The 57671-nt window shown below is 41.9% G+C and carries 41 protein-coding genes (1 of these 41 only partly in view); 16 read left to right on the top strand and 25 right to left on the bottom strand.

The features are described from left to right. Positions 1-20, bottom strand: partial view of a thioredoxin gene (gene trxA / locus QX565_RS19460; protein WP_007484901.1) — the beginning only. The gene continues 286 nt to the left of window position 1, outside the view; 20 of the gene's 306 nt are visible here — the first part of the coding sequence; the start codon lies at positions 18-20; its stop codon lies off the left edge, out of view. Between the two features lie 168 nt (positions 21-188). Between trxA and QX565_RS19455 the strand changes: the two genes are divergently transcribed. The 4 genes from QX565_RS19455 to QX565_RS19440 all read left to right on the top strand — a co-directional run bounded on the left by QX565_RS19455 (position 189) and on the right by QX565_RS19440 (position 4968). Next, entirely contained in the window at positions 189-995 is an 807-nt protein-coding gene (locus QX565_RS19455) for a UDP-2,3-diacylglucosamine diphosphatase (RefSeq protein WP_289294020.1), read from the top strand. Next, positions 992-2116 (top strand): glycosyltransferase family protein, encoded by a 1125-nt coding sequence (locus QX565_RS19450; protein ID WP_289294018.1) that lies wholly within the window; start codon positions 992-994, stop codon positions 2114-2116. Before QX565_RS19455 ends, QX565_RS19450 begins: the two co-directional genes overlap by 4 nt. After that, the gene (locus QX565_RS19445; protein ID WP_002561762.1) at positions 2113-2295 is read left to right on the top strand and encodes a type II toxin-antitoxin system HicB family antitoxin; all 183 of its coding nucleotides are present in this window, start codon (positions 2113-2115) and stop codon (positions 2293-2295) included. The genes QX565_RS19450 and QX565_RS19445 overlap by 4 nt, the downstream gene beginning before the upstream one ends. A gap of 78 nt (positions 2296-2373) precedes the next feature. Next, positions 2374-4968 carry a DEAD/DEAH box helicase family protein gene (locus tag QX565_RS19440; protein WP_289294016.1) on the top strand — a complete coding sequence of 865 codons (2595 nt, stop codon included), beginning with the start codon at positions 2374-2376 and terminating at the stop codon, positions 4966-4968. A 171-nt stretch (positions 4969-5139) separates the two neighbouring features. Here the strand turns inward: QX565_RS19440 and QX565_RS19435 are convergent, their stop codons facing one another. The 3 genes from QX565_RS19435 to QX565_RS19425 all read right to left on the bottom strand — a co-directional run bounded on the left by QX565_RS19435 (position 5140) and on the right by QX565_RS19425 (position 10861). Beyond that, positions 5140-7302 (bottom strand): S46 family peptidase, encoded by a 2163-nt coding sequence (locus QX565_RS19435; RefSeq protein ID WP_289294015.1) that lies wholly within the window; start codon positions 7300-7302, stop codon positions 5140-5142. Positions 7303-7407: 105 nt separating this feature from the next. Next, complete coding sequence (locus QX565_RS19430; RefSeq protein WP_289294014.1) at positions 7408-9573, bottom strand: S46 family peptidase; 2166 nt, start codon at positions 9571-9573, stop codon at positions 7408-7410. A gap of 16 nt (positions 9574-9589) precedes the next feature. After that, a complete protein-coding gene (locus tag QX565_RS19425) occupies positions 9590-10861 on the bottom strand; it encodes an anaerobic sulfatase-maturation protein (protein ID WP_289294013.1) in 1272 nt (423 codons plus the stop codon). Positions 10862-11091: 230 nt separating this feature from the next. Between QX565_RS19425 and QX565_RS19420 the strand changes: the two genes are divergently transcribed. The 4 genes from QX565_RS19420 (at position 11092) to QX565_RS19405 (ending at position 15063) form a co-directional block, all read left to right on the top strand. Beyond that, positions 11092-11820 (top strand): DUF4369 domain-containing protein, encoded by a 729-nt coding sequence (locus QX565_RS19420; protein WP_221649083.1) that lies wholly within the window; start codon positions 11092-11094, stop codon positions 11818-11820. A 44-nt stretch (positions 11821-11864) separates the two neighbouring features. After that, positions 11865-13607, top strand: coding sequence for a hypothetical protein (locus QX565_RS19415; protein WP_289294012.1), 1743 nt, complete (start codon positions 11865-11867; stop codon positions 13605-13607). 164 nt (positions 13608-13771) lie between these two features. After that, positions 13772-14149: a DUF3244 domain-containing protein gene (locus tag QX565_RS19410; RefSeq protein WP_289294011.1), complete on the top strand. Its 378-nt coding sequence runs from the start codon at positions 13772-13774 to the stop codon at positions 14147-14149. A 14-nt stretch (positions 14150-14163) separates the two neighbouring features. Further along, entirely contained in the window at positions 14164-15063 is a 900-nt protein-coding gene (locus QX565_RS19405; RefSeq protein ID WP_289294010.1) for a hypothetical protein, read from the top strand. Positions 15064-16282: 1219 nt separating this feature from the next. Here the strand turns inward: QX565_RS19405 and QX565_RS19400 are convergent. Next, positions 16283-17041, bottom strand: coding sequence for a lysophospholipid acyltransferase family protein (locus QX565_RS19400; RefSeq protein WP_002561753.1), 759 nt, complete (start codon positions 17039-17041; stop codon positions 16283-16285). A gap of 291 nt (positions 17042-17332) precedes the next feature. Between QX565_RS19400 and QX565_RS19395 the strand changes: the two genes are divergently transcribed. Genes QX565_RS19395 through QX565_RS19380 form a run of 4 tightly spaced genes read left to right on the top strand, consistent with a single transcriptional unit; the run spans position 17333 to position 25328 of the window. Then, positions 17333-19204, top strand: coding sequence for a tetratricopeptide repeat-containing sensor histidine kinase (locus QX565_RS19395; protein ID WP_002561752.1), 1872 nt, complete (start codon positions 17333-17335; stop codon positions 19202-19204). After that, the gene (locus QX565_RS19390) at positions 19201-21162 is read left to right on the top strand and encodes an ATP-binding protein (RefSeq protein WP_289294009.1); all 1962 of its coding nucleotides are present in this window, start codon (positions 19201-19203) and stop codon (positions 21160-21162) included. Before QX565_RS19395 ends, QX565_RS19390 begins: the two co-directional genes overlap by 4 nt. A 21-nt stretch (positions 21163-21183) precedes the next feature. Continuing rightward, positions 21184-22440, top strand: a complete 1257-nt coding sequence (locus tag QX565_RS19385; RefSeq protein ID WP_221648807.1) for an exonuclease SbcCD subunit D — start codon at positions 21184-21186, stop codon at positions 22438-22440. After that, entirely contained in the window at positions 22437-25328 is a 2892-nt protein-coding gene (locus QX565_RS19380) for an AAA family ATPase (protein ID WP_221648806.1), read from the top strand. The genes QX565_RS19385 and QX565_RS19380 overlap by 4 nt, the downstream gene beginning before the upstream one ends. On the opposite strand, the gene QX565_RS19375 is transcribed toward QX565_RS19380, so the two are convergent. The 6 genes from QX565_RS19375 to QX565_RS19350 all read right to left on the bottom strand — a co-directional run bounded on the left by QX565_RS19375 (position 25315) and on the right by QX565_RS19350 (position 31070). Next, complete coding sequence (locus QX565_RS19375) at positions 25315-26478, bottom strand: metallophosphoesterase (RefSeq protein ID WP_289294008.1); 1164 nt, start codon at positions 26476-26478, stop codon at positions 25315-25317. The two genes, QX565_RS19380 and QX565_RS19375, sit on opposite strands and share 14 nt — an antisense overlap. A 97-nt stretch (positions 26479-26575) precedes the next feature. Next, the gene (locus QX565_RS19370) at positions 26576-27160 is read right to left on the bottom strand and encodes a hypothetical protein (RefSeq protein ID WP_007484939.1); all 585 of its coding nucleotides are present in this window, start codon (positions 27158-27160) and stop codon (positions 26576-26578) included. 3 nt (positions 27161-27163) lie between these two features. Further along, the gene (locus tag QX565_RS19365; protein WP_002561746.1) at positions 27164-27676 is read right to left on the bottom strand and encodes an RNA polymerase sigma factor; all 513 of its coding nucleotides are present in this window, start codon (positions 27674-27676) and stop codon (positions 27164-27166) included. Positions 27677-27916: 240 nt separating this feature from the next. Further along, a complete protein-coding gene (locus QX565_RS19360) occupies positions 27917-28813 on the bottom strand; it encodes a vitamin B12 dependent-methionine synthase activation domain-containing protein (protein ID WP_221648804.1) in 897 nt (298 codons plus the stop codon). A gap of 110 nt (positions 28814-28923) precedes the next feature. Further along, entirely contained in the window at positions 28924-30267 is a 1344-nt protein-coding gene (locus QX565_RS19355) for a dihydroorotase (protein ID WP_221648803.1), read from the bottom strand. 41 nt (positions 30268-30308) lie between these two features. Next, positions 30309-31070, bottom strand: a complete 762-nt coding sequence (locus tag QX565_RS19350) for a polyprenol monophosphomannose synthase (RefSeq protein WP_221648802.1) — start codon at positions 31068-31070, stop codon at positions 30309-30311. A 196-nt stretch (positions 31071-31266) separates the two neighbouring features. Between QX565_RS19350 and mfd the strand changes: the two genes are divergently transcribed. Further along, complete coding sequence (mfd, locus tag QX565_RS19345) at positions 31267-34644, top strand: transcription-repair coupling factor (protein ID WP_289294007.1); 3378 nt, start codon at positions 31267-31269, stop codon at positions 34642-34644. A gap of 125 nt (positions 34645-34769) precedes the next feature. Here the strand turns inward: mfd and QX565_RS19340 are convergent, their stop codons facing one another. The 14 genes from QX565_RS19340 to QX565_RS19275 form a co-directional block, all read right to left on the bottom strand. After that, positions 34770-36590 carry a YgiQ family radical SAM protein gene (locus QX565_RS19340; RefSeq protein WP_289294006.1) on the bottom strand — a complete coding sequence of 607 codons (1821 nt, stop codon included), beginning with the start codon at positions 36588-36590 and terminating at the stop codon, positions 34770-34772. A 34-nt stretch (positions 36591-36624) separates the two neighbouring features. Then, positions 36625-37698 carry a hypothetical protein gene (locus tag QX565_RS19335; RefSeq protein ID WP_289294005.1) on the bottom strand — a complete coding sequence of 358 codons (1074 nt, stop codon included), beginning with the start codon at positions 37696-37698 and terminating at the stop codon, positions 36625-36627. A 10-nt stretch (positions 37699-37708) separates the two neighbouring features. Next, entirely contained in the window at positions 37709-38191 is a 483-nt protein-coding gene (locus tag QX565_RS19330; protein ID WP_221648798.1) for a DUF456 domain-containing protein, read from the bottom strand. Between the two features lie 4 nt (positions 38192-38195). Further along, positions 38196-38540, bottom strand: coding sequence for a hypothetical protein (locus tag QX565_RS19325; RefSeq protein WP_007484949.1), 345 nt, complete (start codon positions 38538-38540; stop codon positions 38196-38198). 115 nt (positions 38541-38655) lie between these two features. Further along, positions 38656-38874 (bottom strand): sulfurtransferase TusA family protein, encoded by a 219-nt coding sequence (locus QX565_RS19320; protein WP_221648797.1) that lies wholly within the window; start codon positions 38872-38874, stop codon positions 38656-38658. Next, positions 38871-39188 (bottom strand): DUF8442 family protein, encoded by a 318-nt coding sequence (locus QX565_RS19315; protein ID WP_007484951.1) that lies wholly within the window; start codon positions 39186-39188, stop codon positions 38871-38873. Before QX565_RS19315 ends, QX565_RS19320 begins: the two co-directional genes overlap by 4 nt. Positions 39189-39375: 187 nt before the next feature. After that, entirely contained in the window at positions 39376-42273 is a 2898-nt protein-coding gene (locus QX565_RS19310) for a golvesin C-terminal-like domain-containing protein (protein ID WP_289294004.1), read from the bottom strand. 227 nt (positions 42274-42500) lie between these two features. Next, positions 42501-43226: a tyrosine-protein phosphatase gene (locus QX565_RS19305; protein WP_221648795.1), complete on the bottom strand. Its 726-nt coding sequence runs from the start codon at positions 43224-43226 to the stop codon at positions 42501-42503. 83 nt (positions 43227-43309) lie between these two features. Next, on the bottom strand, positions 43310-45301 hold the full coding sequence (locus QX565_RS19300) for a glucosamine-6-phosphate deaminase (protein ID WP_221648794.1): 1992 nt from the start codon (positions 45299-45301) through the stop codon (positions 43310-43312). Between the two features lie 173 nt (positions 45302-45474). Next, positions 45475-46251 (bottom strand): amidohydrolase, encoded by a 777-nt coding sequence (locus QX565_RS19295; protein WP_289294003.1) that lies wholly within the window; start codon positions 46249-46251, stop codon positions 45475-45477. Between the two features lie 25 nt (positions 46252-46276). Continuing rightward, the gene (locus QX565_RS19290) at positions 46277-46837 is read right to left on the bottom strand and encodes a 1-acyl-sn-glycerol-3-phosphate acyltransferase (RefSeq protein WP_221648792.1); all 561 of its coding nucleotides are present in this window, start codon (positions 46835-46837) and stop codon (positions 46277-46279) included. 2 nt (positions 46838-46839) lie between these two features. After that, positions 46840-47109, bottom strand: coding sequence for a hypothetical protein (locus QX565_RS19285; RefSeq protein ID WP_002561713.1), 270 nt, complete (start codon positions 47107-47109; stop codon positions 46840-46842). 303 nt (positions 47110-47412) lie between these two features. Continuing rightward, complete coding sequence (locus tag QX565_RS19280; RefSeq protein WP_502874527.1) at positions 47413-49119, bottom strand: LTA synthase family protein; 1707 nt, start codon at positions 49117-49119, stop codon at positions 47413-47415. A gap of 178 nt (positions 49120-49297) precedes the next feature. Further along, on the bottom strand, positions 49298-51511 hold the full coding sequence (locus QX565_RS19275; RefSeq protein WP_289294002.1) for a patatin-like phospholipase family protein: 2214 nt from the start codon (positions 51509-51511) through the stop codon (positions 49298-49300). Positions 51512-51786: 275 nt separating this feature from the next. Between QX565_RS19275 and QX565_RS19270 the strand changes: the two genes are divergently transcribed. The 3 genes from QX565_RS19270 (at position 51787) to QX565_RS19260 (ending at position 57585) form a co-directional block, all read left to right on the top strand. Next, positions 51787-52983, top strand: coding sequence for an efflux RND transporter periplasmic adaptor subunit (locus QX565_RS19270; RefSeq protein ID WP_221648789.1), 1197 nt, complete (start codon positions 51787-51789; stop codon positions 52981-52983). Between the two features lie 3 nt (positions 52984-52986). After that, positions 52987-56079, top strand: coding sequence for an efflux RND transporter permease subunit (locus QX565_RS19265; protein ID WP_195570480.1), 3093 nt, complete (start codon positions 52987-52989; stop codon positions 56077-56079). A 117-nt stretch (positions 56080-56196) separates the two neighbouring features. Next, positions 56197-57585 (top strand): efflux transporter outer membrane subunit, encoded by a 1389-nt coding sequence (locus tag QX565_RS19260; RefSeq protein ID WP_289294001.1) that lies wholly within the window; start codon positions 56197-56199, stop codon positions 57583-57585. Positions 57586-57671: the final 86 nt, after the last annotated feature.

Raw genomic sequence — 57671 nt, 5'->3', positions numbered from 1 at the left:
AATTCATCAAATTTTTCCATAATTTTCCTTTCTTAAAATGAATTGTCAGCCTCTTCGGGCTGCGAATATAATTACTATTTTAGATATATAACGCCGAAAAACTGATTTTGTTCATAAAATAGTAACTGTAAAGACATCAGCTTGTAATGTGAAATATGGACTTTTGCATATCGAAAAACTGAAATGTTATGCATTTACGCACGTATTATCCTACAGTGGTTCTTTCAGATATTCATCTGGGAACTCAGCACTCCAAAACAGAGGAGGTGACCCGCTTCCTTAAATCAATCAATTGTGACCGTCTGATATTGAATGGAGATATTATTGACGGGTGGCATCTGAAAAAAAGCGGTTTAAGTAAATGGAAGGCTAAACATACGGATTTTTTCAAAGTTATCATGAAGATGATGGAGAACTTCGGTACCCAGGTTATTTATGTTCGTGGTAATCATGATGACTTTCTTGATAATCTGGCACCACTGAACTTTTATAATATACAGATTGTTAAGGACTGCATCTACGAAAGTCACGGTAGACGTTATTATGTGACGCATGGTGACGTTTTTGATAGAATAACTACTCAAATGAAGTGGTTGGCTAAACTGGGCGATACCGGATATACATTTTTACTTTGGCTTAACAAAGTGTATAATGCCCGGCGAATGAAACAGGGAAAACCTTATTATTCACTATCCCAGTCTATCAAGAATAAAGTGAAATCAGCCGTTTCTTATATTTCTGATTTTGAAAAAGAACTGGTAATACTGGCAAAGGCCAGAAAGTGTGACGGAGTAATTTGTGGTCATATTCATCATCCTGCCAATACTTGTTATGATGGAATTCATTATCTGAATTCCGGTGACTGGGTAGAGTCACTTTCAGCATTGACAGAAGATGAGGAAGGAAACTGGAGTGTGCGTTACTTTGATAATGTACTGACGCCGGAAAAAGAACAGGAAGAAGGGGAAACCAAACAAATAACAATAGCCTCATGAGATTTTTATTTATTGTTCAGGGAGAAGGGAGAGGACACCTTACACAAGCGTTGACTCTCGAAGATATGTTACGGCGCAATGGGCACGAGGTAGTAGAAGTGCTTGTGGGTAAAAGCTCGTCGCGTACTTTGCCGGGCTTTTTCAACCGGAATATAAAGGCTCCGGTGAAACGTTTTCTCAGTCCTAACTTTTTACCTTCGCCCGATAATAAACGTGCTAATTTGAAAAAAAGCTTAGCTTACAATCTTATACACTTACCGGAATATGTCCGTAGTATGTGTTATATAAACCAACGGATCAGGAAAACAGGGGCGGAAGTAGTAATCAACTTCTACGAACTTTTAACCGGGCTTACCTATATGTTCTTCCGCCCTTCTGTTCCGTACGTTTGTATTGGGCATCAGTATTTGTTTCTGCACCGGGAGTTTGAATTTCCGGAGAAAGATGTTGTTCAATTATTCATGCTGCGCCTCTTTACACGGATGACGAGCTTGAAAGCGAAGAAGCGTTTAGCTCTCTCTTTCCGTAAAATGCCCGAAGACAGAGAAAATAATCTTGTTGTAGTTCCTCCTCTGCTCAGACAGGAGGTAATTGCTATTCGTCCCGAAACAGGAAATTATATTCATGGTTATATGGTCAATGCCGGTTTCTCTGATAGTGTGAAAGCTTTTCATTCTGTTCATCCGGAAGTACCTTTACATTTTTTCTGGGACAAGGCAGATACAGAGGAGGTGGCTCGGATGGATGAGACGTTGAGTTTTCATCAGCTTGATGATGTGAAATTTCTTAATTATATGGCAGGATGTCGTGCTTATGCCAGTACCGCAGGCTTTGAGTCTATTTGCGAGGCCATGTATTTGGGTAAACCCGTATTGATGGTACCAGCCCATATTGAACAAGATTGCAATGCTTATGATGCAGCTCGTGCGGGTGCCGGTATTGTGGGTGACTCGTTTGCACTTGAACCCTTGCTTCGCTTTGCCGGCAAGTATTGTCCTAGTCGTGAATTTATTTACTGGGCACGTAGCAGTGAACGGCATATTATCTGTGAACTCGAAAATCTGATTGATCATCAGTCAGTAATAAATATACCAACACTTACTAATTATTTACCGATATGAAACTGGATAAAACAGATTATGTGCTTGAGCGTACATCTGATGGCGGTTATTACGCTTGGCTTGCCGTGAATATTCAATGTAATGCGTATGGAGATTCCCCTGAAGAAGCAGTCGATAATTTACAGCAATCAATGGAAGATTTGATTGATGAAATGTATCTGGTAGAAGAATTTATTTGACGGTTTATTACCTGTTACTCCTTAAAAAAGTATACCTTTGAAGGCATAACATGATACTTAATAAGGGTTAGCGACATTATGAATACATTTCCTTCCGGAATTAAATTTAAATATCCATGGCGAAATTATCAGGCGAGAGTCCTTGCCGAACTTGAAAACTTTCTGGATAACAACGCTTTGCATGTAGTAGCACCTCCCGGATCAGGAAAAACAGTACTCGGACTTGAGGTGATGTTACGAATCAATAAGCCTACTTTAATCTTAGCGCCGACTATTGCAGTACGCAATCAGTGGATCGATCGTTTCTGTGAACTTTTTCTGCAGACAGAGGTTATACCGGAGTGGATATCATGTGACATTAGACATCCTTCATTTCTTACTGTTTCAACTTATCAGGGGTTACATGCAGCCTGTAATGACTTTAAAGATAATTGTCGTTCGGGTAGTTGTATGAGGGAGATTGTCCGATTACTTCGTGAACAGGGAATACAGACCGTTGTTGTGGACGAAGCCCATCATCTGAAAAATGAATGGTGGACTACGTTGATTAGTCTGAAAGAAGAATTGAAACCGACTCTTGTGGGACTGACCGCTACTCCACCTTATGATGTATCTGCCAATGAATGGCAACGTTATATTGAGTTGAATGGTCCGATTGATACAGAGATTACTGTTCCGGAACTGATTATCGAAGGAGACTTATGCCCTCACCAGGATTGTGTCTGTTTTTCGCGTCCTTCTGCCGAAGAATATAAAGTGATCGATAAATATCGCAATCAGGTATATGCGCTTTTTCAGGAGATCAAGCAAGATGAAGAACTGATTCGTGCCATGACTTCTCTGTCTGTATGGACTGAGCCGAATAAGAATCTCGACTGGATTTACAGTAATATGCCTTACTACTCTTCTTTACTTATATTTCTGAATACTGCCGGGCTCTCTGTTTCGTCCGAACATCTTGACGTTTTGGGAGACAAACATCCCGATTTTCCAGTCTTTGACTATCAATGGGCACAAGTATTACTTGAGTTTTATCTGCTGAAAGAAAGAGATAGGTTCACCGGATTTGAGAAACACCAGGAAGAACTTGAACACCGCTTACTACGTCATGGGGTAATGGAACATAGGCAGATAACTTTTTTGCAAAATAAAGAGATCACCTCATTGTTGGGCACCAGTATTGAAAAGCTGAATAGTATTTATCAGATTGTGAATTTTGAATATCGTCAGTTGGGACAAGGATTACGATTGGTAGTACTCACTGATTTTATTCGTAAAGAGTTTCTTGTCAATGCCGGGGAGAATACCCTTGAACTTAATAAGTTGGGGGTAATACCCATTTTTGAGAAACTTCGCAGAACGAACTCTGAACACATGAAAATAGGAGTGCTGACAGGGAGTATTATTATTCTGCCCGTTTCTGCCTGCGAGTTGTTTGAGGCTTGTGCAGAAAGCAGGGGAGTGACGAAACTTACTTATAATCCATTACCTTACGATACCGGATACATACAAGTGGCGCTGACTGAAGGGCTGAAAAACGATGTTGTGAAAATAGTGACGGATGTGTTTCAGAAAGGTGGTATAGAGATATTGATAGGTACTAAGTCGCTGTTGGGGGAAGGATGGGATGCACCGGTTCTGAATTCATTGGTATTGGCCAGCTTTGTCGGTTCTTTTGTGTTATCCAATCAGATGAGAGGGCGTGCTATTCGCGTGGAAAAGGGAAACAGGGAGAAAGCGAGTAATATCTGGCATTTGGTTTGTGTAGATCCCACAGTTTCAGATGGGGGAAATGATGTAGAAATGTTGAAAAGGCGTTTTCGCAGTTTTGTGGGAATATCTTATCTCGAAACAGGAGGTATCGAAAATGGAATTAGCCGGTTGGGATTGCCTGCTGACTTTTCCGATACAGAAGCCATAGATGCAGCCAATGACAGGGCTTTTCTACGTGCTTCTCAGCGTGAAAAATTGAAAGATCAGTGGGAACGGGCGTTGGGCAATGGTGTCAGTCTGGTAGAGGAAATAAAGATACCGCGTGATACAGAATGCAGGCATACACATGAATTGCAGCATTTGTATCTGAATCGTACTATATCTTATTTATTGAGCAGTCTTGCCTCCGGTTTATTGATGTTTGGTCAGGAAGTCTTGTATGGTTTGTTCAAAATACGTTTTCGGCGGGTGGAAGAGTTACAATTTGTGTTGGTGATTATAGGACTTGCCGGATTGTTTCTTTTCGGACGTGAAATGTGGAAGGCTTTCTGGTTGTACATCCGTTATCGGGATATATCAAAAGACATTCATAAGATAGGGCAAGCATTGGCATTGGCACTTGCCAGGACAGGCGTGATAAAATCAGAGAAAGTGACTGTGGTTTCGGAACTCGATGAGGATGGTGCTGTGCTTTGCCATTTGGAAGGAGGTACGCGTTATGAAAAATCGATGTTTATTAATGCACTTTCAGAGCTTGTTTCTGTTGTGAATAGTCCCCGTTATCTTATTATTCGTAAAAGTCATTCTTTGTTTCACACGGCTCAGGTAGATTATCACTCTGTGCCCGAGTTGATAGGACGTAAAAAAGAGTGGGCCGCTTATTTGAGTACTCAATGGAGGAGATTGGTTGGAAATAACGAGTTGGTGTATACTCGTATACAAGATGGAAGGAAGATTTAATTGCAAGCTCGTATAAAATCTCTGGCAGCACAATTCGCTGATAAGTCGGAGACGGTGAGTAAATGGCGGTAGTAATAATGGTTCAATGTGCCAATATGCCAATGTGTCAATAAGCTGTGCAGTGTAATAGCGCAGCCCATTGGCACATTGACATATTGGCACATTATATAATTATTCTTTAATATCCAGCTCTTTGATTATATGTGAAGCTCCCGCATACTTTTCAATAATGAAGAGAGTATAGCGGATATCTACACAAGCGGCACGCTGAGAAGAGGGACGGAAGGCGATATCTCCTGTCAATCCTTCATAGTTACGGTCAAAGCCGGTACCTATCAGTTGACCTTTGCCATTGAATACCGGACTACCGGAATTTCCTCCTGTATTGTCAGTATCTACAATGAAGCAAACAGGCATTTCACCATTCTTCATAGCATAGCGTCCATAATCTTTTGCTTCGTATAATTGCTTCAACTTAGCGGGTACAACGAATTCCCAGTTATTAGGGTCTTCTTTTTCCATAGCACCTTTCAGAGTTGTATAATATTTGTATACTGCTCCGTCCGCCGGTTCATATGAGGCTACTTTACCATATGTCAGTCTCAGTGTAGAGTTGGCATCCGGATAAATAGGAATACCTGCTTCCTGACGCATATCCATCATACCTTTCACCCATACTTTGTGGGCAGCATCATAGTTTGTATTAGCATCATGCATTGCCAATGCTGTCTGCATCAATCCGTCGGTGATAGAATGTTTGAGCAGAATCATCCAGTCTTTGTTTATTTTGTTCAGGCTGGGTTTCTGAAGGAACTTTTCAAAATTCTCTTTATTTCCAAAGATAGAATACTTAAAGCAGGCATCTACAAATGCATCACTATCTCCTTTGAAACGGCTGTCTATCACTTTGAATATACTGATTCGCTGTTCCTGGGGTATATAGCCCATATAAGTTTTCAGCATTTGTTTACCTACCAGTTTCTCTACTTCGGGGAAAGGTACAGAAGCGAAATACTTTTCACCTGCGATTTTCAGTTCTTCAGTTGCCTTTTGAATTTCTTCTTTATTTTTTTTCTGTAATGCTGTTGACAGTGTTTTGGTTGACGGTATCTTCATAAAGTCCAGAGCTGTCACCAATGCTTCGTTGATGGCTTGTTGGTGATACATGGCGTCACGACGATGAGCAACGATAGAACGTATCTCGTCAAATGCTTTCTGGTAAGAATCATCTCCTTTATCACGTCCGCGAGCCAATAGTTGCTCTTGTTGTGCACGTTTCGTATCCAGTACTTTGAGACGGATTAACCCCTCGTTCATACCAATAGCATTCTTCCAGTAATTGGCGGATGAAGCATATTTACTGGCATAGTGAATGCGCACGGCAGGATCTTTCAACATTTGTTCCATTAATACTTCCTGACGGTCACCGCGTACATGCTGACGCATGAAGTTGGTGGTCTGCATACGTTCTTCTACCTCGTCGGAAATCATATAACGCCAGTTGCGTCCGGGGAATCCCATAACGAAAGTAAAGTCTCCTTCCTGTATTCCTGCAAGGCTGATTGTGAGATGTTTTTTCACTTTCAATGGAACATTGTCTTTGGAGTATTCAGACGGTTTACCGTCTTTATCTGCGTAGATACGAAACAATGAAAAATCACCGGTATGGCGAGGCCACATCCAGTTGTCTGTATCAGCACCAAACTTACCGATGGAAGAAGGAGGGGCACCTACCATGCGGATATCACTGTACACCGTTTTAACAAAAAGATAATAACGATTGCCTCCGTAGAAGGCTTTCAGTTCCAGTTTGGTTGCCGGGGTTACTTCGATATTTTCTGCTTTGGCAAAACGATCGGCTACTTTCTCCAGGTATTTGGGAGACAGGTAATTGGTTCCGTCAGGATCTTTATCTATCTTCAATTGTTCGTTGACGTATGGTGTGACGTCCAGTATACGGTCGATAAAAGTAATTTTCAGTCCTTCGCAAGGAAGTTCTTCATCCCGGTTCATTGCCCAGAAACCATCTGTCAGGTAGTCGTGTTCCACACTACTGTGTTGCTGGATAGCACCATATCCACAGTGGTGGTTAGTCAATACTAATCCTTCTGCCGAGATAACCTCTCCGGTACAGCCGCCACCAAAGTGGACAACTGCATCTTTAAGTGCAATTCCATTAGGACTATATACTTCTTCAATCGGAATTTCCAGTCCGAGTTCTCTCATAACAGCAGCGTTCTGAGCCTGTAAGTCGGTCAGCATCCACATACCTTCGTCGGCATGTGCTGTAAGGGCCACAAGAGAGAGGGCAGCTATTAATAATTGTTTTTTCATTTATATATAATAATGTGCTAATTTGCCAATATGTCAATGTGCCAATTAGTTGCGCTGTTATGCTGAAGAGCAATTGGCACATTGGCATATTAGCACATTGAATAATTATTCTACAATTGTCATTTCATCAATTAAGTGTCCGCATCCGCCAAGTTTATCGAGGATGAAGAGAACATAACGGATATCCAGGTTGATACAGCGTTGCAGGTCATTATCGAAATTGATATCCCCACTCAACGATTCCCAGTTGCCGTCAAAAGCACAACCAATCAACTCACCGTTCTCATTCAGCACAGGGCTTCCGGAATTACCACCGGTGATGTCATTGGTTGAAAGGAAGCAGACTGGCATATCACCATTAGGCATTGCATAACGTCCGAAGTCCTTCTTTTCGATCAGCTCTTTCAGTTTTGCAGGCACATTGAACTCGCGGTCTTCCGGGTTTTCTTTTTCCAGAATACCATCTGTTGTGGTATAGTATTTATAGAATACACCGTCTCTTGGGCTGTAAGGCTTCACATTACCGTAAGTCAGACGTAGCGTGAAGTTGGCATCCGGATAAGAAGGAACAGGGAGTTTCATTTCGCCCAAGCCACGGATATAAATCTTATGCAGTGAGTCCAGTTTTTCATCTTCAGCCTGAAGTGCTGATCTGAGTTCTATCAGTTTTTCATATTTTCCACGTGAATATTGAGTAGCCAGATCTTTTTGGATGGCTTTTACAGTTGGCTTTTTGATAAACTTATCAAAGTTAGCCTGGTTAGCCATAATAGAGGAGTCGTACATTGCATCAACGAACTTGTTATAATCTCCTTTATATTCTTTTTCAATCGTGTTGTAGAAGTTAGGGCGCTGTTCTGCCGGAATCATTTCAGCATAAAGCGGGAACAAAGCTTTGGCTACTTTACGATCTACTTCGTGGTCATAATCTTTGTCGTGAATCTTGGCAAAGACTTCTTTCAGAATTTTGATATTAGAGTTAACGGCAGAGTCATTCTTTTCTTCCAGTGCTTTTTCCAGTTTTTCCATGATCTGATAAGGACTTCCAAATTCAATGGCAGCAAAGAAAGCTTCTGTCAGGCAAGTACCTTGATAGGTGAGAGGAGCGGTAATGGCTATCGCATCATCAATTTCTTTCACTACATTCATGTAGGCTGCATTGTTTTTTTCTTTGGCAAATTGTGCAAAACGTGCTTCTTGTTCTGCTTTTGTACCCAGTACATCATTATCAATAATGGCTTTATTCATTCCGATAGAATTTTTCCAGTAATTGGATGAACCTGCATATTTGTTGGCATACTGGATACGGGTCTTATCACTAGCGTTCATTACTTCCTTCAATATGTTCAAACGAGCTGTACGTATACGAATACGTGGTTCGTTGATTGAGTTCATACGTTCTTTTACTTCCGAAACTGTGAGATAACGGCTGGTACTTCCGGGGAATCCCATAATCATGGCATAGTCACCTTCTTTCAGTCCTTTCAAAGAGATAGAAAGATGTTTTTTGGTTTTCAAAGGTACATTGTCTGCACTGTATTCAGCTGGTTCGCCATTGGCATCTGCATAGATACGGAACATAGAGAAATCGCCGGTATGGCGAGGCCACATCCAATTATCCGTTTCACCACCAAACTTACCTACTGATGAGGGGGGAGCAGCTACCATACGTACATCCGGATATACCTTCTTATAAAACATGTAGAATTTGTTACCTGCATAGAACGGCAAAGCCTGTGGAACAATACCTGGCTTTTCATTCAGATCACTCTTTGCATAGAGATCTTTTGCAAGTTTATTAAGAAACTCCGGAGTAAAAGATTCTGCTTCTGTGATTTCTTTAGACTCTATCTTCTGGTTTACAAGATCTGTGATATCTTCAATTCGTTCGATAAATGTGAATTTTAATCCCGGAGTTGGTAATTCCTTATCTCTTGAAGTAGCCCAGAAACCGTCTGTCAGATAATCGTGCTCTACCGAACTGTGTTGTTGGATAGACGAATATCCGCAATGGTGGTTAGTCAGGATAAGTCCTTCCGGCGAGATAATTTCTCCGGTACATCCACCACCAAAGATACCTACTGCATCTTTTAGGGATACTCCATTCGGGTTATAGAGATCAGTTGCTTCCAGCTTTAATCCCTGTTTTTTCATCATGTCGATGGAGTTTTGCTGCTGCATCAACTGTAACAGCCACATTCCTTCGTCCGCTTTAACGGAACAAACGATTAGCGCCATTAGCGCCAGTACATAAAGTTTTAGTTTATTCATCTTTTTGATATATGATTTATAAATTATGATTTATCCTTCCTTCTTCCTTCTCCCTTCTCAATTCTCCCTTCTCCCTTTTTAAGGCTTCCATTATATTTGCCGGAGCACGTTTATTCATCAACTCTTTTTTCATGAAATCCATATAGGGTGCTACATGCTGGAAAAATTGATAATAACCTTTGCAAAGGTAGTTCAGTCCGGGTTCTCCGCTTGCTGTTCTTACAAAACGGTTCTTTGGGCATTCTCCGTTACAGGCAAATAAGAACTCACACTCTTTACATTGAGTTGGGAGAGAGCTTTGCTTCATTTGTCCAAAAGCATTCTGCTTTTCGCTATACATCATCTCTACCAGAGTCTTGTTGTAAATATTCCCCAGTTTATATTCAGGGAATACAAAGTGGTCGCAAGAGTATACATCTCCATTGAATTCCATTACTCCGGCATGGCCGCAAGTCTTGGCCATAGAGCAAACACCGGGTTGTTCACCAACCCAATTAGCGAGTGTTGAATCAAATAATTGTATATAGTAGTTTCCTACATCTTCTTTTACCCATTCGTCAAATAAGGTACATAGAAAGTTACCCCATTGTTCCGGTGTAATGGAAAAGTCTGCAAGTTCACCACTTTCTTGTTCAGCAAGTGAAGCCAGGTGACGTCCGTCAGTGTGCTTGAAAATACGTTCTACGATAGGAGCAAACTGTATATAATGACAATCGAGCTCTTTGAAGAAACGGTAAAATTCCAGTGGATAGTCTGCATTATAGTCGTTTACTACCGCCATGGCATTCCACTCCACTTTGTGCTTTTTGAGCAGGTTGATACCCTGCATTACTTTTATAAAAGAAGGTTTTCCCTGCTTATTTTTTCGATATTCATCATGGAATTCCTGTGGACCATCGATAGACACGCCTACCAGCCAGTTGTTTTCACGAAAGAATTCACACCATTCGTCCGTCAGCATAGTACCATTGGTCTGTATGCAGTTATCTATTGTACGTCCTCGGGCATATTTTTTCTGTAGTTCCATTGCCCTTTTATAAAAAGATAAAGGACGCATTAATGTTTCTCCACCATGCCATGTGAAAAGTACCTGTGGCATTGTCTGAGAGTTAATATATTCTTCAATGAACTTTTCCAGAAGTTCTTCACTCATTACATGTTTGGGATTCTCTTTATATAATTTAGCCTTTTCCAGGTAGTAACAATAATCACATGCGAGATTACACACTGCTCCGACGGGTTTTAGCATCACGTAGAGCGGTTTGGCAAAGGGTGCGTAAGTTGACATTCTATTATATTATGAATTATAAATTATGAATCAGAACCGTTAATGTTGACTATTTGTCAAGTCATAGCTTGCAAATTTAGATAAACTAAATGAAAATACATACCCAAAACTGGTGTTTATAAGGATTATTAAAGAAAAGAGTCTTACAAGTTTTAAATATTGATAAAATGTTTCATTCAAATCTGAATCCGTTGTACCTTTGCAACATGAAAACCTACAAACAGATGCGTGTGAGTAAATTTTTGCCTTTATTGCTTTTGCTTCTCGTCTTTACTTCCTGTGGTCGCAAGTATAAGATAGAAGGTTCGTCATCGGTAAGCAGCCTTGATGGAAGAATGTTGTTTATAAAAACATTGCAGGAAGGAAAATGGATAAAGCTTGATTCGGCAGAGGTTATTCATGGATTGTTTTCAATGAAAGGTGCTGTGGATTCTGTGGTGATGGCTACTCTCTATATGGATGATGAGGCTATTATGCCTTTAGTGATTGAAAAAGGCGATATTAAAATAACAATTACCAATACAGAACTGGCTGCCAAGGGTACTCCTCTTAACGATGCTCTTTATGAGTTTATAGATAAGAAAAATGCCATGGATGTGAAGATTGAGGAGTTAGAACATAAAGAAGCTCGCATGGTAATGGAGGGTGCTGATCTTGCTGATATTCATGAGCAGTTGACGAAGGAGGGTGAAGCGCTGATCAATGAGATGAATCAGTATGTTAAGTCGTTTATATCTGATAATTATGAAACAGTGTTAGGTCCCAGTGTCTTTTTGATGCTCTGTAGTAATCTTCCTTATCCCGTAATGACTCCGCAAATAGAGGATATAATGAAAGATGCTCCTTATTCTTTTAAAATGAATAAAATGGTGAAGGAGTTTGTATCTAAGGCAAAAGAGAACATGCAACTTATTCAGGAACACCAACGCTTGGAACAAAACGCTGCTGTAAGTAACTGATCTAAGAGTTTTTTGTGTATTTTTGCACAAAACTCAATATAGACATGTTACGACGTACTACTTATCATTTTTTGTCTTTGCTCATTCTATCCTTATGGGTAATTTCTTGCCAGACGACTCCCGATTCAGTCGTTCAAACACTATCTTTGGTTGAAAAATGCATGGAGGTAGCCCCGGATAGTGCTCTTAATCTTCTAAAACGTATACCCAATCCCGAAGTTTTACATGGTAAAGCCCAGGCAGACTATAGCTTATTGATGACACAAGCTATGGACAAAAACTACATTAAACCGGAATCGGATTCTTTGATTGCAATTGCAGTAGGATATTATGGTTCTCATGATGAGAATTGGATAGCTAAAGGAAAGGCGTTCTTCTATTATGGTAGGGTAATGAAAGAGCTGAATCGTCCGGAAGATGCCATGAGGTATTATTTGAAGGCCAGAAGTATATTCGAAGGGAGCAAGGAGTACAGAATGTTGGGACTTATTTTAGAAGAAATGGGGACATTGAACTGGAACCAGGATCTTGCAGACGAATCTCTTTTAAATTATCAGGATGCACTAAGGAGTTATACTATTATTAATGACGCTTTAGGTATGAGCTACTCATTAAGAAATATTGGTCGTTATTATTTATCTGTAGATAATAACTCAGATAGTGCGTATGTTTATTATCAACGTGCATTATCTGTAGCCCATACTTACAATTGTAATTCGGAATTGTCTATATTGCAGGAATTAGGTGTGTTTTATAGGTTGAAAAAAGATTATAAGAAGACTGAGTATTATTTATTACAAGCTCTTAATTTAGATAAAGACACATCCTTGTTTTCAGAGATATACTTATCCTTAGGTTATACTTATTTATTGATGGATAATAAAGAAGAAGCTGATAAATATTTAAAGAAAGCAACTGAAGTTTCTAATGTCTATACGCAAGTGGATGCTTATCGGCTACTTTTTGAACTTGAAAAACTACGTAAGAATCCTTGGGTGGCTATTGAATATAAAGAGAAAGCAGATTCTTTAAATAGAGAAATTCAAAAAGCAGAGATAAGAGAAACCGTAGCGAGTTTACAGAAGAAATATGAGAATGAGAAATTACAGAACGAAAACCTTCAGTTGAAGATAAAGAATCAAACGATTGTTTGGTTTTGTTTCTTATTGGCCCTTTTGGTTTTTCTTGGTGCTTACTATTTTTATTACAGACAACGTCAGAATAAGAAACGAATACAGGAGATTGAAAAACAGATTGTTGAAAACAGAGAAGAGATAGCACTCTATCAGGAAGAGTTGGTAAATTACCAGGAATTGCAAAGTGAATCAGAGGACTATCGTACTAAGATTGGAGAATTGAATGGAAAAGTTTTGCTTCTGCAAGGACAGAATAAAACGCTAACAGAACGTTTGAATACATTGGGTGGTGATATTGATAATTCGTGTTCGCCTATTGATGCAAGGTATATATCTACATTCCGTATGTTACTTTCGTTAAAGTCTGGTGCTGTGAAAGGAGAACTCTCTCGTCCGGATTGGGAATGTCTGTTTGACTTATTTAATTATTTGTATTCGGATATGCTTATTCGTCTGCAGGAAGAATATCCTGCATTGACTAAACATGATCTTGAAATTTGTTGTTTATTGAAGTTTGGTTTTACTAATGATGCGTTAAAACGTGTCTTTTTCACTACATCTGACTCTATAACTAAAGCCAAAGGTCGATTGAAAAAACGCTTAAATATATCAGCTCAGGAGGATTTAGACCATTTTATACGAAAATACTAAGAAAATAAATTTCCAATTGTCCGGGTCGATAATTTTTTATTTTCTGTAATTGTTTGATATGTAACTGTTTAATTCTTATTGGACTAACTCAAATTGTCCGGGTCGTTTTTTTGCTTTTCTCATCAGTACATCGTACATTTGGAGAAACAAAAAACAGTATATTTATGAAATCACGTTTGTTTATGTCATTATTGGTAGCATTGTTTATGATGAGCAATGTTTTTGCTGGTACTCCTCTTGAAGATGGGTTAGTATTAAAAGGAGAATTCTCTCAGATTGGAACTCGTTCGTTAGATCCTGCTATTCCTATTGAAGCAACTTTCGAAGGAAATGTTTTGATTGTTGAATTTACTGCTCCTGTAGGTGATGTGAATATAGTAATAAAGAATGCCGCTCAAAATGTGTACACCTCTTCTATAGAGGTAACTGCTTGCGGGCAATCACTTGCTATTCCTGTAGAAGATTACAATGCTGGTACTTATACAATAGAATTTAGAAACTCAAAGGATGGTTATGTTTATGGCAACTTTACATTAATGTAATCCATAAATATAATATGAGGAAAATTCTATTTTCTGCTTGTTGCAACACATATACACAGCAAAAGACCTGTGAAGGTTTGATAAAGCTGTTGAAAGATGGACGTTATCAAGTGGACATGGCAGGCGATGTTGCCAAGGAGATGTGGCTTTCTTATAATCTTGCCTTTGCTTTTAATAGAAGAGGTTATGAGAAAATACAGACATTACGCCCTGCCATTCCAATTGTTTATTCGATCTTGGCAGATGATTATGAAGATGAGTTTATAGAAGATGCCACGCAGTATGAACATTTACTGCTCATCGCACCGGAAAAAACTTATTCCTGTGATAGTTGTGTTACAGCTCTTCCTTTTCCGTGGGACGGAGAAGTGGATAGGTATCTTAAATATCCGTATTCCAAGCCTGCTATTCTTGTTGGAGTGGGTAATGGGCGTTCGGCATTAAGAACATTTATTGTTTTGAACACACTGACTCAATATAAGATTAATATCATTTATTCGGGAGAACAGGAACTTTATGATATAGGATATGCATCTCATGTAACTGTACGTGAAGAATTTGAGTTAGATACATTGATACAAAATGCCAGTCTTGTAATAGGTCATAAATATGTGGCTCTGCAAGGAGCTTTACATAAAAAGCCTGTTATCGTTATTGGTGATTATGGATCAGGTGGTTTGTTGACTTCTGCCAATGTAGTGGAACAATATCATAACCACTTCTTGGGCAATATAGGTGGAGAATTGGATGAATACTTTTCTCTGGACCAATTGCAAAAGGAAATAACAGCAGCTTCTAAACTTTCTGTACGTGAGTTGGAGGCCATTGCAGAAAAATTGAAAAAAGAAATGTCAGAGAATAATAGAAAAGTATGGAACATTGTTTCATCTTATTCGATAATACGAAATTCCTAAATCTTACATGTTTTCTAAATTGTAGTAATTAGATTTGATTTGTATAGATTAATACACGATTGGTTGGGGTGTGGGGTGCGTGAGTATCCCACACTTGTTTTAATATATAAAAAGAGTCTGAATCTATTATATATGTCTGTAATACAATACGTTAAAAAGTACGTACTTTTGTAATATAAAGAATCTATTCCCGATATATTGAAAAAATGATATGTCTGTTTCCGCCTAATTTGTATGTTTTTGATATTTGGTTGAGTGTAATACGGTTGTTTATGCTCATGATCAGGATTTGTTTAGTACTGGTATTAAAGGGTAGGGCCCCTAATGATTTTTTAATGTTGGATAAAGCTTTTAATCAATAAGCAGGGGGGGATTATGGAACATCACTGCGTCCCAGTGCTCCACGAACGAAGGCCAGGATAGATGAAATGTTGAAACAATGATGATTTTCCTTTTGTAAGATTATTGTAAGACTTTTCTTTTGTTTTTCTTTTGAGATTTCTTCATTTTTGTATCCTTGATGATGGGGTACTACTTTTATTCTATGAAACAACCCTTTATGATAGGAATTATATTCGGTAAGGATGAATATTTGTAGCTATTTCAAATGCCTGAAGAGGATGTAAAAAGGATATTTGTATGCTGAAAATAGTATACATTTCTATATGTGTGTAATGTGTTGAAAATCAATGTTATATACTATTCTCTTTTTTTCTCTACGAGGAACGGGGCGATTGTCGTAGAGAATTGGAGTGTTTCTCGTAGAGGAAAAAGGCGATCTCCTTAGAGAAACGGGGTGAAAGTTTATAAAATAGACATTAAGTGCAAGGTATAAATAAAAATATCAAGTTTTATTGTAATGAAAAAGGCGATTAGTTTAAAGCAAAAAATAAAGGTGGGTCTTACTGTTATGCAAAAGTGTACACTCTTGTGGTGCAATATTGTACATTCTTGTCATACAAAAGTGTACAATGTAGTATGACAAGAATGTACACTTTTATAATTGCTGATTATCAGATAGATACAATGCCAGGTGTCGACTTCCATCCTTCCTTTGCGGTGAACACTTACAGTCGTTTCAAACAATAAACATTTTAATTATGCCAGTTACAGGTACTTTAACAAATTGACTATTTCTACCGGATTACTTTAAACTCTATCATTTTATGACTTTATAACTCTACCATCACCTGTCACACACACCTCATACAGTGAGTACTCAGCGATCCTGATCTTCATTATTTACCATGCCTTTGTGTTTTTCCGGCAAAGCACTTTCTACGGCAGCGTAGGCTTCTGCCATTGTCTCTTTTATGTTTTCTATCCCTTTGCCTTTAGGCGGGATAGGATCATGGATTGTCAGGATCATGCGGTGAGGGTGAATCCATTTTCCCGTACGGGGAAGGATTTCAAATGAACCATCTATGGTAACCGGAACCACTGCCAGTTGCAAATCGTCTGCCAACTGAAAAGCTCCTTTTTTGAAGTACCCCATATGCCCCGTGAATGAACGTGCCCCTTCGGGGAATACTACCAGTGACACACCGTCTTTCAATGAGTTTTTTGCTTGCCGGATGGTTTCAAGTACCTTTTTCGGTCCCGAACGGTCTACAAAAATATGCCCTGCACTTTCGCACGCTTTACCTACGAAAGGAATCTTTCGCAGACTCTTTTTCATCATCCACTTGAAGTTACGTCCCAGAAAACCATAGATGAGGAATATATCAAAAGACCCTTGATGGTTAGGCACAAATATATAAGACGTACGTTTATGTATCTTTTCACGCCCGTGTACTTTTACCGGAATCAGCAGGAACAGACAGATGAGTTGTGACCATATTTTGCCAGGGTAATATCCCCAGAAGTGTGCTCCACCCAGCAGAGAACCTACAGTTGTGACTATGGCTGTGAGAATAGTCAGCACTAATAATATAGGTAATGCAATGCAAATCTGATAAATATAATACAGTATTTTCATAAGCGTTGGATTTTCGGAGGACAAAGATACAGAATCTCTTTCTATTGTTACGTCTCAAAGTGAATAAAAAATCAGCCAATATCCGTAATGCTGGCAGTTATATGTACCATGGTTGGATTTTACATTTTGATTGTATACTAATAGTTAACTTTGAGAGGGACGGTAGAAGCATTCGTGTTTTTCTTGCTATTTTAAATAAAGTTACTGCAGAAGTTTATTATTTTTTATGTATGTTTGCAAACATAATTATAAAAAAACGATGCAAACAAAGCACCTCTTTTGGGTTATTTGATGAAAAAACTACTGAAATATCTATTATTTGTTTTTTGTAACTTACTTTGGGTGAGTAGCACGGATGCTGCTGTCGATATGAAGGAGAATGCTATTTTACAGAAACAAATCATAGAGTCTTTTCGCAATAGTCTTGGTTTTAGTGTGTTGGAGGAAGGAGACAGTACAGTTATTTATAGTGATAGTCTGCTCTCTGTTCTTGAAAACAGTAAACAATATGATGCCTATTTTGAATTGTCCCGCATCATTATAAAATCTCAGGTACTTAAAGGGGAAACCCGGATGGCCATCGCACATAGTGATGTGATGTACTCAAAAGCCAAAGTACAAAATCATTTTTTAGGATTGGCTCTTTCTCTCAGCGCTATTGGTGAGGTGTATGCTGCTGTTGGAAGAAACAAAGAGGCAGGTGATGTTTATGAGCGTTCTTTAGAAATCTTCGAACGACACAAACTGGATGAGGGAATGAAGAAAACGTTGCTTGTGGAGCTGATCGAATATAATATTCGTATGGAGAATACAGGTGCTACTGCAAAATACCTTGGGCTACTGAGCCAGTATTCTACAGGTAAACAATCAGAGTTGGAACTGGATATCCTGCGCATCTTTAATGCTTATTATAAAACTCAAATCTGGAATTTGGAAGAAGCCGGGCAGTACCTGACCGAAGTACGGGAGCATCAGCAGAAACTAATACCCGCCCTTCAGCAGTATTTTATAGTTGCAGAGGCATTTTATCTGAAGAGAATGGGGAAATTAGAAGAAGCATTGAAGGCATACGACCGTTTTTTCAATCTGGAACATGCCAGTGATAATTACGCATTTTATGTCAGTACGATGAAAGGAAAAGCAGAGTTACTGGAAAAGATGGGACAAAAAGAAGAGGCTGCCAGCTTGTACAACACGATCTATTCTTATATAAACTCTGTGTTCAAGGCAAACTACCCTAAAGAAATAGATCAGCTTTGTGCCCGTTTTCAGGCAGACCAGCTGGCTTATCATATTGAGCGTGCCCGTACTCAATCTCTCCGTTATTATGTAATGGCTGTTGTGGGATGTGTATTGATACTGGCACTATTTATTTTTCTTAGCTGGAAGAAGATATTTCATTTGAGGCAATCAAAGAAGAAACTGGAAGATATGAAACTAAAAGCAGAAAATGCCATTCGTAAAAAGAATCTGTTTCTTTCTAACATGAGCCATGAAGTACGTACTCCTCTGAATGCAATTGTTGGCTTCTCTACACTGATGGCATCCGAGGAAATGGAAGTGGATGAGGTTTCCAGAAAGGAATTTTGTGAGATAATCAAGGTTAATTCTTATCAGTTGTTGAAGTTAATCAATGATATTATTGATTTCTCTGATTTTGATGGTGACAATATCAGTATGAATATCAGGGAATATGACGCCGTGAAGATTTGCCATGAAGTAATAGATACAGTTGCCGCTTCTTATCGGTTACAAGTTGAGCTACGCTTTGATACTCCGCTGAAATCTCTGATGATAGATACCGATGACTCCCGGCTGCGGCAGGTGCTCATCAATCTGATAGTGAATGCAACGAAGTTCACTTCCGAAGGCTCTATTGTCTTGCGGCTGGAACGATGGGACGATGACCGTAATATGGCTCTGTTTTCCGTGACGGATACAGGATGTGGTATTCCGATAGAGAAGCAGAAACTTATTTTCGAACGGTTTGAGAAACTGAATGATTTTGTACAAGGTACTGGATTGGGACTTTCTATCTGTCTGTTGATTATGAAGAGGTTCAAAGGCCGGATATGGATTGATGAAAGTTATACGAAGGGAGCGCGTTTCTGTTTTGTACATCCACTGAAAAGCGGAGCCGACTTATATACCGCAGGTTTATGAAAAGGTTGATATTTGTCTTATATATTACTCTTCTGCCATTGACCTTGTTTGCCGAAAATGATGCAAAGATAGTTTACCGTGACAGTATCTTGGCTGTGGCAGAACGTATACTTTCGGATACCGGCAGGATCTCTTATCTTCAGAAGACGGCTTATTGTCATCAATATCTTCCTTATAATAAGTATTTTGCAGCAGCCCTTTATGAGGAAGCAAAACTTCGAAAGAATCTCTTTTATGAAAATGAAGGAGCTTATTATATGGCCGGCTATTATGATAAAAAACACGATCCGGATAGTCTGGAGTACTGGGTAGGGCAACTGAAAGAACTTGCTTCCCAGGCAGGAGAATATGACTATTATCTGGAACGGAAAGCAGCCCTCAGTCGTGCACTGGCTTCTAAAAGGTTGATAGAAAAGGCGGTATATGTAGCCAAAGAAGTGTTGGACGAAGCTATTGAATGTAAGAGCAATAATGGGAAAATTGCCGCATACAATAGTCTGGGATGTGCTTATTCCGTATCTAGTCGTCATGAGCAGGGACTGGAGGTGCTTTTGAAAGCATATCGGGAGTTTACTCCTGATACAAAGCCCTTTCTGAAAGTAGATGTGCTTTCGCGTATCGCTCAGGTGTATGGGAGTAGAGGAGATGATAAATCAAGAATGGTTTATTTACGTAAAATGAAAAGTCTTCTGCAGGAAGTGATGACAAACGAACCGGAAGCACGGGATAATTGGACCGATCTGGCAATAGATTGTGAAGTGAAGCATGTGTTGCATTATATGGATCAAAAAGATTTTGAACAGGCTCAATTATATATTGAACGTGCACAAGCTTTGCTCAGTCCACATGTCGATTCGGTGTTCTGGCTGAATATACAGCTCATACGTCTCCAATATTTTTCGCGTACAAAAGAGTATGATAAGAGCATTGCTTTAGTGGATGAAGTTACTCCGATTGTATTGAAAAGTTATGTCTCTACATTTGGCAATCTGATCAGCCATAAAGCAGGCACCCAGCAGCGTAAGGGGGATATAGACGGAGCACTTGAAACGTGGCGTTATCTGATATGGGCACAAGACTCGCTGAATAATGCTTTTACTGCCAATGAGTTGCAGCAGGTAAAAGAGATTTATCATATAGATGAACTTCTTTTAGAGAAGCAGAAGATACGGAATACGAATTACATATGGGTGTTCGGTACATTGCTTGTACTCTCAATATTGGCTCTTTTGTTTTATATCTACACGCACTTCCTTTCCGGCAAGATAGCTTTGGCTGAACGGGCGGCAGCCGAAGCGGCAGCCCATTCCGAAGCGGATAACATGGCAAAAGAACGCTTGAAGATGGAAATTAGCCACGATGTTCGTACTCCATTAAATGCGGTAGTGGGGTTTGCAGAACTGTTGTCTGAATCCGAAGAACTTGACAAAGAAAGTAAACTGAGTTATGGGAAGATTATTCAGGAGAATGCAGAACAGTTATTAGGATACGTGAATAATATATTGGAGCTTTCACGACTCGAATCCGGAAAGATACAGTATGAACAGGAACAGGTAGAGGCCATTTTGTTGTGTCGGAATATCATTCGGCTTGCCAATAGCCAGGAGCCCGGGGAGGATAGGATTGTTCTGAAAACAACTCTTGAAAGCCAGATGATTTGTACGGATAAGAAATGGCTGGTGTCATTGTTGCGCGGAGCATTGGCTCATGGGGATAGTAATATGGCTTGTGAGACAATCGTTTGCATTGAGTGGGACAGAGAAGCAGACGTACTGGTTTTCCGTATAGCAGGCACTTTGTTGGCACAGGAAAATTTGAAAGACAAAAAGATATTGATCCGTAATGAGATTAATTCCCATTTTATTCGTTACTTTGGCGGTACTTATACAGTAAGTGCAGAAGCGGATGAAGGCCCGACAGTCATTTTTACTTGTCCGTTGTCTGCACCGGGTAATTGATTTATAATGTAGATATTTTGAATGATACGTATATTGCATACAGCCGACTGGCATCTGGGACAGACCTTTTTCGGTTATGACAGGGTGGAGGAGCATACGCACTTTCTCCAATGGTTGGCCCGTGAGTTAAAAGAAAACAAGATTGATGTATTATTGATTGCGGGAGATATTTTTGATGTTTCCAATCCTTCCGCAGCATCCCAGCACATGTTTTATCGTTTTATCCGTCAGGTGACGGAAGAGAATCCGAAGTTGCAACTGGTAGTTGTGGCAGGCAATCATGATTCTGCTGCACGTCTTGAAGCACCCTTACCTTTGTTGCAGGAGATGCGTACGGAGATTAGAGGTATTGTCCGGAGACATGAAGGAGAGATTGATTATGATCATTTGATTGTAGAGTTAAAGAATAGTGAAGGAGAAGTAGAAGCCCTCTGTCTGGCGGTTCCTTTTTTGCGGCAGGGAGATTATCCGGTTGTTACAACAGATGGTAACCCGTATGCCGAAGGTGTGAAAGAACTTTATGCCCGATTGCAAGAACGGGCGCTGCAACGGCGTAAAGACGGACAGGCTCTTGTGGCAGTGGGACATTTGCAAGCCACAGGGTCAGAAATTGCCGAACGTGATTTCAGTGAACGAACCATCATCGGAGGGTTGGAGTGTGTCTCTCCGGATGCTTTTACAGAGCAGATTGCTTATACAGCCTTGGGGCATATACACAAGTCTCAACGAGTGTCGGGCAGGGAGAATGTACGCTATGCCGGTAGCCCTTTGCCGATGTCTTTTGCAGAGAGGGAGTACCATCATGGAGTAGTGATAGTGACTCTTGCAGAAGGGTGGGCGGTAGAGATTGAGAAGCGGGAATACATTCCGCTGGTAGGTCTTTTGAGTGTACCGCGAGGAAAGGCTGCTACTCCCGAAGAGGTTTTGGAGGAGCTTGCACATTTGCCGTTGGCTTCGGAAGAGGCAGAGGGAGAACAAACAGAGAGAAGTTTACATTTTCCTTATTTAGAAATAAAAGTCCTTTTGACAGAACCGGAACCAATGCTTCGTCAACAAATAGAAGAGGCAATTGCCGATAAGGCGGTTCGCTTGGCACGCATCGTATCTGTTTATCGGCAGGCAGAAGAGAATACCCTGGAAGAAGAGGTGTTAGCTGCCGGACTTCAGGAAATGAATCCGTTACAGATCGTGAAAGCGACTTTTGAAAATATATATCAATCTGAGATGCCGGAAGAACTGGAACGTTTGTTTCAGCAGGCGATGAGGGAGGCGGAATGAAAATACTAACAATACGACTTAAGAATCTGGCTTCTATCGAAGGGACTTTCGAGGTGGACTTCACTGTTGAACCTCTTCGGTCAGCTGGTATATTTGCAATTTCCGGTCCTACGGGAGCCGGGAAATCTACGATATTAGATGCTTTGTGTTTAGCTCTTTATGATAAGACACCCCGTTTCGCTGCTTCGGGAGAGAGTCTTTTTCTTTCGGATGTAGGAGAGAATCAGGTGAATCAGTCTGATGTAAAAAACATTCTTCGCCGTGGGACGGGAGAAGGATTTGCGGAGGTTGATTTTCTGGGGGCGACCGGACGGCGTTACCGTTCCCGTTGGTCTGTCCGGCGGGCACGCAGTAAGGCCACGGGTTCTTTACAACCTCAGACGCTTCAGGTTACTGATCTGGATAAGGAAGAGGATTTGCAGGGTACAAAGACTGAACTTCTGGCGCAACTGGTTTCTCTGGTTGGGCTTACCTACGAGCAGTTTACCCGTACGGTGTTGCTTGCCCAAAACGATTTTGCGACTTTTCTGAAATCCCGTGAATCCGCCAAAGCCGAATTATTGGAGAAACTCACGGGTACTGAGATTTATTCCCGCATATCACGAGAGATATACACTCGTAGTAAAGCGGCTGATGAAGCAATGAATCTTCTCAAAAACAGTATCAGCCTTATTGAGCTTCTCCCGGAAGATGAATTACAAAATCTGCAAAAGGAGAAAGAACGATTGATTCAACTTCGCACTACAGGAACGAAGCGGCTTGCCGAGTTGAATGCACAATTCAATATTGTCCGTTCTCTTGTGGTGAAACAAGAACAACTCGCTAAAAAGCAGCAGGAGGAATCTGTAGAAACAGAAAAACTAAAGAAACTCCACGAAGGTCTGCTTGCACAGACTGGGTATCTTGCTCATTTTCGGGAACAGTGGGAAGCCCTGCAACCCGAATTACTGAAAGCACGTGAACTGGATGTTCGCCTGCAAAGTTTGCAAACTGATTACAAGCAATCTCAACAAACTCTGCAACTCACGCAGAAACAGGTTGCTGATCTTGAGAAAAGACATCGCGTCAGTAGAGAGGCACTGAGCGCTTCTTGTAGTGCTATTAATCGTCTTTTGAAGAGTGAGGATGCATTCAATCCGTCTCTGTCCACAGATCTGGATCGGATAGAGCATATTCTCGTCCGCGAAGAGCAGCAATTAGTTCTTCTTCAAAAGGAAAATGACGACCGTGTTTCCCGGCTTAATGCTTTTGGTATCCAGTCTGTAGGTGAGGAGCAGAATAAACTTTTGCAAGAACAATCCCGCTTGCAACATGCTTTACAAGCCAGTATATTGCTGAATCAGTTGCGTGAAAAACAGAAAGTAATATCTTCAGAGCTTGATACTTTAACTCGGCAATTGCTTGCCAAACAGGAGCAAACTGCCTCTTTGCAACGGCTTTACGAGAATGCCCGTATGGCTATGGGGAAAGATGTAGTGGCTTTGCGTCATGATCTGCGAGAGGGCGAAGCTTGTCCCGTTTGTGGCAGTCTTTCACACCCTTACGGGCAAGACAGAGAAATGGCAGACACGCTTTACCACTCCATAGAAAAAGAATACCGTATAGCTGTTGATGCTCATAAACAGCTCAATGACCGTTGTATAGCTCTTCAACGCGATGTTCGTAATATCATTGCCCAGGAGAAAACTCAAGAAGAGGTACTTGCTGCTTATTCTGAAACAGAACGTACTCCGGAACATTTTGATACTTGTCTGCAAACATTGCGACAACGCTTACAGGAACTGGAGGGTAGAATAAACCAGTATCAGCAACTATATGCAGAATGGCAGCAAAAGGATGAAGGATTGAAGAAGTTGCGCCACCATTGTGAATCGCTCCGTGAGGGAATCACCCGGTCCCGGTTATTGATGCAGCAAGCTGCTGCTATAGCCGAACAATTGGCCATGGTACAACAAACGGAAACGACACAACGCACCCATTTTAAAACAGTCAGTGAGCAGTTGCAGCAGTTACAGCAACAGCGTGCCACCCTTCTGAAAGGAAAACCGGCGGATGAAGCAGAGGCCGTGGTACGCCGTAAAGAGAAGGAGCTGAATGATGCGTTGGAATCGGCCCGTAAATCGGTGGAGCAGGTGCAAACCAATCTCTCAGGTATACAGGGAGAGCTAAAACAACTGTCCCGGAATATTCTTGAACTGAGTGAGCAACAAAAACAGATTGAGAATCCTGAAACATTGTCCGAAGCAATTGCTGCGTGCCAGTCTGCCAATCAGGAAACAGAGCGTCGGCTATCGACAGTAGAAGCCTGTTTGTTGCAGCAAGAGCAAAACAAGAAAAAACTGAAAGAGATAGAAGCTGAATGGAAAGAAAAACAGGCTGTTGCCGAGCAATGGGGGAAACTGAATAAACTGATTGGCAGTGCTGACGGAACAAAGTTTAAAGTAATTGCCCAGAGCTACACTCTCAACCTCTTGTTGCTTCATGCCAACAAGCACTTATCTTATTTATCAAAGAGATATAAGCTCCAGCAAGTATCCGGAACACTGGCTTTACAAGTTATCGACTGCGATATGTGTGATGAAGTGCGTACTGTTTATTCTCTTTCCGGAGGTGAATCTTTTCTTATTTCTCTGGCATTGGCACTGGGGCTTTCATCCCTGTCGAGCAACAATCTGAAAGTGGAATCTCTTTTTATTGACGAAGGTTTCGGATCACTGGATGCCGATAGTTTGCGCACTGCTATGGAAGCATTGGAACAGTTGCAAATGCAGGGACGAAAGATTGGAGTCATTTCTCATGTGCAGGAGATGAGCGAACGCATCTCCGTGCAGATACAACTACATAAATCGGTAAACGGGAAGAGTGAAATAGTGATTAGTTCAGTGTAATAACCGTTATTTCGGGCCATGCGCCGAAGCGGAAAGGCAATCCGACAAATCCCAACCCTACGTTTACGTACAGGTTTCGCCCCTCTTCAGAATACATTCCGCTCCATTCCGGATAGACAAAAGAGGAAGGGGAATGGTGTCCCAATGCCATTTGCATGGCATGTGTATGTCCTGCCAGCATCAGGTCTATTTGGGATTGGGGCAATACTTCCCGCCGCCAATGTGTGGGGTTATGGCTCAACAATAGCTGAAACATACCTTCGGTTCCCTGCATTGCCTTGGTCAGATCACCATGTTGTGAGAAAGGCGGTTCGCCTTCGTTTTCTACTCCAATCAGGGCGATACTGTCATTGCCCTGATGCAGGATAACATGCTCATTGTTCAGCAATTTCCAGCCCATTTCTGCCTCACGTTTTTTCAGATCGGCGAGATTCTCGACTTGCGCACGTTGGCTCTCCCACTTGTGATAAGGTCCATAATCGTGGTTTCCCAAGATAGAGTAAACACCATTTTTGGCACGTAATCCGGATAGGATTTGCTGAAATCCGTCCAACTCTTTCGCTTGATTATTCACCAGGTCTCCGGTGAAAACAATCAAGTCCGGATGCTGGGCATTGACGAGATCAACCATACGTTGCAGTGCCCGCGCATTTCCTTCCCAACTACCTATATGTATATCTGATAGTTGAACGATACGATATCCTTTAAAAGCTGGTGGCAGTTTAGAGGAGTAATAGGCAACTTCTTTCACTTCAAACTGAGTTTTACCAATCAGGGAGCCGTACAGAATAACTCCTGCATTGATTGCGGCAAGCACTAATCCGGCATATACAAACGGTGTTTTGGGCCAATGTAACAGGTAATTGAACGGAAGTCCGATAACTGAACACAACATAAAGTTCAATTTAGGCAATGCGAACAGGAACAATACAACGGCAAACCAGCCGATCTCCCGCATGTGCTGACTTACGAAGTCTTCGGGAGTAAAGAATGTGAGGTAGATAAGTCCTGCTAACAGGAAGAAGGTGGGAGCCCAATAAAGCACTTTTAAGACCGGATGTACCATTTGTCGTGCGATAAACATCTGGTAGATATAGATGTCCGGTAAAATAACTATTAGTGTTAGAAAAATAAAAATTCGTTGTAACATATGTATGATTATTGTTTTTGATACGAAAGTCTCCTCCGTTTTAATAAACAGAGAAGACTTTACTTTGTTAGAGAAAATAGAGAGAGTATGGTTTAAGTTAATTATTATCTTTCAGTTCTTTTAACTCTCCGAGATTTTTCTTTATCTCGCGAAGCCGGTTCAGATTTTTACGATATATCCAAAGCGGGATAATGATGCATACGGTCCATATAATGAAAAAGAAAATGATCATTCCGGTACCGTGTTGCCACACCTCCCGATAGAAGAAAAAGAACACAGCCATGAATAAAATGAAGCCTATCCCTATCATCCGTTCACGAATCACCCATCGGTGAATGCGGTTGAAACGGGATATAACGGTCACAAGTGGTAATTCATCTATTGAGGTATTACTCAAATAACGGGAGCTAAACAAGTCCCATCCCAAAGCTGGTACCAATGCTATCAGGATAATCTGATAATAAATATCCGGAAATACGCCATCGTATATGAACGTAAACAGGAGTAGTGCGATAATTGTCAGTGAAATGATACGTAGTCTTTTGTTAAGTCGACTCATTTCGTTGATGTTTTTCGTCGCATGATTAATGAGCTGGGATATTTCTTCATCTTTGACCAGCTTCTTATCTTTCAGATGTTCGTCCAGTGCATTCCATGATTTCTTAAGTTCATCCAGTTCCATCTATTATTCCTCCTTCTTCATTTTTTTAAGTTTGTCTTTAATTCGGCTCAGTTTGGTTGCCACATTTGTCACGGTAAGCCCAGTGATTTCGGCCATTTCTTCATAGCTTTTTTCTTCGAGATAAAGCAGAATGATAGATTTATCGAGTTGCCCCAGTTGGTTTATCATCCGGTACAATTGCCTTAGCATTTCCTGGAGTGGGTCATTGTCTTCGGTCATCCAGTCGGCTTCGCGGCTCAGCGTTACAAACTCCGGTACGTTTTTTTCTTTGCGGATAAAGCTGATACAAGTATTTAGTGCAATGCGGTATATCCAGGTTGATATTTTGCATTCCCTCCGAAATTTTGGATAAGCTCTCCAAAGATTGAGCACCACATCCTGGTAGAGATCATTGAGCGTAGCATTGGGAGTAGTATAAAGGTAGCACACCTTATATATAACCCGTTCATACTCCCGGATGACCGATAGGAATTCCTGTTCTACACTTTCGTTGACTTGCGTGGCTTTTGAATCCATTGGCTTTTTTCTCGATTGCTTTTTAGATTGTTAGTCGTTGGGGGATAAGAAAAATCACAGCGAGATGTGCAAAGATAGGAAGTATTTTTATGAATGTTAGAATATATGCCTTTTATATTTTGATGGCAAACTTAGTATTTTAACAGTGACTTAAAATGCATATTAACAGTGCGTTAAATACGTACTTTTGTAGTATCAAAGTACGTACTTTCTTATGGCTTGATTATCAGCCTTATTCAACTAATCCTGTAAATTTGCTGCCAGGAACTTTCGCATTTCTTCTACTGATTTTCCCCGGCGGGTTGCGTAATTCAGTAACTGGTCTTCTCCGATTTTGCCGACAGAGAAGTATTCGGAAGCAGGATGTGCAAACATCAAACCACAGACAGAGGCATGCGGATACATGGCCCCGTTTTCTGTAAGTGATATACCGATCTGCCTCATATCTAAAAGCTCGTTGAGCAGAAAGTTTATTGACTGATCGGGGAGGGAAGGGTAGCCTACAGCCGGGCGAATGCCTTGATACTTTTCTACGAGCAATTCGGGGATGGTCAGATTCTCTTCTTTGGCATATCCCCAGACTTCTTTGCGCACATATTCGTGCATCTTTTCTGTTGCAGCTTCTGCAAGGCGGTCGGAGAGGGTTTGTACAAGGAGGTGTTTATATGGATCTTTTTCATAAAGCCCTTCCATATCTGCATCGATTGTGGAGGCAAAAGCACCCACAGTGTCGGTTATGCCAGATGACAAGGGGCGGACAAAGTCACTCAGGCAAAGGAATGGACCTCCTTCGCGTTTTTTAGCTTGCTGGCGAAGCAGGGGAAAAGTAATGCCGTCCAGTATCAGGTTGTCATCCTGTGAATTTGCCTGGCAGAGCTTAAAGATTGTTTTTACTTCAAAATCTTCGTCCAGTAAGTTCAGCATCCGATTGGCTTCTTTGAGGAGTTGCATAGCTTCCGAAGCCTTGGGGCGTTCTTCTTCCGGAAATGATGTTAGCCAGGAAGCACGGCAAACATCGCACCCATGTATATCGGCTATCGCAGCAAAACGGGGTTGAAAGCCCCATGCATGAAAGAAGTAGATCCAATTGATATAGGGACTGACTTCGTGAATTTTATATGATACTATTGTTGACAAGTTTTTAATAATAAATGGTCGGTGAATAGTGATTAGTGAGTAGTGATAAGTGATTAGTACCATGCGGATCACAGCGCAGCTACTAATCACTAATCACTAACCGTTTATCACTAATTTCTAAATCTCAATTCCTGTCCACGATAATTTTCGTCTACCGTTCCATCGGAATATAACAAATGTCCGTTGGCAAAAGTTTTTTCAACCTTCCAGCGGAAAGTATGTCCCTCTAACGGACTCCATTGGCATTTGCTAAGAATACACTCTTTATTTACAGTCCATTCGCTATTGGGGCGAACGAGTACCAGGTCGGCCTGATTGCCTGTCCGTATGTAGCCACGATTATGTATCTCGTATATTTCGGCAGGGGCATGGCACATTTTTTCTACTACCTTTTCAAGGGTAAATATGCCTTCATCTACCAGTTCTAACATACTTACAAGGGAGAATTGTATCATAGGCATGCCGGATGCTGCTTTTAAGGCACCTCCTTCTTTATCGGAGATCAGATGAGGGGCGTGGTCAGTGGCAATTGAATCAATAAGTCCGGAGTTTACAGCATCGCGCAGCGCATTTCGCTCTTTCTTTTTGATAGCAGGATTACACTTGATACGTGTGCCCAGTTCCTGATAGTCACTGGAAGCAAATAGCAGATGGGCAACGCATGCTTCGGCCGTTATTCGTTTCTCTGATAATGGAATATTCTCGAACAGTTGCAACTCTTTGGAAGTAGAGATGTGCAGTATATGCAGACGGGCATCGGCTATACGCGCCAGACGAACAGCAAGCTCGGAAGACTGATAACAGGCTTCCGACGAACGGATATTGGGATGATACTTTAACGGTACATCGCCATCTACTCCGTATTTTTCCAGATATTTGACTGTGTTGTCTTTGATGATAGATTGATCTTCACAGTGGGTGGCAATCAGCAGATCGGTTCCGTTGAATATATTCAGCAGACTGGCCATCTTGTCCACCAGCATATTGCCGGTACTCGAACCCATGAATAGCTTGACACCGCATACACGGTGCTTATCCAGTTGTTCGAGCAGAGGATAGTTGTTGTTGGTAGCGCCAAAATAACAGGAGTAGTTTACAGAACACTTTTCAGCCAGATGGTCGAGCTTGGCGTTCAGGGCATCCAGCGTTGTTGTTTGCGGACTGGTATTGGGCATATCCATGATAGATGTTACTCCGCCGGCGGCTGCTGCCCGGCTTTCGGTGGTGATATCTGCTTTGTGAGTTAATCCCGGATCACGGAAATGAACATGACCGTCGATAACTCCGGGCAGTAGATAGCATCCTGTTGCATCGATTATTTCGTCACAAGGAACGGCAGATTCCTGATTCTCAACCAATATTTCCGCTATCTTTTCTCCTTCTATAATCACCGAACCAGGTACTTGAAGCCCTTCGTTTACAATGATTGCATTCTTTATAAGTGTTCTTTTCATCTGAAATCTACAATTTTAAATTACCCATTAGACTTAGTCGTTCACTGTTTATTGTTTCCCACTTTTTGGGGATACTTATGAAACCAACTGTTTAGTTTCAGCTTGATTACTCCAAATACAGCTTCGCCAAAAATACTACCGTTCATTTTGGAGGTACCCAGTTCCCGGTTGATAAAGATGACAGGGACTTCGATTATTTTGAATCCGCATTTATAAGCCGTAAACTTCATTTCTATCTGAAAGGCGTATCCTTTAAACCGGATATTGTCCAGGTCTATGGTTTGGAGTACACAACGTCGGTAACATTTGAACCCGGCAGTGGTATCGTGTACCGGTATTCCGGTTATGAACCGGACATATTTGGATGCGAAATACGACATAAGAACACGTCCCATAGGCCAGTTTACTACATTTACTCCACTGACATAACGCGAACCGATTGCCACATCGCCTCCTTCTTCTGCACAGGCTTTGTACAAGCGGGGCAGATCTTGCGGATTGTGACTAAAGTCGGCATCCATCTCGAAGATATATTCATAATGGCGGGCAAGTGCCCATTTAAAACCTGCAATATAAGCAGTCCCCAATCCGAGTTTACCTTTGCGCTCCACCATGAACAGACGTTCGGGGAACTCCTCTTGCAATTTTTTCACGATGGCGGCTGTTCCATCCGGCGAGCCGTCTTCGATGATGAGAATATGAAACTCTTTTTCCAGCCCGAAAACAGCACGGATAATATTCTCTATATTTTCCCGCTCGTTGTAGGTTGGTATGATAACAATGCTGTCCGATGGTGTGTGCATAATCGTATCTGTATTTGCAGACAAATGTAACGCTTTTCCGTTACTTACCGAAAATAGTGTATCAAAACTAAGGATAATTTAGTACTTTTGCGAGGATTTTCACCACGGAGAGCACAATTATCTTACAAGGGTTCTATTTTTTTCTTAAAACTCAGTGGGACTCTTTGGCTCTTTTGGCGAGTTAAAAACAGGAACAATGACTATCACCGAACTGCAACAACAATACGCCTTTCATCCCAACGTGACTGTTATGTGTCAATTGCTGAAAGACGTTTCTGTAAATCATATTTTTTGTGGAGGATTGTGCGCTTCTTCTGCTTCGCTTTTTTCATCAGCGTTGATACAGAAAAGTCCGTCTCCTTTTGTGTTTATTCTGGGCGATCTGGAGGAAGCCGGTTATTTTTATCATGACCTGACACAGGTGTTGGGAGGGGAGCAAGTGCTTTTTTTCCCTTCTTCTTTTCGTCGTGCCATCAAGTATGGTCAGAAGGATGCAGCCAATGAGATACTCCGTACCGAGGTGCTCAGCCGTTTGCAGAAAGGAGAAAAGGGCTTGTGCATTGTTACCTATCCCGATGCATTGGCGGAGAAAGTTGTTTCGCAGGAAGAACTGGACGACAAAACTCTTAAGCTGAATGTAGGTGAGCATGTTGACTCCGGTTTTATCACGGAGGTGTTGCATAGCTACGGTTTCGAATATGTAGATTATGTCTATGAACCGGGACAATATGCTGTACGTGGTAGTATCATTGACGTTTTTTCTTTTGCGTCGGAGTATCCCTATCGTGTCGATTTCTTCGGAGACGAAGTAGAGAGTATCCGCACATTTGAGGTCGATACACAGCTGTCGCGTGAGAAGAAAAATAGCATTGTTATCGTTCCTGATCTGGCGCTGGCAGGGGCAATGTCTTCTTCATTCCTTGATTTTATTCCGAAAGATACGATATTGGCCATGCGTGATTTTCTTTGGTTGCGCGAACGTATTCAGACTGTTCATGATGAGGCATTGACTCCGCAGGCACTTGCAGTGCAGGAAGCCGAAGAGAATGGGGGGATTAAGCTTGAAGGGAAATTAATTGATGGTGCCGAATTTACCGTTCGCGCTCTTGATTTCCGAAGGATGGAGTTTGGCAACAGGCCCACCGGAACACCGGATGCTACGATTGAGTTTGAGACAACGGCACAACCTATTTTTCATAAGAACTTCGATCTGGTAGCCGCTTCTTTCAGAGAATATCGTGAGAAGGGGTATTCGCTTTATATCTGTAGTGACAGCAGGAAACAGACTGAACGCATACGGGCTATTTTTGAAGATAGAGGTGACGAGATACCTTTTATTGCAGTAGAGCGTACTTTGCACGAAGGGTTTGCCGATGATGCCCTGCGTCTGTGTATCTTTACAGATCATCAGTTGTTCGACCGTTTTCATAAATACAACCTTAAAAGTGATAAAGCCCGTTCGGGAAAAGTAGCTCTTTCGCTGAAAGAACTTAACCAGTTTACCCCCGGTGACTATGTGGTGCATACCGATCACGGGGTGGGGCGTTTTTCAGGATTGGTACGTATCCCTAACGGTGATACCACTCAGGAAGTCATGAAATTGGTGTATCAGAACGAGGATGTGGTTTTTGTGTCTATCCATTCGTTGCACAAAGTATCGAAGTACAAAGGTAAAGAGGGAGAAGCTCCCCGCTTGAATAAACTGGGTACGGGTGCTTGGGAGAAACTAAAGGAACGTACTAAAACCAAGATTAAAGATATTGCCCGCGATTTGATTCTGCTTTATTCAAAGCGCCGTGAGGAAAAGGGATTTGCCTATAGTCCCGATAGCTTTCTGCAGCGTGAGTTGGAGGCTTCTTTTATTTATGAAGATACGCCCGACCAGAGTAAGGCTACTGCCGAGGTGAAGGCAGATATGGAACGTGATCGCCCGATGGATCGTCTTGTTTGTGGGGATGTGGGTTTTGGAAAGACAGAAGTGGCTATCCGCGCCGCCTTTAAGGCAGTGGCCGATAATAAACAGGTGGCAGTACTGGTACCTACTACCGTGTTGGCTTATCAGCACTTTCAAACCTTTCGCGAACGACTGAAAGGACTCCCCTGTAAAGTGGAGTATCTGAGCCGTGCCCGTACTGCCGCACAAACAAAAGCGGTACTTAAAGGACTTAAAGAAGGAGAAGTGGGTATCCTTATCGGTACGCACCGTATCCTGGGTAAGGATGTGCATTTCAAAGATCTCGGTCTGCTGATTATTGACGAAGAACAGAAGTTTGGTGTATCTGTAAAGGAGAAACTACGCCAACTGAAAGTGAACGTAGATACGCTGACTATGACGGCAACGCCTATCCCGCGCACGCTCCAGTTTTCGCTGATGGGAGCACGTGATCTGAGCGTGATATCTACCCCGCCGCCCAACCGTTATCCTATACAAACGGAACTGCATACTTTTAATGAAGAGATCATAACCGATGCTATTAATTTCGAAATGAGCCGCAACGGGCAGGTATTCTTTGTAAACAACCGTATAGCGAATCTGCCGGAACTGAAAGCTATGATACAACGGCATATTCCGGATTGCCGCATCGCTATCGGACACGGGCAAATGGAGCCTGCCGATCTGGAGCAGATTATCCTCGACTTTGTAAATTATGACTATGATGTGTTGCTTGCCACTACGATTATCGAGAGTGGAATTGACATCCCTAATGCCAATACCATCATCATAAACCAGGCGCAGAATTTTGGTTTGAGTGATCTTCACCAGATGCGCGGGCGCGTGGGACGTAGCAACAAGAAGGCATTCTGTTACCTGCTTGCCCCTCCGCTTTCGTCACTTACTCCTGAGGGGAGGAGACGATTGCAGGCTATCGAAAATTTCTCCGATCTGGGGAGCGGCATCCACATTGCCATGCAGGATCTTGATATCCGTGGTGCAGGAAATATGCTGGGGGCGGAGCAAAGTGGTTTCATTGCCGACTTAGGATATGAGACGTATCAGAAAATCCTTTCAGAGGCCGTGTATGAGTTGAAGACAGACGAGTTTGCCGAGTTGTATGCCAACGAGATAAAAGGTGAAGGAGCTGTCAGTGGCGAGCAGTTTGTGGATGAGTGCCAGGTGGAGAGCGATCTTGAATTGTTGTTACCTGCCAATTATGTCACAGGAAGTAGTGAACGCATGTTGCTGTATCGCGAGTTGGACGGTTTGACTCTGGACAAAGATGTGGAGGCTTTTCGTTCGCGGCTTGAAGACCGTTTTGGCCCTGTGCCTTCCGAGACGGAGGAACTGCTTCGTATCGTTCCGCTTCGTCGCCTTGCAGCCCGTCTGGGAGCGGAAAAGGTATTCCTTAAAGCAGGACGTATGACGTTGTTTTTCGTATCCAATCCGGACAGCCCGTTCTATCAGAGCCAGGCTTTTGGTAAGGTGATAGATTATATGATGAAGTACACCCGCCGTTGCGATTTGCGCGAACAGAACGGACGCCGTTCGATGGTAATAAAAGATATCCCGAATGTAGAGACTGCCGTGAGTATATTGCAGGAAATGGTGGCTTTACCGGTGAAACAGGAAGAATAAACCTACCCGTGTCTGTGTGCCTTGTAGAGTCTGTTTGCAGAGTACGCCTTACCTGTTTGTAGGCAAGGCGTACTCTCCATGCAGGCAAGGCGTGTACTGCAAGCAGCATAGTATGATACTGTATTCTATCTCTTTCCGTACAGTTTCTCTATCAGGTCCTGGCGTCCGATGCGCCGCAATTCGTTGATGATATTCCGGCGTTCTTCCGGTTTGTACCAGAAGAAGAACTGGCGTTGTGCCAGTTTCTCTCGTTGTGTTTTGGCACTGAATATCGGTTCCAGTGTATAGGGGTGGAATCCGGTATACCATGCTTCTGTTGCAACGGTCATCGGGGTAGGGGTGAAGTCCTGTACTTGCTCCAGATGAAAGTCCAGTCGTTTGGTGATGATGGCCAATTCAGCCATGTCCTCTTCCTTGCAGCCCGGATGGCTGGAGATGAAGTAAGGAATGAGTTGCTGTCGCAGGTTTTTCTCGGTGTTGATGCGGTCGAATATCTTTTTAAACTCTCCGAACTGGCTGAACGAGGGCTTGCGCATAATATTGAGAACGCGGTCGCTGGTATGTTCCGGTGCAACTTTCAGTCGTCCGCTAACATGCTTCTCGATCAGTTCGCGGGTATATTCATTGGTACTGCGATTTACTGCAGGGTCTTTACTTTGATGCAGTAGCAGGTCATAGCGTACCCCGCTACCGATAAATGATTTCTTAATGCCCGGCAGTGCATCTACTGCATGATAGATATCAAGCAGGGGACGGTGGTCTGTATTCAGATTCGGACATATTTTGGGATGGATACATGACGGGCGTTTACACTTCCGGCAGACTGTTTCGTCTTTTCCTTCCATCTTATACATATTGGCCGAAGGACCTCCCAAATCACTAAGATAGCCTTTGAAGTCCGGCAATTGCATCACCTCTTTTACTTCTTTGAGAATGGAATCCTTGCTGCGGCTTACGATGAATTTGCCCTGGTGTGCCGAAATGGTGCAAAAGGCACAACCTCCGAAGCATCCCCGGTGGATGTTTACCGAGAACTTAATCATATCATAGGCGGGGATACGCTTTCCTTTATACTTGGGATGCGGCAGGCGGGTATAGGGTAGGTTGAACGAGTGGTCCAGTTCCTCCTGCGTCATGGGCGGATAGGGCGGATTGACTACTACAACCTGTTTTCCTACAACTTGCAGGATACGCGCAGCGGCATATTTATTCGACTCCTCTTCGATGTGGCGGAAGTTAGCGGCCTGCTTTTTCTTGTCTTTCAGGCATTCTTCGTGCGAGTAAAGTTCGATATCATCTTCCGCACGGGTTACGTCTTCCGTATTGTTTCGTAAATAAGCTGTTTGCAGTAGGTCGGTCGGCATCTCATGGGTGGTTTGCAGTCGTTTGCAAAGGTCGGCAATAGGCTTCTCTCCCATGCCATAGATGAGCAGGTCGGCACCACTGTCACACAGGATACTTTTCTGTATTTTATCCTGCCAATAGTCATAATGACTCAACCGGCGCAAGCTTGCTTCGATGCCACCCAGTACAACGGGAACATCCGGGTATAGCTTTTTCAGTATCTGGCTGTATACAATCGAAGGGTATTCGGGACGCATATCCGGGCGTCCGTCCGGAGTATAGGCATCTTCACTGCGAAGGCGTTTATTGGCAGTATATTTGTTTACCATAGAATCCATACATCCTGCCGAAATGCCAAAGAACAGACGGGGGCGTCCCAGCTTCTTAAAGTCGCGCAGATCATCGCGCCAGTTAGGTTGGGGGATAATGGCTACCCGCAATCCCTGTGCTTCGAGAATGCGGCCAATCACAGCCGGCCCGAAGGAGGGGTGGTCTACATAGGCATCTCCACTGAATAGGATGACATCGAGTTCATCCCATCCGCGCAGTTCTACTTCTTTCTTGGTAGTGGGCAGCCAGTCGGTAAGTCGGTATTCTTTCATGCTGCAAAGATACGGATAATTTATAACTGCACATTTATTTTATGTGAAAGGATTCCATAAATCGGGTGACGGCAGGGTAGTTCGTTCTTACTCCACGTTGCAGTGCGGCCATCAGAATATATATCTTGCGATTTTTTAAAAACATGTGATAAAGAAGGGTCTCGGTTGTATTACCACTTTGTACCGTAATGGCTATTCCTTGTAGATTGCCTCTTTGGATTTCTTCTTTCTTTATTAACTTCCCGTTAGAAGTACTTACCATCGAGTGAACGAAATGCTGCAATAATAAATTCACCGTTTCGGCTGACATCGTTTCCGGAATGGTTTCTGAAAGAAGTGCCTCTGATAGTTTATAATAACTCACTGAGTCTTCATATTGATACATCTTGATGGTTTCTTCCTCTTCGCCAATCCAGATAGTTACCTCTTTTTCTTTTTGGGGAGTTGGGGCATATGCTTCTATTGCATATATCATTTCGGGTTCCGGATTATCTATTTTATATACTTCGGGTGGATAAGGAAAAAGGATGCTACAACTTAAACTATCAAGACTGATTTTCTGTATCTCTTTGATATAGTTGTCGATATAAAAACTCTGAATAAATTTTAGGCATTCGTAGTTGAATTCCTGGTCTTTTTTACAATGTATCTCTGAGGTATATACCTTGTTCTTGCTATATCCAATAAAGAAAAGAATGTATTCTCCATTGATATTTTTCAAAGTATATTGTGTAATAGGAACTCCCCCTTTGGAAAAGATATTCTTGTCCATGAGTTCCAGATTGCTTCCATGCAGCTTCTGGGTGATAAGTTGCATCTCTTTCTTTTCTGCATATCCTGAATCAGATGGGTTTGTTGTTTCCCAGATACTGATGAGGTAAGATTTATTGGGATGTTCTTCTTCCTCTACTATATTTTCAAAACGATAGTTCTTTTCCTCACCGTCTAATTTAGTAGTGGCTGTGGGTTGTTGGTAAAAAGAGGCACTAATCCCTAATTTCTCTATCTGAATAGTATGCCACTCTCTATCATCCTGCGCTTTTATGGTAACGGATGTAATGAAGGAGAACAAAGTTAATAGACAAGTCAGTGATTTCGTGTGTTTCATAGATAGATCGTTAAGATTGAATTAATGCATTGATAAAGCAGAAAATGAACCAGCCACATATGGTAACTTTTAGTACAGTACCCATTAAGAATCCCACAAAAGCTCCAAATCCGGCTTTGAGGGCGTGATGTGTCTCTTTCCCTCCTAATAACTCTCCTATAAATGCTCCGGCAAACGGACCGATGATAACACCCCAGGGAGGAAACAGGAAAAGTCCTGCGAAAGTACCGATAATACAACCCCAGTTACCCCAACTGGTGCCACCAAACCGTTTCACCCCGAACATCGGGATAAAATAATCGAGCACCTGAATAGCTACGACAAGCAGCAGCCACAAGAAAAGCTGAGTTATTGTGAATTGTACTTTGTCGGTGAAGTGAAGCAATACCAAAGCCATATAGGCGATGGGCGGACCTGGAAGCATCGGGACGATGCACCCTATCAGTCCTGCCAACAGGCAGATGCTTCCTATGATAATGAGGAGAATATCCATCCGGTTAACCGATTCGTTTGATAATAGAGATGAACTCTTCATTTGTCATGCCGAAGCTTTGTTCGCGGTAGTTTACGAAATCTTCCAGATAGTCACTGGCTATGGCATCCATAATGTCTTTTCCGTCGAGACCAAGTTCGTCGAGCATGAAACGTATGAGACCCTGATAGGCACGAATGGTTTTCATTCGTTGGTCGGCAGCCGGCACAGCCATCATTTGGCACTGGTGCTCATTGCGGGCAATAAGATAAACGGTAGCATAAAACTTGTCTATGCTACCATATATACTGTTGATTTTCCGGGTGGCTGATCCCGGTAACTCTTTTAATTTTTGTTGTACTTCACTCATATTTAATGCGGTTTGGAATATGTTTCACCACAGAGTAACACAGAGTACTATTTAGCTGATTTCTAATAAAAAAAAGAACTCTGTGAAACTCTGTGCCCTCTGTGGTGAATTTCCTTCATTCCAGTTTTGTAAACTGCAAAGTCATTTGTTCGCTACCGTAGATTTCGCGAAAACCGATGCCTTGTTCCGATAAGTATTCTTTTAAGTCTTGAAATGCGTCAGCATTATCCATAATAATCTTCACTGTCTCGCCGGGTTGGGCGCTACATATGGCTTTTATGGCCGGGATTAACGGACTGTAAGCAGTCGTTCCACGAGTGTCGGCGGTAATCATGATTCTTCCTCTTCTGCTTCTTGGGAGTTAAGCCAGGTAAGGTATAGTTTGATAAGCTGTTGCAGGCCGAATGCTTTCATGTTATTGTGATAGATCACGTCTATGCAGAGGTCAAGCAGGTCTTTACTGTCTTCTTCCTGGCTGGCGATAAGCGAACGGACGTTGAGTTTGAGTTTATCAAGAACAGCTTCGTCTACAATACCATTACTGTCAATCAGGTGACGGAAGAGGGCATATTTTTCAATGGTTTTCAGGTTTTCTTCGGAAACTTCCATGCTGCGTGTGCCGCTGGGATTTGCTTGTATGGTATACATAATGTTTTTATTTTAGAGGTTAATGATAGGGACAAAGATAGAACTTTTCGCGAGAGATTGAACAAATAGGGGGGAAATTAATTAAAAAAGTGATTAGTGAATAGTGATTAATGATAAGTGATAAGTGATTAGTGCCATGCGGCATGATGGCGCAGCCTGCTAATCACTTATCGCTAATCACTATTCACTATTCACTAAAAAAGTTAAGTATTGCTGCCATAACCATTGCCCGGTCTTTGTCCGATTCAATGCTTTCGAAGGGGAAACCCATAACAAATGTGCGGTAATTTCCTTTGTAGGCAATACCTGCACTTTGGTTATCCGGACTATATGTGAATACGGAAAAGGCAGGTGCTACGGGGACTATACAATCCGGTGCAGTCACCGCATACCTGTTTTCATTGGGTAGGCGGGGAATGGAAATAGTACGTCCCAGTCCGTTGATCTGTCCGGACAGGCTGTTGCGCAGTGAACTTTGATAGCCATATTTCAGAACTTTTTGTGTGAACTCCCGGTTACCTTGCGAAGTATTCATATCACTTCCAGGATAAGAGCCGCTGACGAGAATGTTACCTCCCGATTGGCAGTAAGCCGTAATGATCCGTTGCATAGGCGAGGAGAATGTTTTGTAATATGCGCGGTTGACGGGATCTTCTTTTTCCAGTCCCAGGATATAGTCCACAATGGGATATTCTTCCAGTTGTACCCGTCCGTTTTCTACAGCCTCATCACTACATGATACAAAACTATAGTGTCCTGCTGCCTGAATTGCTTTACCATGAATAAATGGATAGTCAAATGTGTTTCCAATGATTTTCATTCCTTCCAGTTCGTTGCCACTATGTCCCAAACTGCCTTTCCCTTCCTTGCCGGCTTGTTTCCGGTCGAATCCGATTTGTGCCCCACTCAGGGAGATGTTGTATAAATAGGGTACGCCCGGATCTTCTTCCAGATCAAACCCTGCACTGGTAGGTGTGTTGATGATAGCCGGCCCGCTCAGACGGTCGAAACCATTGATGATAAGTATTTTCCCTTTTTCATCTTTTGCTTTATAGGCCGATAATATCTCTGAGGGGAAACTTTCGCCACCGCGGTTGACTGCTGTGACTTTGAATGAATACACAAGGCTCGGCTCTATTTTTAGGGTATAGGAAGGGTGGTTCACCAGTACACCATTATCGAAGCCGCCATAGCCGATGCGGGTATATACTACATATTCACGTGGAGTGGCGGTTGGTTCCAGCGGATCGTTTTCTCCTTGCCAGGAGAGTTCGAGGGTATTTTTTTTCTTACCGAACTGAAGGGCGAAGTTGCTTACAGGAAGCGGTTGTACAACATATTCCTTTCCGTGTTGGCTGCTCACAAAGCGGAGTACACCTTTGTAAATAGCACGTCCTACGGTGAACTTGAAGTTAGGGTCGTGCCCCAGTTGCATATCTGCAAAATTCTGGTGTGATAGTAGTTCTATGATCGTAGAGGGTACAGACGGCAAGCGTGTTTCGCTGTAATTGCGATTCCACATGCTACGCCGGGTCCAGGGGATATTGTAGGTAGTGCGGATGTCCCGTTGCAACTGTGTCAATAAGATATCTGCCAGATCACGCGAGGCATAGCGGTCCATCCCTGTGTTCAGCAAGCCGTTATTGAAATCGGTGGTATATATGCCTAATGAGCCGATTATTTCGTCTGTTTTACTATATCCGGCATCACTGTGCAGGGCTAAGGTCATTTCCAACGGTACTCCCAATCCCTTTTCTTTGGGGTTGAACACTGAACCGCCGGATAGATAATTGAGTGTATTGGAGCGTGCATTGATATCGTCGGCATAATCATTTTCTCCTTTTCGTCCACCATATATTTCATACGGCATACCTGCCCATTGAGCAGAATAACGTGCTCCCTCCAGATAGCGCGGAAGTCCGCTGACGGTTCCGCCTCGTGAGATATTTCCTATACCTCCTCCAAAACGTACTGCATCCGCACACACGACGCCATTCTCTTTGCTCTCATTGCTGAGTACCACCATACCATAATCATTATTGCCTTTGTCGAACTCAAAAGTCCCCAGATATACCCAGGTACCTCCGCCTATCTGCTGGTTTACACTAAATTCGGTAGCTCCTCCTTTATGAAACACAATGTATTTGGCATCACTTACGCTGTTAGGTAGTGTCTGATAGGATACATATACCGCATAGTTACCTGTTTGTGGGATGGTCGGAATCCATTCTGCAAAGGCTTTGTTCTTTTTCTTTTCTGTACGGGCATAGCGTGCTGTGCCGTCCAGAAAAGGATTCTCTCCATCTTTATAGATACGTTTTTTAGATGCAAATCCTTTTCCACCTACTGTTTCCCAACGGGCCTTGCGGCTTTTCATTTCCAGATAGATAGAACCGTTTTTCGTGTCGTTATCAACAATTACTTCGTTCTTCTGCGTATCCCGTTCGCGTGGAGTGAAAACGTTGGCACCTGCGTTCTCCAACATCGGGATAACATAGGGCAGGATAAACGATTGCGTAAACAGGTCTTCTGTTGTACAAAACAGCCGGGGACGTTGCCAGCTCCATTCGCCTTTTTCATTCTTGAAATACTGTCCATGACTCTGCCAGAGAGCGATGTGTCGGTTTTGCAGTCCACGGGATATTTCGTATGGGCGCGATGTATTTGTCACCCAGGGTGCTCCCTTATAGTCAGTATTCAATGAAAGCCGGGTTTTGTCCTTTTTCTTTTTGCGGTAGGCATTGGGGATAAGGTCTTCTATGGGTCTGCCATCGGCGTATATCGTAACATCGAAAAAACGTACCGGGCCAGGGAGAATATTTTCTACCTGATTATAAATAGACTCAACTGTTTCGGGTAGAAAGGGCTGATAAGCAAAACTTTCTGAAGCCTGTATTGTGAGTTGCTTTCGGTCAAAGTCAATTTCTACACTTTGTAATGTGGGCTGTTTTATTTTAGCAGAGGCAGAGGTGTAGCTGTTGAAGAATTCATTCAGCCGATCTTCTACTGTTTTTTCGATGGCTTGCGCAAAGAGTAAATTGGTTCCTGCAATAAGTAACAGCAGGAATAAGTATAGCTTTCTCATAAACTTCAATTATTACGGTTTACCACAGAGGGCGCAGAGAACACGGAGTATTATTTATCTGATTGAAACGCAAATTAACGCAGATTTTTGCAAAATACAAATATAAAAGAAAGAATATCAGTACTCTAATCTGCGTTCATTCGCGTTAATCTGCGTTTTATTCGGATAATAAAGCTCTGTGTTCTCTGTGGTGAAAATCTTAGCCTGCAAAAGTAGAGTAATTTTCGTTATTCTGTATATAAATTACGCAGTTTCTCTATATCTGCTTCAAGGTTGTTTATCAGATAACTTTCTATTCCTCCGAATTCTTTATCTATCACACGGAAAGCCGTTTCCAGATACTCTTTTCTCACGGTAGTCAGCGGTTTTAGTTCCGGATGATCTTTTGTGATAAAATCATATTTGGCCTGGATATGCTGAGCTGACAGCATATAGTCTTCTATTATTGTATCGCGTTCCACTCCTAAAGCCGAAAGCAGCAATGCGGCTGCAATGCCTGTCCGGTCTTTCCCGGCAGAACAGTGGAAGAGGAGTGGGGTATTGGCTTTCTCTGTCAGGATGCGGAAAAATTCTTTGTATGTATCCTGCATATGGCGAACGATGAATGCGTACACTTCCTCCATGACAGCACTCAGGTTGTTTTTGTCAAAATGTGCAATATCACTCATATTGCCGGCTTCGATGGGCAATGGGATATGCTTGGACACAGTCTGTGGCAAATGATCGGCTGCTGCTTCCTTTTCGGCTTCGCCTCTGAAATCGATCACGGTTCGTAGTGGTAATAGAGTGAGATAATCCAGGTCTGTGGATGTCAGTTTGTTCATGTCGTCTGAACGCAGAAAAGTTTTCCATTTCACATGTTTGCCATAAATGGTGCGATAACCTCCAAGGTCGCGCATGTTATAAGCTCCTGCCATTGGAAGGAGCCGGTAATGAGTCTCTTCTTTCTTCATATTAATTTGTCTTTTATTTGTAAACAAAAAAAGAGTGAAGAATTCTCTGTTCCTCACTCTTCTTTATGATTATTTACTAATTGTTATAACGGAATATACTCTACGAATGCTTCCATTGCTTCATAAGAAGCAAGACCAAGATTATCATAAAGTGCAGCTGTACCACGGTTACGGTCTTCGCTACGTTGCCAGAACAGACGTTCGTCATTACCTAAGAACGGAGCACTTTCCATTTGCGACTGGTGTTTCAGGATGGAATTACGTTTAGCACGCAACTCTTCCGGACTGATAGGCACTGCCATTTCGATATTTTCAATTTCCCATTCAGCCCATGCACCACGATACATCCAGATACGGCAGTCTTTCAGCCATTTGGCTCCCTCTTCTTTTTCCAAATCTATAGCAGCAAACACAGCATCCGTACAAACGCGGTGGGTTCCGTGCGGATCGGCAAGGTCACCGGCTACGAATATCTGATGAGGCTTCACTTCGCGAAGCAGGTTACGTACAATTTCTACGTCTGCCTCACTGATAGGATTCTTCTGGATTTTGCCTGTTTCATAGAATGGCAGATCCAGGAAGTGAACGCGGTCCAACGGAATGTTATTGTATGTACAAGCCGTACGGGCTTCGCCACGGCGAATCAGACCTTTAATAGTCAGGATATCGCGTGAATCCATATCTCCGTCTTTCTTCTCTTTGAGGAATTTGCGGATCTCCGAATATTTTTCATTGATTACCAGGTCCTCGCTGTTATTGAAAATCTGGTTGAAACCATTAATGAAGTGCAGGAAACGGATTACTTCTTCGTCACCTACAGCGATGTTGCCCGATGTTTGGTAAGCTACATGTACTTCATGTTTTTGCTCTACCAGGCGGCGGATAGTGCCACCCATAGAGATAACATCGTCATCCGGGTGCGGAGAGAATACAACAACACGTTTCGGGAACGGTTTTGCACGTTCGGGACGATACGTATCATCAGCATTCGGCTTGCCACCAGGCCAACCGGTGATAGTGTGCTGCAAGTCGTTGAATATCTTAATATTTACATTATATGCCGAACCAAAGAGAGCCAGAAGTTCGCTCAAGCCGTTTTCATTGTAATCCTTATTGGTCAGTTTCAGGATGGGCTTGCCAGTCAATTGACATAACCAAACGATGGCACTACGAATCAGTTTATCGTTCCATTCGCAAGAAGTCACCAACCAGGGACGCTGAATACGTGTCAGGTTGCTGGCGGCTGAAAGGTCAATAGCTACGTGAGCGTTGTTGTGTGTCTGCAAATAAGATGCAGGAATTGTATCTGTGATCGGACCTTCCACACATTCTTTAATCATCTTGGCTTTGTCCTCTCCCCATGCCAGAAGATATACTTTCTTGGCACCCAAGATAGTAGATACACCCATTGTGATAGAACTGATAGGAGTGTTCTCCATTGTTCCGAATATCTTGGTAGCTTCGTTGCGTGAGCTGTTATCCAGCAAGATCAGGCGAGTGGTAGAGTTCAGGCGTGAACCCGGTTCGTTGAAAGCGATATTACCTACGCGACCGATACCCAGAAGAGCAATGTCAATACCTCCGAAACTTTCGATACGTTGCTCATACAGGCGACAATATTCCAGGATCGTATCTTTAGCAATGGTTCCGTCCGGGGTGAATACGTTCTGCTTATCAATGTCCACATGGTCGAGGAACATCTCTTTCAGGGCATTGAAATTGCTGTTGATTGCGTCCGGAACCAATGGATAGTATTCGTACATATTGAATACGATCACATTGCGGAAGCTGAGGCCTTCTTCTTTGTGCATACGAATTAGCTCGGAATACACATTACGTGGTGAGTTACCACCCGGCAATGCCAGAACACAGAAGCGTCCTGCTTTCTGTTTATCGCGTATTACTTGTGCTATTTCGCGAGCGATGTAGTTGGCACCTTCTTCTACAGATTCATAAATATCAGTAGGAATTTTTTCAAGTCGGGTTAATACCGACCGTTCAAATGCATTCTCTGGTCTGTAGTATCTGGGGGAGACCCTGTTGAGAGTGATTTGAGAACTTAAGTTTGTTTTCATAAATTCTTTAATTAAGTTATGTTAGATTCAAGTCGTGCGACTGTTTTTTCTGAACGACAAAGATACAAAAGAAGTTTATTATAAAAACTACCTTATTGTAGGTATTGTTGCTATAAAGAAGTGATTTTAACGTTTGTTTATTTAAGTTGCTTAACTAAAATGTACATATAAACTCAAATCCGGAAAGTGTCTGCGTCTTTCCATACCGGAAACTTATCACGGAATTGTTGTAGCGATTTGAGGTTGAGTGAAACGGTGGCGATAGCTTCTTTGGTGTCCGGGACCGATGTTAGTATTTCACCTTTAGCGGAATAGACGATGCTACCTCCATTATATAGATGGTTATTACCATCTGTCCCTATCCGGTTTACTCCGCATACATAACACATGTTCTCTAAAGCACGGGCACGAAGTAGTGTGTCCCATGCCAATCGGCGGGCTTGCGGCCAACTGGCTACATATATTAATAAGTCATATTCATTATCTATATTCCGGCTCCATACCGGAAAACGCAGATCGTAGCATACCAGCAGGCAGATGTTCCATTCGCGGTAGGAGATAATGAGTTTACTGTCTCCGGAGGAAAAATGTTCAGCTTCTTGTCCCATACGGAAGAGATGGCGTTTGTCATAGTAATACTCTTCTCCTTCGGGAGTGATAAAGAAAGCACGGTTATAATACGAACCTTGTTCGCAGCAAATGAAACTTCCTGTGATGGCAAATTGAAATTCTCCGGCCCAGCTTTTGAGTGTTTGTATCGTTTCTCCGGAGATCGGTTCTGCCAATTTCCGGCTGTTCATACTAAACCCAGTCGAGAACATTTCCGGTAAAGCAACAATCTCCGTTGTCCCGTGAAGCATTTGTAGCTTATCACGGAGCAAACGGAGATTTTCTTGTTTATTCTCCCAGACAATATTAGTCTGGACGATTGAAACACGTAATTCTTGCATTACATTTATTACTAATCATTAATTACTATTCATCGATATTTCCGATACTAAAGTTTTCGGGATGTTTGCCTCTAAAGTTTTTGAAGTAGAGCTTTATTTCGCGCATGTCTTTTTCAATGTCTCCTGTAGGCATGATAGTTTTGGTGGATGAAATAGTTTTAGTAGTATAATCTATTCCTACGAGCACGATAGGGACTTGTGCTTTCAGTGCAATATAGTAGAATCCTTTCTTCCAGTTTGGATTTCGTTTACGTGTACCTTCGGGTGTGATGGCAAGATGAAATTTTTTTCTTTCAGCAAATTTGTGTGCCATCTGATCTACTAATGATGTTTTACGACCACGGTCTACCGGAATACCTCCTACGGCTTTAAAAATAAGACCTAAGGGGAAGAAGAACCACTCCTTCTTCATCATGAAGCTTGTTTTACGCCCCCAGGCACCATAGAAAAGTTTACCTATGAAGAGGTCTAAATTTGTAGTGTGGGGAGCGGCGCAAACTACGCATTTATCGTAGTTTGGCACCGTTACATTCATTTTCCAACCCAACAAGCGAAAGTAAATAAAGCTGTAAATTGCTTTTTTCATTCTTAGTTTAATTTCGCGATGGCATCAATAATTTCGTTTACTTTAGCGTTGAAGTCACTACGGAATTTTTTGTAGAATCCTTTTACATTGCCCGGTTCTGTATGGCTGATGCGGCTGATGAACTCATCCTGCATCTTAAGGATTTCGGCCATAAGTTGGTCTGCTTTGGCCTTATCAGTACCAGGAACAAACATGCTATTGATCAAACACTCTGAGAATAATTCTCCTGAAATATAATTTACGGTTTTCTTGAGTTCTCTTCTACTTGCCATAATCTATCTTCTTTTAATGTGAATATTGAATATATCAGCGGTAAAGATAAATACTTTCTTCGGCTTAGGCAAATAAATAATACAATAACTCATTACGAAGAATCAATTCAAAACTCTGCAAAAAATGATTCAAAACGAATTAAAACTTTAACTAGAGATGTTCTGAATCTATAAATGTCTTACAAAGAGATATAGATAGTATGGGATTAAGTCATATTTCCGTTTTGGGACATTAGTAAAAAGAGAAATCCGTAGAAACGAGATTGAAGAGGCACTGTATTAGTTATGTGAAAATTACGACTTTTATTTTAGTGGATTATGATTAAAATAATCACTATCTAAGATAATATTAGAGATTCTTTGCATATTTTCTTCTCTTTTTCTTTGAAATGGTGTATTTAGAAAAGAATCTGGAATGAGAATGCTATTTCCTACTCCCCTCCATTTACTGTCTATCCCCATTAAATCAAGTATAGTTGGAAAAACATCACATTGTTTTATGGGGTGATGTTGATCCTTTTTTATTTCTTTGGGAGAATTGATGATATATAAAGGGATTAAAGACGGAATTTGCAAATTATTAGCATTAAGTAAAAAATCATGAGCTTGATGGTCGCTGACTATTATAATCAAACTATTATCATATAATCCGGATACTTTTAGGGAATGGAAATATTCTCCTAAACAAACATCCATATAATGGACATTAGAAAGATAATTTTTTAATTCGTTAGAATAGTTGTTAGGGTAATTAATAGAGTACTCTTTTATAGAATGCGAATAGGGTGAGTGGGTAGAAGAAGTTAATATTACAGACATGAATCTCTGATTGTTTGTTGAGTCTGTCATTGCTGCATATTGAAATAATTGTTGATCTGTCAACCACCCATTAACCTGTTCCTGGTTGGGGTAACTATTTCTTGCGAACAGTGATTTTATTTCAAATTTCAGGCACACTTTGTTCTGTTGCCACATTGTTGAAGATGTAGGAATTATCATTTTAGTTTTCAACCCTTTTTCTTTAAATAAAGAAGGCAGTGATATAAAAGTATTATTCAGATAATCATTAATTGTGATACCTTGCTTTTTGGGGAGTAGTCCAGTTAAATATATAAGCTGTCCATCAATTGATTCTCCTGCTTGAATTTGTGGCATCATGTTATCATTATAGTATGCTCCCTCTTTTACTAACTTATTTAAGTTTGGGGTAATCTCAATATTATCAACTGTTAGGTTAGTAGCGTATGAGAGTAGTGATTCGACAATAATTAATATAAAATTTTGATGAATATGCTCTTTTTCCATATTAATAGTTTCTCCTGTGATATAGGGCTCTAAAACCTTTAATTCCTTTACAGAATAGCTTTTATTGTGATGTCTTTTCCACTCTACTATATAACTATGTACTATTCCAAATTGAAAAGTACTTTGAACTGGATTATAATTATAGGGAGTTATGTATTTCCATGACAAATCTTTCCAACGCATAGCTGATATTCCTATTAAAATCGAAATCAGGAAAATTCCTATTCCTCCTAATATAGTTGCCTGACGAATACGAGAGGTATTAAGACTTGATTTTATTTGTTTTTTATAATATAAATAAAACAGTATTCCAGTAATGAGGGATGATGGAATAATTGAATCTCGTAATTCTATGACATTTGTTATATTTGCTGATAAACCATTCAAATTACCGAATTCTGTATATAATGATAAAGGTATGTAGGATGAAAAATATCTACTATACCAGATATTTGCCAAAGATATTATATTTATAAAAATGAGCAATATAAAATATAAGTAGAATCTTTTTTTTATTATTATAAAGGGAATAATAAACAATATACAACAGTCGATAATTGTAAAACAAAAATTTTCTATGTATGGAAAAGTTCCTAGATCATTTCTATCTGTAAATACGTTGTAATGCATGTATAACAGATTTAAACAACACAATATCACGATAAGGTATTGGAAAATTACTTGTTTGTTTGTTTGGCTTTTCATCTCTTGTATATTTATATTGGTAACCACAATGAGCTACTGTCAATAAATGATTTATTTTAGGTTACAAATGTATTAATTTTCCAATAAATCTGGTGAATATTCCTTTAATTTGTTTTTAGTTTATTATGATATAAGTTGTCTGAATTTCTGCATTTCGGTAATTTAAATAAATAGTTTTTCAAAAGTAGAATCCCAAATTCACATAGAATCCTACCTTCTTACTTTGATTTGAGTATCCCAGCGAAGCTTCCAGCGGTCCGAACATGCTATCTATTCCGTAACCTAAACTGAATCCGTAGATACATTTATCTTCCAGAATATCGAAGAAGTTGTCGTTGGTCAGAGCTATGTTTCCCGTCAGGCTAACATAATGCTTACTCCATAAGCGTTGACGTAGTTTTAAACCGCCGACTACTACGGAGTTCTTCATTATTTCGATATTATCAATTCCGGCAAAAGGCAGTTGTTGTGAAATGAACCGTCCGAAGTAGTTGCCACCCAATGCGTTGGTATACGGGTAGGGGATATCTCTACCTATAAGTACCCTTCCATATATAGCGGGAAGCAAGGCAAAACGGTTGGTTAATTGGAAGGCTTCCACCCACGAAGCGTTGAGGGCTGAAAATGGAGCATGTCCTTTGTACTTCGCCATGTTGTCCGTATAAAGAGAATATCCGGCTTTAAAATCTGCCCCTTCGTTGGGGAAGTATCCTTTATTGAATGTATTATAATGCACCTGCGCAAAGTAGTTGAAGAAATGTTCCGGTTTTATCTTCAGATTATATTCCGGGCTGGTATATAAGAAATCTTTGTATTTGAAATATTCAAACCGTGCTCCTACAGCAAAACGCAGGTTCTTATACCATACGTCTGAGAAACTGAATTCCCCTGAATGATACTTATAAGTGGTATTATAAGCACGGTCGCCATGATTGTAGATATTGATATCATTATATTCAAAGAGATAACCGAAGTTGAAGTTTCTCATCTGCATCGGTTCCAGGGTATAATCTACCCGGGCAGCGTAACGCTTCCCCAAACGTCCGGTTACAGATACTTTAGACGGGATGTGTGTCTTTAAGTTTAGAGTCGCATTCAGCAGCATAGAAGCAATTTCTTCAGAGTCGAAACGAATGCCTAAGTTGATTTTCCGTTCATACTTTTCTTCCAGCAGAAAGTCCAGCTTGTCTCCTTCCGGTGTACTGGTAAGTTTATAGCTGACATTGGAATATGCCTGGCTTCCCCGTAATACGGAAAGTGCTTTTTCCAATTGGGCTACACTGATTTCGCTGTCTTCTTTCAATTTGCATTTCCGCATCATCCATTTCTTATCCGCATCTTCGATACCGGAGAAATTGATCTCTTTTACAAAGAACTTTCTGGAAGAAGATAAGGAAGTGTAAGGCCCATGAGGAGCAGGTTTATAATCAGCCGGGATACCTATTTTCTTTTTTAGTTTCAACAGCTCGCTCCATTTCTTCTGTGCTGCTTCTTGACCTCGGTTGGTGAGCGTATCCAGTGCATTGGGAGTAAAGCTGGCAGCAGAATATCCTTTTACATTTACTTTTATATAAACATCTGTAGCTGCTACGTTTTGTTCATAATTTTTTTGTGTAGTAAGATCGATAATCTGCAACAAAATATCAGGTGCCGTATTAAGTTCATTTGCTGTTCGCAGCTTATCCTGTACATCTACTCCGATGATTACTTCGGCTCCCATTGCTTTGGCTATATTTACCGGATAGTTATTTTTCATACCACCGTCTACTAATACCATACTATCTATTCGCACAGGAGTAAATACGCCAGGAATAGCCATGCTTGCACGCATAGCTGTGGCAAGTACACCACTATGGAATACTATTTCGTCGCCATTCACAACGTTTTCCGAAACACAAGCGAAAGGGATTGGCATTTTATTAAAATCAATAGAGTCATGATATCCCACAGTGAGGTCAGAGAAGAGGTTAGCAAGGTTTTGTCCTTTGATAACTCCTCCCGAGGCTTGCTCTTTGAAACCCTTTCCGGTTAGAGGGAGAGAGAGTACATACGTTTCCGACTTTTCCCGTTCGGACATAGTCTGTTGGCTTCGTTTGATCCGGTCACTGAGGAGGAAAGTCCAGTCTTGCTTTTTCACCATGCTGTCAAGTTGCTCCGGTGTGTAGCCGATAGAATATAAACCTCCGATAATAGATCCCATACTGGTACCTACAATATAATCGATGGGGATACCTGCTTCTTCGATCACTTTCAATGCTCCAATGTGTGCAACACCTTTTGCACCACCACCGCTTAGCACCACGCCTACCTTTTTGCGTTGCTGTGCCGAAGTAGGTAAAGCCAAAAAAAGACACGTCAGGAGAACTAATGTTAAAGATAAATGTTTTTTCATTAAGATGGTTTTATTACGTGTAACATATAAAATACAAATGTACGTGATAAATTGTTTTGCTTTAGGCAGATTTCTCTACTTTTGTGGCCCAAAAGTCGGAATTGTGGATAAATTCTACAGTTTGCAGTAAAATTCCACAGATGCCCAATAACTGTATATACAGTATAAACAGCTTGTTTATAGCAGATAAATGAAGTTTTTGCCGTTTTGGTACGCAACTTGTACGACAAGAGACTAAGAACAAACATAAGTTAAATTAACTAATTCAACCGATTATGAGATTATTTCTCTCAAAGAAAGAATTGAAACTAAAGAAAAAGAGAACCATTGCTACTGTTGTTTGCATTGTTCTGATATTAGGTATTTACTGGGTATTAACACGTCCGCATAAGGCTGAACCGGAAATACCTACAGTGATAGTAGAGGCTGCAGCAAAAGATGATGTAGAGATTTATGGTGAGTATGTAGGTCGTATTCGTGCCCAGCAATTTGTTGAAGTGCGTGCCCGTGTAGAAGGTTATCTGGAACAGATGCTTTTCGCAGAGGGTACCTATGTGAATAAAAACCAGGTACTTTTTGTTATTAATCAGGAGCAGTATCGGGCAAAAGCAGATAAAGCACGTGCACAGCTGAAAAAAGATGAGGCGCAGGCCCTGAAGGCTCAGCGTGACTTTGAACGTATCAAACCGCTTTATGCTCAGAATGCTGCCAGCCAACTGGATCTTGATAATGCCGAAGCTGCTTATGAAAGTGCAATGGCTACGGTTGCCATGAGTGAAGCCGATCTGGCGCAGGCAGAGATGGAGCTGGGATATACGTTGGTCCGCTCTCCACTTTCGGGGCATATCAGTGAACGAAACGTCGACCTCGGGACATTGGTTGGGCCGGGTGCGAAGTCTTTGCTGGCTACCATCGTAAAGAGTGATACAGTGCTGGTGGATTTTAATATGACTGCACTGGATTATCTGAAAAGTAAAGAACGGAATATTAATATCGGGCAGCAGGATTCCAGTCGTTCCTGGCAGCCCAACATTTCTATTACATTGGCTGATAATACGGTCTATCCATACAAAGGTTACGTGGATTTTGCCGAACCACAAGTGGACCCTCAGACGGGGACGTTCTCTGTCCGGGCCGAGATGCCCAATCCGAAGCAGGTATTGCTACCCGGACAGTTCACAAAAGTGAAGTTATTGCTCGATGTCAGGGAAGGTGCTGTTGTGGTGCCTCTCAAAGCTGTAACAATTGAGAAAGGTGGTGCTTATATCTACGTGATGCGTAAAGACTCAACAGTAGAGAAGCGTTTCATAGAATTAGGACCTGAGTTTGGCAACAAGGTAGTTGTGGAACGCGGACTTGCACAGGGAGAAATGATTGTTGTTGAAGGATTCCACAAACTCAATCCGGGAATGAAAGTCCGGGTAGTAGAAGCCGATAAGGCCGAAGAAGTGGATAACGCTATAAAGGAGTAAATAATGAAAGTCAGTTTTTTTATAGATCGTCCGGTTTTCTCGGCGGTCATATCCATTGTAATTATAATAATCGGAGTCATAGGGTTGACTATGCTTCCGGTGGATCAGTATCCGCAGATAACTCCACCGGTGGTTAAAATCAGTGCATCCTATCCGGGAGCCAGTGCGTTGACTGTTTCGCAGGCGGTGGCTACTCCGATTGAACAAGAGATTAACGGTACTCCCGGTATGCTTTACATGGAGTCCAACAGTTCCAACTCCGGAGGCTTTTCGGCTACAGTCACTTTTGATGTATCTGCTGATCCTGATTTGGCTGCCGTTGAGATTCAGAACCGTGTGAAACTTGCCGAATCCCGTTTGCCTGCCGAAGTAATTCAAAATGGTATTTCCGTAGAGAAGCAGGCACCAAGTCAGTTGATGACACTCTGTCTGACTTCTTCGGATCCGAAGTTTGACGAAATCTATTTGAGTAACTTTGCTACGATCAACGTGCTCGACGTGCTTCGTCGTATTCCGGGTGTGGGACGTGTATCGAACATTGGTAGCCGGTATTATGCTATGCAGATATGGGCAGAACCCGATAAACTGGCAAACTTCGGTTTGACCGTGCAGGACTTGCAGAATGCTCTGAAGGATCAGAACCGTGAGTCGGCTGCCGGGGTACTTGGGCAGCAACCGGTGAAAGGGCTCGATGTTACTATCCCTATTACTACACAGGGACGTCTTTCCACAGTAAGTCAGTTTGAAGACATTGTGGTGCGTGCCAATGCAAACGGATCTATTATCCGTCTGAAAGATGTGGCACGTGTGTCACTTGAGGCTTCTTCTTACAATACGGAGAGTGGTATCAACGGAGAGAATGCTGCCGTACTTGGCATTTATATGCTGCCTGGTGCTAACGCCATCGAAGTGGCCGACAACGTGAAGCAGGCCATGGAAGAAATCAGCAGAAACTTTCCTGAGGGGTTGAGCTACGAAATCCCGTTTGATATGACTACCTACATTTCGGAGTCTATTCATGAAGTGTACAAAACATTGTTTGAAGCACTTGTACTGGTGGTATTAGTGGTATTTCTCTCTTTGCAGAGCTGGCGTGCCACATTGATTCCAATTGTGGCAGTACCTATCTCGTTGATTGGTACGTTCGGATTTATGTTGATCTTTGGCTTCTCACTGAATATCCTTACATTGTTAGGGTTGATTCTCGCCATTGGTATCGTGGTAGATGATGCTATCGTGGTGGTGGAGAGCGTAGAACATATCATGGAGACAGAAAAATTGAGTGCCTACGAGGCCACAAAGAAGGCAATGGAGGGACTGACGAGTGCTCTGATTGCAACTTCACTGGTGCTCTGCGCCGTATTTGTTCCTGTTAGTTTCCTTAGTGGCATTACCGGGCAGCTTTACCGTCAGTTTACCATTACCATTGCTGTGTCTGTACTGATATCTACAGTAGTGGCTCTGACGCTGAGTCCTGTCATGTGTTCTTTGATTCTGAAACCGGACAATGGCAAAAAGAAGAACATCGTATTTCGTAAAATTAATGAGTGGCTGAATATTGGTAATAATAAATATGTAGCAGTTATCACTCGTGTCATCAAGCATCCGCGTCGTGTACTAAGTGCTTTCGGCATGGTATTGATAGCGATTCTTTTATTACATCGTATCATTCCCACCAGCTTCCTTCCGGTAGAAGACCAGGGGTATTTTAAGATAGAGCTTGAACTGCCCGAAGGTTCTACGCTGGAACGTACACGTAAAGTGACCGAGCGCGCTATCTCTTTCCTTGATAAGAATCCGTACATTGCATATGTACAGAATGTGACCGGAAGCAGCCCTCGTGTAGGTAGTAACCAGGCACGTAGCGAGTTGACTGTTATCCTGAAACCGTGGGAGGAACGTAAAGAAACCACTATAAACAAAATCATGGCCGAGGTACAGAAACACCTCAAAGAGTATCCCGAGTGTAAAGTGTATCTCTCTACACCGCCGGTTATCCCGGGGCTGGGTAGTTCGGGAGGTTTTGAGATGCAGCTGGAAGCCCGTGGAGAGGCAACCTTTGATAATCTGGTTCAGGCGGCGGATACATTGATGTACTATGCTTCAAAAAGTAAAGAACTTGCCGGCTTGTCCTCTTCGTTACAGTCAGAGATACCACAATTGTATTTCGATGTAGACCGTGATAAGGTGAAGATGCTGGGTGTTCCGCTGGCGGATGTGTTTTCTACCATGAAGGCCTATACAGGTTCTGTATATGTAAATGACTTCAACATGTTCAACCGTATATATAAGGTGTATATTCAGGCTGAGGCTCCTTATCGGGAACATAAGGATAACATCAACCTCTTCTTTGTTAAAGCATCCAATGGTGCCATGGTACCACTTACTTCTTTGGGAAATGCTTCGTACACTACGGGACCCGGTAGTATCAAACGTTTTAATATGTTTACTACGGCAGTGATACGAGGAGAAGCTGCACAGGGATATAGCTCCGGACAAGCCATGGAGATTATGGAGCAGATAGCCCGTGATCATTTGCCTGATAATATCGGGCTGGAATGGAGTGGACTTTCCTATCAGGAGAAGAAGGCTGGTGGACAGACAGGGCTGGTGATGGCGTTGGTATTTCTCTTTGTATTCCTGTTTCTGGCTGCACAATATGAAAGCTGGACCTTGCCGATTGCCGTACTGCTATCCTTGCCGATTGCTGCGTTAGGTGCTTACCTGGGGGTATGGATCTGCGGATTGGAGAATGATGTATATTTCCAGATAGGACTGGTAATGTTGGTAGGACTGGCAGCTAAGAATGCTATCCTTATTGTGGAGTTTGCCAAAGTACAGGTAGACGATGGCGAAGATATTGTTACAGCGGCTATCAATGCTGCCCGTCTGCGTTTTCGTCCTATTCTGATGACGTCTCTGGCCTTTGTACTTGGTATGCTCCCGATGGTATTGGCAAGCGGACCGGGTTCTGCCAGCCGGCAGGCTATTGGTACGGGTGTATTCTTCGGAATGATTTTTGCCATTGTTCTGGGCATTATCCTTGTGCCGTTCTTCTTTGTTATGGTGTATAAGATAGTAGGTAGGAGTAAGTAGTTGGTAGTTGGAATCTATGCAGCGTGGGGTGCCTGCAAGGATTCCAACTACTAAATTCCAACTACCAAATTCTAAATACCAAATTCTAAATACTAACTACTAAATTCTAACTACGATATGAAGAAAAGTTTTTTATATATTATTTTATTACTGGCTGTAGTCTCTTTTTCCTCTTGTAAGATTGGAAAGAGTTACACCCGCCCTGACCTTCACTTGCCTGACAGCCTTGCCCGCAATCAGGATACGCTTAGTTTTGGTGATATGGACTGGTGGGAGATTTATACCGATTCTACACTCCGCGGGCTCATATCAAAATCGCTGGAGTACAATAAAGATCTTTTAATTGCTGCTGCCCGCGTAAAAGAGATGGCTGCACAAAAAAGAATCTCAACTGCTGCCCTTCTTCCCGACATAAAAGGAACGGTGACCGGTGAACGTGAGTTTGAGAATCATGGTGGCGATGCTTTCAAACGCAGTGATACCTTTGAGGCTCAGGTACTTTTTTCGTGGGAGCTTGACCTTTGGGGAAACCTTCGTTGGGCACGTTCGGCAAGTATTGCCGACTATCTGCAATCCATAGAGGCACAACGTGCTTTGCGTATGACTATTGTAGCCGAAGTGGCACAGGCTTACTATGAACTTGTAGCTCTTGATACGGAGCTTGAGATTGTCCGGCAGACTCTGAAAGCCCGTGAAGAAGGGATGCGTCTGGCACGTATTCGTTTTGAAGGAGGGTTGACATCGGAGACTTCCTATCGCCAGTCTCAGGTGGAGCTTGCCCGTACGGCAACACTTGTGCCCGATCTCGAACGTAAGATCAGTCTCAAAGAGAATGATATTGCCTTTCTTGCCGGAGAGTATCCTAATAAAATAGCTCGTAGTGGCTTGTTGCAGGAATTCAATTTCCCGAATGCGTTGCCTGTTGGCTTACCCTCTGCCTTGCTCGAACGTCGTCCGGATATTCGTCAGGCAGAGCAGAAGCTGATTGCTGCCAATGCCAAAGTGGGTGTAGCGTATACGAATATGTTTCCGCGTATCTCTCTTACGGGTAGGGCAGGAGCCGAAAGTACAGTCCTTTCCGATCTGCTGAAATCTCCTTATGGTATTATGGAAGGTGCTTTGCTAACTCCTATTCTGGGTTGGGGAAAGAATCGTGCAGCGTTGAAAGCTAAGAAGGCTGCCTATGAAGCGGAAGTACACAGCTATGAGAAAACGGTGTTGACGGCATTTAAAGAGACACAAAATGCAATTGTTAACTTCAACAAGATAAAAGAGGTATATGATCTTCGTGCTCATTTGGAACGTTCTTCCAAGAGTTATGTAGACCTGGCGCAACTTCAATATATTAACGGAGTTATCAATTATCTGGATGTACTCGATGCGCAACGTGGCTATTTTGATGCTCAGATAGGCTTGAGTAATGCTATTCGTGATGAGTTAATCGCAGTAGTACAAGTGTATAAAGCTCTTGGCGGAGGTTGGCAAATAAGGGAAGAAGGTAAATAGATTAAGAGGCTGTTTCAGTTTTATTCAAACCTGATCGGAAATGAGTTAAACCCACCACAGAGTAACACAGAGTTTAAATCTTTATT

The organism is Bacteroides sp. 41_26 (assembly GCF_949740115.1).
Taxonomy (GTDB): Bacteria; Bacteroidota; Bacteroidia; order Bacteroidales; family Bacteroidaceae; genus Bacteroides; species Bacteroides nordii.
This window is presented reverse-complemented; position numbering and strand designations above follow the sequence as displayed.

What these genes read in the sequence shown, in the direction of transcription:
- QX565_RS19455 (WP_289294020.1), top strand. Translation starts at nt 189, where the DNA reads ATGCATTTACGCACGTATTATCCTACAGTGGTTCTTTCAGATATTCAT.
- QX565_RS19450 (WP_289294018.1), top strand. Translation starts at nt 992, where the DNA reads ATGAGATTTTTATTTATTGTTCAGGGAGAAGGGAGAGGACACCTTACA.
- QX565_RS19445 (WP_002561762.1), top strand. Translation starts at nt 2,113, where the DNA reads ATGAAACTGGATAAAACAGATTATGTGCTTGAGCGTACATCTGATGGC.
- QX565_RS19440 (WP_289294016.1), top strand. Translation starts at nt 2,374, where the DNA reads ATGAATACATTTCCTTCCGGAATTAAATTTAAATATCCATGGCGAAAT.
- QX565_RS19435 (WP_289294015.1), bottom strand. Translation starts at nt 7,302, where the DNA reads ATGAAAAAACAATTATTAATAGCTGCCCTCTCTCTTGTGGCCCTTACA.
- QX565_RS19430 (WP_289294014.1), bottom strand. Translation starts at nt 9,573, where the DNA reads ATGAATAAACTAAAACTTTATGTACTGGCGCTAATGGCGCTAATCGTT.
- QX565_RS19425 (WP_289294013.1), bottom strand. Translation starts at nt 10,861, where the DNA reads ATGTCAACTTACGCACCCTTTGCCAAACCGCTCTACGTGATGCTAAAA.
- QX565_RS19415 (WP_289294012.1), top strand. Translation starts at nt 11,865, where the DNA reads ATGTTACGACGTACTACTTATCATTTTTTGTCTTTGCTCATTCTATCC.
- QX565_RS19410 (WP_289294011.1), top strand. Translation starts at nt 13,772, where the DNA reads ATGAAATCACGTTTGTTTATGTCATTATTGGTAGCATTGTTTATGATG.
- QX565_RS19405 (WP_289294010.1), top strand. Translation starts at nt 14,164, where the DNA reads ATGAGGAAAATTCTATTTTCTGCTTGTTGCAACACATATACACAGCAA.
- QX565_RS19400 (WP_002561753.1), bottom strand. Translation starts at nt 17,041, where the DNA reads ATGAAAATACTGTATTATATTTATCAGATTTGCATTGCATTACCTATA.
- QX565_RS19395 (WP_002561752.1), top strand. Translation starts at nt 17,333, where the DNA reads ATGAAAAAACTACTGAAATATCTATTATTTGTTTTTTGTAACTTACTT.
- QX565_RS19390 (WP_289294009.1), top strand. Translation starts at nt 19,201, where the DNA reads ATGAAAAGGTTGATATTTGTCTTATATATTACTCTTCTGCCATTGACC.
- QX565_RS19385 (WP_221648807.1), top strand. Translation starts at nt 21,184, where the DNA reads ATGATACGTATATTGCATACAGCCGACTGGCATCTGGGACAGACCTTT.
- QX565_RS19380 (WP_221648806.1), top strand. Translation starts at nt 22,437, where the DNA reads ATGAAAATACTAACAATACGACTTAAGAATCTGGCTTCTATCGAAGGG.
- QX565_RS19375 (WP_289294008.1), bottom strand. Translation starts at nt 26,478, where the DNA reads ATGTTACAACGAATTTTTATTTTTCTAACACTAATAGTTATTTTACCG.
- QX565_RS19370 (WP_007484939.1), bottom strand. Translation starts at nt 27,160, where the DNA reads ATGGAACTGGATGAACTTAAGAAATCATGGAATGCACTGGACGAACAT.
- QX565_RS19365 (WP_002561746.1), bottom strand. Translation starts at nt 27,676, where the DNA reads ATGGATTCAAAAGCCACGCAAGTCAACGAAAGTGTAGAACAGGAATTC.
- QX565_RS19355 (WP_221648803.1), bottom strand. Translation starts at nt 30,267, where the DNA reads ATGAAAAGAACACTTATAAAGAATGCAATCATTGTAAACGAAGGGCTT.
- QX565_RS19350 (WP_221648802.1), bottom strand. Translation starts at nt 31,070, where the DNA reads ATGCACACACCATCGGACAGCATTGTTATCATACCAACCTACAACGAG.
- mfd (WP_289294007.1), top strand. Translation starts at nt 31,267, where the DNA reads ATGACTATCACCGAACTGCAACAACAATACGCCTTTCATCCCAACGTG.
- QX565_RS19340 (WP_289294006.1), bottom strand. Translation starts at nt 36,590, where the DNA reads ATGAAAGAATACCGACTTACCGACTGGCTGCCCACTACCAAGAAAGAA.
- QX565_RS19335 (WP_289294005.1), bottom strand. Translation starts at nt 37,698, where the DNA reads ATGAAACACACGAAATCACTGACTTGTCTATTAACTTTGTTCTCCTTC.
- QX565_RS19330 (WP_221648798.1), bottom strand. Translation starts at nt 38,191, where the DNA reads ATGGATATTCTCCTCATTATCATAGGAAGCATCTGCCTGTTGGCAGGA.
- QX565_RS19325 (WP_007484949.1), bottom strand. Translation starts at nt 38,540, where the DNA reads ATGAGTGAAGTACAACAAAAATTAAAAGAGTTACCGGGATCAGCCACC.
- QX565_RS19320 (WP_221648797.1), bottom strand. Translation starts at nt 38,874, where the DNA reads ATGATTACCGCCGACACTCGTGGAACGACTGCTTACAGTCCGTTAATC.
- QX565_RS19315 (WP_007484951.1), bottom strand. Translation starts at nt 39,188, where the DNA reads ATGTATACCATACAAGCAAATCCCAGCGGCACACGCAGCATGGAAGTT.
- QX565_RS19310 (WP_289294004.1), bottom strand. Translation starts at nt 42,273, where the DNA reads ATGAGAAAGCTATACTTATTCCTGCTGTTACTTATTGCAGGAACCAAT.
- QX565_RS19305 (WP_221648795.1), bottom strand. Translation starts at nt 43,226, where the DNA reads ATGAAGAAAGAAGAGACTCATTACCGGCTCCTTCCAATGGCAGGAGCT.
- QX565_RS19300 (WP_221648794.1), bottom strand. Translation starts at nt 45,301, where the DNA reads ATGAAAACAAACTTAAGTTCTCAAATCACTCTCAACAGGGTCTCCCCC.
- QX565_RS19295 (WP_289294003.1), bottom strand. Translation starts at nt 46,251, where the DNA reads ATGCAAGAATTACGTGTTTCAATCGTCCAGACTAATATTGTCTGGGAG.
- QX565_RS19290 (WP_221648792.1), bottom strand. Translation starts at nt 46,837, where the DNA reads ATGAAAAAAGCAATTTACAGCTTTATTTACTTTCGCTTGTTGGGTTGG.
- QX565_RS19285 (WP_002561713.1), bottom strand. Translation starts at nt 47,109, where the DNA reads ATGGCAAGTAGAAGAGAACTCAAGAAAACCGTAAATTATATTTCAGGA.
- QX565_RS19280 (WP_502874527.1), bottom strand. Translation starts at nt 49,119, where the DNA reads ATGAAAAGCCAAACAAACAAACAAGTAATTTTCCAATACCTTATCGTG.
- QX565_RS19275 (WP_289294002.1), bottom strand. Translation starts at nt 51,511, where the DNA reads ATGAAAAAACATTTATCTTTAACATTAGTTCTCCTGACGTGTCTTTTT.
- QX565_RS19270 (WP_221648789.1), top strand. Translation starts at nt 51,787, where the DNA reads ATGAGATTATTTCTCTCAAAGAAAGAATTGAAACTAAAGAAAAAGAGA.
- QX565_RS19265 (WP_195570480.1), top strand. Translation starts at nt 52,987, where the DNA reads ATGAAAGTCAGTTTTTTTATAGATCGTCCGGTTTTCTCGGCGGTCATA.
- QX565_RS19260 (WP_289294001.1), top strand. Translation starts at nt 56,197, where the DNA reads ATGAAGAAAAGTTTTTTATATATTATTTTATTACTGGCTGTAGTCTCT.